We start from the raw sequence: 56860 nt of genomic DNA on the forward strand, positions 1-56860 counted from the left end.
TGGCTAGCGCCGTGGCGAATAACCAGGGCGTGGCCTGGCGATCGAGGGCTTCGCTGGCTGGCGTGCTCATGGCTGAAAGAGGGCGAGCGCTTCCAGGCAGCGCTGGCAATGCCGCTCGCCACCATCTGGCGCAAGCTCAAGCTTGGGCAGGCTTAGCCCGTAGTGCATGTCCGCCGCTTCGGCGGCGAGTACCCAGCCTGCCAGGATGCCGATGCGGGTCTCGTGGTTCAGGGCAGGGTCTGTCAGCAGCCAGTCGAGCCGCAGTTCGTTCTGGCTTCCCCCAGCGAACTGTTTGATCAGCAGCGGCCCTTCGGGATGATGGGCGCTGGCTTTCCACGCGATATGGCGAGGGGAATCAGCCGGCTGGCGTTCACGAAAACCGGCAAAGTCTTCCTGGCCACCGTCGCCGCTACGCTCGCCGCCAGCCGGTAACGGTGAGGCGGCCGGTAGCGGGGAGGCAATCGGCTGTGGGTAGACCAGGCAGCGCATTGCTGGCTGCAGGTAGGCCCAGGCGGTGAACAGGCCAAGCGGGTAGCGGCTGGAGAGGCGAACGCGCGGCAATTCAAGCCAGCCACGTTTTGCCGTGCTCAGGGGGATGTTGATCTTGGCGCTTCCTTTGCCGTCAATCGAGGCTATCACCGGCTTGCCAGCTTCCGCTTCCAGTTCGAGTGCCAGACGTGGGCTGCCTCGTTGATTGTCGAGGGTGAGCAGAAAGTGTGCCGTTTCGCCAGCGAAGACAGGCTCGCAACGGCCTGGGGTGATGAGCAGATCGAACAGGTTGCGAAAGGTATGGATCATGCCGACGATACCCAGACCGGCGAGCATGAAAACCAGCGCATGCCCAAGCGCCAGGTTGTAGTTGATGGCCCCAATCAGCATGACGATCAGCGCGACGGCAAAGAGCAGACCACCACGCGACGGGATGATGAAAATTCGCCGCTGGCCGAGGCGTAGCGGTGCCGTGCCGTCGCTCCGCCAGCGAAATAGAGCCTGTTTGAGTTTCGCCAGAATGCCCATGGAGATCAGGGAATGGCGACGCTGCGGATCAGTGCGGCGATATCTTCGGCCAGGGCATAACCGCCGCCCTGAGCCGAGCGCAGGCGGTGCCGGGCGACGGCAGGGAGAACGGCTTGCACGTCGTCCGGCAGGACCATGTCCCGTCCGTCCAGCCAGGCCCAGGCGCGGGCTGCGGACAACAGCGCCAGGCCGGCGCGGGGTGACAGGCCATGCTGGAAAACCGGGATTTGCCGAGTCGCTTCGACCAGTGCCTGAACGTAGTCGATCAGTGGGCCGGAGGCATGGGTGGCAGCGACTTCCTGCTGCAGTTTGGGTAGGTCTGCGGCTTCTATCATCGGCGCCAGTTGTTCGAGCTGCCTGCGTTGCCCACCGGCGGCGAGCAGGGCGCGCTCGGCCGTGCGGTCCGGATAGCCGAGTTCGATGCGCATCAGGAAGCGGTCGAGTTGCGATTCGGGTAGCGGAAAGGTACCGATCTGGTGGGCCGGGTTCTGGGTGGCGATGACGAAGAAGGGGCGGGGCAGGTTGCGGGTCTGGCCCTCGGCGGTAACCTGGCCTTCTTCCATGGCTTCAAGCAGGGCGCTCTGGGTTTTCGGCGTGGCGCGGTTGATCTCGTCGGCCAGCACCAGCTGGGCGAAAACCGGGCCGGGCAGAAAGCGGAACTCACTCTTGTCGCGATCAAAGATCGAAACGCCGGTGATGTCGGCCGGCAGCAGGTCGCTGGTGAACTGGATGCGCGAGAACTGCAGGCCGAGCAGGCGGGCCAGCGTGTGGGCCAGCGTGGTCTTGCCCATGCCCGGCAAGTCTTCGATCAGCAGGTGTCCGTTGGCCAGCAGGCAGGCAATGGCCAGGCGAATCTCGGTGTCCTTGCCGAGGATGATCTGGCTGGCTTGCTTGAGTAGCGCCGCGAAGGGCTGCGAGCGGACGGCCAGGGTTGAAAGTGGGTTTTTGAGCATCATGGGTTTCCAATGTTCCAATTCAATCCGATTCTAATGCTTGAAGCGCCGGAGGTAATGGGACGATAATGCCATTTCGACGTGCGCCGTTTTGTGCGCCGCATCGCAGAGAGAGAACAAGTGACGACCACTGCCTTCATCACCCATCGCGACTGTCAGTTGCACGATATGGGGTCGCATCACCCGGAATGCCCGCAGCGTTTGACCGCCATCAACGATCACCTGATCGCCCAGGGAATCGACGCTTACTTCACCTACTACGACGCGCCGCTGGCCACTTTTGAGCAATTGCTGCGCGTTCACCCGGCATCGCATCTTGAGCGCATCAAGCGCGCCTCACCGGAACTGGGCGTGGTACACCTGGATCCGGATACCGCAATGAATCCGCATACCTGGCAGGCTGCTTTGCGCGCCGCAGGTGCGGGCTGCATGGCGGTTGATCTGGTGATGAAAAAAGAAGTTGAAAATGCCTTCTGCGCGGTCCGCCCGCCTGGTCACCACTGCGAGAAAGCCACGCCGATGGGTTTCTGCTTCTTCAACAATATCGGCGTGGCCGCGCGTCATGCCCTGAAGGCGCACGGCCTTGAGCGCGTCGCCATCATCGACTTTGACGTACACCACGGCAACGGCACTGAAGACTGCTTTGCCGGCGACGAGCAGGTGCTGATGTGCAGCATCTTCCAGCATCCCTTCTACCCGTACAGCGGCGCCGACAAGCCGGCTGCCAACATGTGCAATGTGCCGCTCGCCTCAGGCTGTGGCGGCGAAGAATTCCGCGATGCGGTGATGCAGGTATGGACGCCGCGCCTCAAGGAGTTCAAGCCGCAGATGATCTTCATTTCCGCCGGTTTTGACGCCCACTACGAAGACGACATGGGCGGTCTGAAACTGGTCGAGAAAGACTTTGCCTGGTGTACCGAGCACTTGAAAAAACTGGCGGCCGAAATGTGCGAAAAGCGCATCGTTTCCATGCTGGAAGGCGGCTACGTGATGACCTCGCTGGCCCGTAGCGTGGGGGCGCATCTACGGGTTCTGGCAGATCTGTAGTGCCTGCCTCTGGGTTTTAGGTAGTCAGTTCTGATTTCTTTAGAAAAAGAACCGGCTGGGGTAAAATCCTGCCCTCTTTTTCATGTTTCCAACGTTTAACCGGACAAATCCATGGCGTTGATTGTTCAAAAATACGGTGGCACGTCGGTCGGTAACCCCGAACGCATCAAAAATGTCGCTAAACGAGTTGCCAAATTCCAGGCGCAGGGTCATCAGGTTGTGGTCGTCGTTTCCGCCATGAGCGGCGAGACCAACAAGCTGATTGCACTGGCCAAGGAAGTTCAGGCCAATCCCGATCCACGCGAGCTGGATGCCATCATGTCCACCGGCGAACAGGTTACTACCGGCCTGCTTTCCATGGCATTGATGGATATCGGCTGCAAGGCCAAGAGCTACACCGGTGGCCAGGTCAAGGTGCTGACTGACAGCACCCACACCAAGGCGCGCATCCTGTCGATTGACGAAGCCAACATGCGCCGCGACCTCGATGCCGGCAATGTGGTGGTTGTCGCCGGTTTCCAGGGTGTTGACGCCAATGGCAATATCACCACGCTCGGTCGTGGCGGTTCCGATACCTCCGGCGTGGCGCTGGCCGCCGCGTTGAAGGCAGACGAGTGCCAGATCTACACCGACGTCGATGGCGTCTACACCACCGACCCGCGTGTCGTGCCGGAAGCCAAGAAGCTCGACACCATCACCTTCGAGGAAATGCTGGAAATGGCCAGCCTCGGCTCCAAGGTGCTGCAGATCCGCTCGGTCGAATTCGCCGGCAAGTACAAGGTCAAACTGCGCGTTCTTTCCAGCTTCCAGGACGAAGGGGAAGGCACGCTGATCACTGTTGAGGAAGACAAGAACATGGAACAACCGATCATCTCCGGTATCGCTTTCAACCGCGACGAAGCCAAGCTGACCATGCTCGGCGTTCCGGATACCCCGGGCATCGCCTACCAGATCCTGGGTGCCATCGCCGACGCGAACATCGACGTCGACATGATCATCCAGAACGTTGGCCACGACGGCACGACCGACTTCTCCTTCACCGTCAATCGCGGTGACTTCGCCAAGGCGCAGGGCATCCTGGAAATCGTCAAGGCCAAGCTGGGTGCTCGCGAGATCACCGGCGACAACAAGATCTGCAAGGTCTCCGCCGTCGGCGTCGGCATGCGCTCCCATCCGGGCGTGGCCAGCCAGATGTTCAAGGCGCTGGCCGACGAGGGCATCAACATCCAGATGATCTCCACTTCCGAGATCAAGATTTCCGTCGTTCTCGACGAAAAATATCTGGAATTGGCTGTTCGCGTGCTGCACCGCACCTTCGGTCTGGATCAGTAACAAAATTGACGTTTGACCAATAGGCGCGGAATGGCTATCATCCGCGCCTCGTTGTAGTTGGATCGGAGACGTGGCCGAGAGGTCGAAGGCACTCCCCTGCTAAGGGAGCATGCGGGCAAAACCTGCATCGAGGGTTCGAATCCCTCCGTCTCCGCCAGTCCTGCTGGCAACAAAGAAAAAGCCCTTGGTTTCCAAGGGCTTTTTTATTTTCACTTGTGTTTCCTTGAAATGGAAACACACCGGTTCAGATCAACTGCAGCTTTCTGCCGTACAGGCTGCTGGCCTATCGCCCGTAGGTATCCTCGAAGCGCACGATGTCATCTTCGCCGAGGTAGCTTCCCGACTGCACCTCGATCATTTCCAGCGACAGCTTGCCCGGGTTTTCCAGGCGGTGCGTGACGCCGAGCGGGATGTAGGTGGATTCGTTTTCCGAAACCAGGAATACCTCATCGCCGCGCGTCACTCTGGCGGTGCCGGAAACCACGATCCAGTGCTCGGCGCGGTGGTGGTGCATCTGCAAGGACAGCTGCGCGCCCGGTTTGACGACAATGCGCTTGACCTGAAAGCGCTGGCCGGCATCGACGCCGTCGAACCAGCCCCACGGGCGATGCACCTTGCGGTGGAGTTGCGTCAGGACGGGCTGGCTGGCCTTCAGGCGATCGACAATCTTCTTTACGTCCTGCGCTGCGTCATGCTGGGCGATCAGGATCGCATCGTCGGTTTCGACCACGATCAGGTCTGTGACCCCGACGCAGGAGACCAGGCGGTTTTGGGCGAAAGCCAGCGTATTCGTGCAGCCCTCCAGCAGCACATCGCCCCGCGTCGTATTGCCGGCTTCATCCTTGCTCAGCACGTTCCACAGGGAATCCCATGAACCGACATCCGACCACCCCGTATCCAGAGGAATCACCACCCCCTGCGGCAGGCCGGCGATGCCCTGGTTCAAGCGTTCCATCACCGCGTAGTCGATCGAATCCGAAGGGCAGTCGGCAAATGCGTCGTTTGCCACGCGCACGAAATCGCCATCCGACTTCGCCGCGCTGACCGAAGCGCGGCAAGCTTCGAGAATATCCGGCCGGCACTGGGCCAGGGCGTCGAGCCAGACCGATGCCTTCATGACAAAAATGCCGCTGTTCCACAAATAATCACCCGAATCCAGATACGACTCGGCCGTTGCCCGGTTCGGCTTTTCGACAAAGCGGGAGAGCACGAAAGCCCGGCCTGGTGCCGCCACCGCCTCGCCCACCTGAATGTAGCCGTAGCCGGTTTCCGGCGCATCCGGCGCAATGCCGAAAGTGACCGCCTGGCCCGACTCGGCCAGTGTCACGGCGCAGGCAACCGCTTCCCGGAACCTTGGCTCGTCCAGAATCACATGGTCGGCCGGCATTACTACCATGACCGGATCGGCATCATCGCGCCGCGCCAGCAAAGCGGCCAGCGTCAGTGCCGGCGCCGTATTCCGCCCAAGCGGCTCGAGCACGATCTGCCCTTGCTTGCCTTCCTGCCGCAGTTGCTCCGCCACCGCAAAACGATGGTTCTCGTTGCAAACCAGCAAGGGCGGCTGAATGCCGGGCAAGCCATCGAGCCGGCAGACGGTCAATTGCAGCATCGATTCGCCACCAACCAGCGGCAGCAACTGCTTCGGATACTGTTCACGGGAAAGCGGCCAAAGCCGGGAGCCGGAACCGCCGGAGAGAATGACGGGGAGGAGGGACGTAGTCATGGGATGGAGTGGCCAATAAAAAAGATGAGTTATTAGAGGAAACCGGTTTGATTCGTCATTCCCGCACGCGCAGGAATCCAGTCAATCTCCCTCCCTTTCAAGGGAGGGCGGGGCTGGGGATGGATAGAAATCCTGATCCCGCGATTGCTCTGGCCATTCTGATCAGCGTTTATTGAAAATTGATGAATTGTCATAGCTTGCGGATCGCGATTTTCTTGCGTTGATTCATGTTGTGGCACGCATTGGTGCGATTTCCGCCATGATTGCTTTCATTACTTAATGACGTGGCGCTGTGTTGCCTGCTACTTGTATTTGAGACGCCAACCCAATTTTCACTTGGAGAGGTTCATCCAAGAGCAGCGCGGAAGATGGCGCTATGGTTGGCATTGCCGCTATAGAAATCGCCTTGACCACTTGGTTCATGGGCATTCGCCATGGCAGGATGGTTGATTTTGGGCTACACTGTAGCTCAATGACAAGGAGGAATGAATCATGGCTAGCAATGCTGTTGTTCGTGCGCGCATCGATGAGCACATAAAGGAAGAGGCAAGCACCGTTCTTGCGGCAATGGGGCTGACCGTCTCCGACGCCTTCCGCATCATGCTGACCCGTGTTGCCCGCGAGAAGGCATTGCCGTTCGAGCCTTTGATTCCGAACGAAACCACCATCGCAGCCATGCGTGAGGCACGCGCCGGCAACCTCAAGAGCTTCGACAGCGTTGGGGCGTTGATGGCGGACCTGCATGCGGAAGATTGACCCGACCGGCCAATTCAGGCGCGACTACAAACGCGAGGCTAAGGGCCAGCATCGGGCAACGCTTGATGCCGAGCTGGAGCCGGTCTTGGAGGCTCTGGCTAGCGATCAGCCGCTAGAGCCTCGGCACCGCGACCATGCGCTTACGGGCGAGTGGAAGGATCATCGGGATTGTCACGTAAAGCCTGACTTGGTGCTGATCTATCGAAAGCCAGATGACGTGACGTTGCAACTCGTTCGGCTTGGCTCGCACAGCGAGCTTGGCCTGTAGCAACTAAGTCACAGGCTGCTGGTCACACGGAAACCGCGTCCGACTTTGGATCGGAAGGTGTGGCGGGCTTTGAGCGGAATCAGTGGCAGAGTTTCCCATCTTCCCGTTTCACCATCAGGCCGCAAGCTGCTGGAATACACGAATACGCGGTGCGATCTTCTCTTGCAGGGTACGAGCAGCGACCCGCATGTCGTACTCGGTTTGCAGGTTCAGCCAGAAACGAGGCTCCATCGAGAAAAAAAGGCCGAGGCGCAGCGCCGTATCGGCCGTGATGGGGCGATTGCCGTGCACCAACTCACTAATTCGGCTTGGCGATACATCGATGTCGGCCGCAAGCTGACGGGCCGATATACCCATCGGCTTCATAAAGTCTTCCAGCAGAATCTCGCCGGGGTGGATTTCGTCAAGTAGTTCAGCCATGTTCAGCTCCTAGTGGTAGTCCACAATTTCAACCTGGTGCGCCCCGTCTTCCTTCCAGACAAAGCACACACGCCATTGATCGTTGACGCGGATACTGTGCTGCCCTTTGCGGTCGCCTTTGAGGGCTTCGAGCTGGTTTCCCGGGGGAACCCTCAGGCTCGATAACACGGTAGCCGCGTGCAGTTGCAGTAACTTGCGTCGAGCCACGCGCTCGATGTTCCTGAACCGTGGCACCGCCTGGCTATGGAAAAGCGCTTCGGTATCGAGACTGTTGAACGAGTGGATCATGCATTATTGTGTTCCGCGTCGCGGAATCTGTAAAGCGGATTCGCGCTAGGCTAGGGCGTAAAAAAGCCGGGAATCCCCGGCTTTCTCAATATCAGCCCATCAGTGTGCTGACCGCAATATCCTCGTCGATCTCCGGCCAATGAACGCCGATACCTTTCCCAATCAAACGCCATTGTCCGCGTTGAGCTGGTGAAGCATCTCGTAACCGTGGAAACCATTCCAGCGGCGCCGAAATCTCCCGGCCGTCAGCCAGGATGAAATGCAGCGCAGTATCGTCCACGCTGATGTCGACCGCGTGCTGGTCCAGCTTAACGGCTAAAGTGTTCATTCCATTTCTCCAAAAACAAAACGCGATGCTCAATCACCATGGCTCGGACCTTGGTTAGCTCCTGGCTCCTGAACCCTTCGGACATGGCCAGATTAACCGGGTTCAACCAATATTTGGCAACCTTGTCGCCATGCTCGATATGGATATGCGGTGGCTCGGCTCCTTCCATACTGAAGAAGAAAAACCGAAAGCCATTCAGATACAGGACGGTAGGCTGTGCTTAGTCTATCGCGTTCGATACCCGCCAAGCTCATCAGTGCGCTGGCCAGAGATCAATTGCCGGAATATCTCGTGCGTGGTGCAGCACGCTTGCAACCACTATTCCTTTCTCATTCGGAAAGTAAAACAGAATGTATGGCTTGGATGTTGGCCAGCTACGCATGCCAGGTGCGAGCTCGTTCCTCTCGTGCCCGATCAGCGGTTGATCAAGTAACCGGATGGCCTCTGCTTCAATTTGGTCAAGCATACGATCTGCTGTCGAGACGCTATCAGCGGCAACGTATAGCCAAGCCTCCAGCAAGTCATTCTCGGCGCTGACGGAATAGAACACACTCGCCATTAGCCAACTTTTGATGAAGCCAGAATCGCCCTGCCGCGCTCCTTGATATCGGATGTGTTGATCTCACGTACACGTCCGGCATTTATATCGGCAACACCTTGGGCAATATCCGCCTTGAGTGCCGACAAATTCGCGGCCTGAACAGCTTTATAGGCTTCAAACAAGCGCAGTGCTTCCCTGATCACTTCACTGGCCGAGCTATACATCCCGGATTCGACATGCTGGCGCACTCGGTTTTCAAGTTCAGGTGGCAAAGATACGTTGAGGGACATTGGAGACTCCAAGGTTATGTCAGATATTGACATTCTATGTCACCAACACCAAAAACCCAGACGCTTCATTCAGGGCAATCGCATGAATGTCATTCGCGTGAAAAACCACTCCCTCTCCACCAACTCGTTGGGGGAGAGGGCAGGGGAGAGGGGGGCTCTCCCTGATCCTCTGAGAAACCACCAGCCATTCGACCAAGCCCGCTAGCTGGCTAGTCGCTGGTTATCCTGCAAGCGGGTGAGGGGCTGCGTGCTTCCGTCTTACATTCGCCAAGTCCGAATGCCTGCCTTCTTCAGCCCTGTCTCATCGAACATTGCCTTGACGTCGATGAAGCAGCCACCCTTGACCATCCGGCGTGACAGATCTTCGGTGCTCAGCGCCAGATATTCCTTGTGGGCGACCGCAGCGACGATCGCGTCGGCACGGGGCAGGTCATCCCAGGCAAACAGGTGCACGCCATACTCGTGCATGGCCTCTTCCGGGTCGGCCTCCGGATCATGGACGAAGACCTCGACGCCGTAGCTTTTCAGTTCGGCAATGATGTCGGCCACCTTCGAATTGCGCAGATCGCCGCAGTCCTCCTTGAACGTCAGCCCCAGCACATTGACCCGGGCACCCTTGATGTAGCTGCCACCGGCGATCATCTGCTTGACGGTCTGCTCGGCAACAAACTTGGCCATGCCATCGTTGATGCGCCGCCCGGCCAGAATCACCTGTGGGTGGTAGCCGATCATTTCTGCCTTGTGCGTCAGGTAGTACGGATCAACGCCAATGCAGTGGCCGCCGACCAGGCCCGGCTTGAACTTGAGGAAATTCCACTTGGTGCCGGCCGCCTCCAGCACCTCGCTGGTATCGATATCGAGCCGGTCGAAAATGATCGCCAGCTCATTCATCAGCGCAATGTTCAGGTCGCGCTGGGTATTCTCGATCACCTTGGCCGCCTCGGCCGCCTTGATGCTGCGGCAACGATGGACGCCCGGCTTGACGATGCGCTCGTAAAGCGCGGCAACCTTTTCCAGCGTTTCCGGCGTATCGCCCGACACCACCTTGAGAATGGTCGTAAGCGTGTGTTCCTTGTCGCCCGGATTGATCCGCTCGGGCGAATAACCGACAAAGAAATCCCGTTTCCAGGTCAGGCCCGACTCACGTTCCAGCACTGGAATGCAGATTTCCTCGGTGGCACCCGGATAAACCGTCGACTCATAAACGACGATGGCCCCCGCCTTCATGTGGCGGCCGACTGAAGTGCTGGCCCCGATCAGCGGCCGGAAATCCGGAATATGCGCCTCGTCGACCGGCGTCGGCACAGCCACCACGATGATGTCAGCCTCCGCCAGCATGGCCGGGTCCGCCGTATATTCAGCGTGCACCGCTTGCGCCATCACCTCGTCATCAAGCTCGCGCGACGGATCCTTGCCGGCCAGGCACTGCGCCACCTTGCTGGTGCTGATATCAAAACCGATGGTTCGGCCGGTCTTGCCAAACTCCACTACCAGGGGCAGGCCAACATAACCCAGGCCGATAACTGCGACGACTGACATGATTTCTCCCAATTGAAATGCTGGATACCGTTGCGCCGATAGCGTTCTGGCATTAATCGTGAGGAGTATGAGAAATGATTGTTACAAATGATTGGAACTCGTCGCCAAGCACGTCCATAAAATTGGCGAGTACCCAGAGCAGCGCATCGGGTCGGAAGAAAGTGCAGGGGGCGACTCGCACTTCGCAGGCTCCGTTCCATTGAACGACGATCTGGCAAGTTCCTGAGCTGCACTGGTTTTCGAGATTGATGTCTGGTGGCACACCAGAAAACCCGAACAAAATCTTCCCGAAGTCGTTCGGCCTAACGCCGAGCCGTCGCCTCGCGCAGCAGCAGCCAGAAAAACGCCATGTCGTCGATGAAATAGCGCTTGAACATCCGGCGCGGCTCCTGCAGGAAGCGGTAGAACCACTCCAGGCCGCTCTTCTGCATCCACACCGGCGCCCGTTTCACCTTGCCGACCGCGACATCAAAAGTTCCGCCGACACCCATGGCAAACGGAATCTTCATTTCAGCCTGATATTTACCGAGGAACTGCTCCTTCTTCGGCGAACTGATCGCGACAAAGAGCAGATCCGCGTTGGCCGCCTTGATCTGTTCGACAACGCCGGCTTCCTCCTCCGGCTTCCAATAGCCGTTGCGATAGCCGGCAATAGGCAGGTTGGGGTACTTTTTCTGGTAAATGTTGCAGACGCCGGACACCACTTCCTCGCGGGCGCCAAGCAAGAAAACCCGCCAACCCTTTTGCGCCGAGCGCTGCATCAGCGACTCGAACAGATCAACGCCGGCCACGCGCTCCTTCAAACCCTTGCCGAGTAATCGAGAGGCCCACACCACCGGCATGCCGTCGGCGTTGATCAACGCGCAATCGTTGATGATCTGGCACAACTCCGGATCACGGCTGGCCTTCACCAGCTTGTCCACATTCACCACCACATGCTGATGCGGTTTGCCGCTGCGGATAAAACCCTCGATGGTTTGCAGGGTTTCTTCCATCGACAGGTTGTCGATCTTGCAGCCCATCATTTCGATACGCTTGTTCATTTTGCAAGTTCCCCGGCCAGAATTTCAACAATCCGCTCTGCTGCCTTGCCGTCCCACAAATGGGGGCGGCGGCCCTGTTTGCCCTCGCCGCACAACACCTTGCACGCTTCTTCGACAATGCGCACCGGGTCTGTGCCGGCCAGCACGTTCGAACCTTCATCCACCGTCACCGGCCGCTCCGTATTCTCGCGAATCGTGATGCACGGCACCCCCAGCGCTGTCGTTTCCTCCTGCAAGCCGCCGCTGTCGGTCAGCACCACGGCAGCGTCCTTCCACAAATTGAGGAAGGCCATGTAAGCCTGTGGCCCAACCAGCGTGACATTCGGCCCCAGATCAACCCCGAATTTCTCCAGATTGGCCCGAGTGCGTGGGTGCACCGGAAAAATCAGCGGCAATTCGGCAGCAATCTCGCGTAGCGCACCGCCAATGCGTGCCATCATTTCTGCGCTATCCACATTGCTGGGCCGGTGCAGGGTCACCACGCCATAGCGGCGGTTGGCAGCCTTGAATGCCGAGGTTTCAAAACCTGCGGTATCGGCATCCTTCAGCTTCTCCGCCTGATAAAGCACGTTGTCCACCATCACATGGCCGACATAATGAATTGCCGATTCCGCCTTGCCCTCGCGGCGCAAATGCTCGACACCGCTTGGCTCTGTCACAAAGAACCAGTCCGAAATGCTGTCCGTGACCAGACGGTTGATCTCCTCCGGCATCGTCATGTCGCCGCTGCGCAAGCCAGCCTCCACATGCGCGACTGGGATGTTCAGCTTCTTGGCCACAATCGAGCAGGCCAGTGTCGAATTCACATCGCCCACCACCAGCACCGCATCCGGCCGCTGTGCCTGGCAAAGCTCTTCGAAAGCCACCATGATCTTCGCCGTCTGCTGCGCATGGCTGCCGCCGCCGGCCGCCATGAAAACATCCGGCTCCGGGATGCCAAGCTCCTCGAAAAACACCTCGTTCATCTCCCGGTCGTAATGCTGGCCGGTGTGGATGATGCGGAAATCAAGCCCGCCGTGCGCCTGGATGGCGCGCACGATAGGGGCGATTTTCATGAAATTCGGCCGGGCGCCGGCAACGAGATAGATACTCGACATGCTTCAACCTACTCCAATACTTGAGTTCTGGCAGATCGCTCCTGCCGATAAAAGGAATAGCCGACAAAATCGACCTGTTTCATATGGCTAAGTGATTTTTCCAATGCGTCGAGCGAGTATTCGGACAGAGCCTTCGGGTGCCCGATCACGACAAAATCATCCAGCTTTTCTACTTGGTAGTTACGAACTGCACGGCTTATGAACGACGCCTTGAATCCGTCCATTGACACCACGCTGTACGTCGATTTGAACAGTTTTGCTGCAAGGTCATTGCGGCCAAGCGGGATGGCAGAGCCATCACCGAATGAGCGATGGCGGGCTGAACCGAATTTTTTGAACCAGGCAAGCTGCCAATAGAACGAGGGAGGCAAGCGGTAAGACGCAATCGGCACTTCCAGAAAGCGGCCTTCTGAACTGGGTAGCAGCGGGTCGTCGTCAAACCACCAGCGAGACATTGCGGGGGCGCCACGGAAATCATAAGAATGGGTTTCACTGGTTTCCAGGCCGCCTCTATAAACCGTGCTATCAAGCCATATTCCGGCATCCCAAAGACTTTCGCGGAGATCGGCGAAAGGCTGAAGTACCCACCCTCCGGCGCGGAAAGCAAACACATTGTCCGAGCCCGCAACTTCGTCAAGTTCGTTCTTGTAGCGCTTAACAATCGAGCGGATTGCTTCCGGCGAGTGATCGTGCAATCGGTAGCGATTTGTATCGATTACCCATTTTGTTCCATCCCAAACGGAGTCTTCCCAGTGAGGATGAATATGCAGCTGGATTTCGTGTCCTTGCTTGACCAGTTCGTCAAGTTGATTTCGTACTTTGCTGTAATCCGAGCGCCCGGCATCGTCTTTTCGTTCGCGAAGTCGGATCAAAAAACCTGCATCGACAAAGAACACAAGAGGGGCGGCGAAGCGGGATGCGACCTTGGATAGCGCTCGTGTCGGCTCGATCAGAGTTTTTTCAACGCTGCCAGTTTTCGCGCCAAAAAAGACCTCGTAGTCCAGCGACAAAATCAGGCGCATGAAATATCTCGCAGAGCATTCTGGACGGCATGACGCTGTTCGGGGGAAATGGTGATTTCGCCGTAAATCGACTGGCCTGCCAGCAACATCTCCAGCAACGTGACAGTGAATAGATGGGCATCAATCAAGGAAATTTCCGATTCTCCAAAAGGAATCGTCGAAATCGCACCCGAAGACTGTAAATGTGATCTCGCTCTTTCACACTCGCGTCGTGACGACAGTTGCGGATTGTGGCAAGGAGATTCGACGATGATTTCGGCGCCATCACGACCAACGCACTTGGTGACGTACTTTCTGTCCAGATACACCTCGAACGGCAGAGCCGGGCCAAGCAGGTCTTCGTAAACGTGGAAGTTGGTTACAGAGTTCAGCCCGACGCCGAACATGAGTATCTTTCCCCTACGTTTGGTTAGCTTGAAAAACGGGCTATTTGGGCCAAACGGCGTTGCATCGGCCTCGTGGCTATCGACGTAGAACCCGGCTTCTGGGCCGAGAGCGACGACAGAATGGGTCGGATGAATGCTGCGTTTTGCACCCGGATAAGCCATCAGAATGTTCGGTATCGCCCCCATGGCATTGCGTGCGGAACGAACATCAAATACCTCAGCCTTATCAAGATGTTCTCTCATGCTTGAGTTGAAGGGGAGGGCCGGCACCAGGAGTGTATGCCTCGATATATCAACGGTTTGAGCGAATAAAGCTGCAATCTCCTGAACCGGCTGCTCAAATTTGCCGATGTTGGAGATTGACGAATGAAGGATCACATCGCTATCGAATCTGAGCTGTGCCAAGGCCTGCTCCACATCCCCACGCGTGATCGATACCCGTTCCTTTCGAGCCTGTTTTTCGATTTGGCGACGACGTTCTGCTTCCTTGCGCAGGAGGGTCTGCAGCACCGGTGGCAACAGTGGAAGGATGCGTTTGGCGATCTGTTTCATATTCAGGGTCAGATTCCTATGACATGCGGCGCTCAGAAGCGCGTTCTGAAGAACGACTCAATCCGTCGAGCATTACTCGCTGGTAGGTCGATTCAAGCTTCCTGTCGATCGTCTCAATCGAGAAAAATCTACCTGCATCGCTGAATGCTTGCGCTCTGAGGCGCTCTCTTCGCTCCCTGTTCGTCAGCAGCTCAATGAGAGCTTGGGACAGCCCCGCAACATCTCCGGGTTGAGTCATCAGTGCGCTTTGGTCATGGGAAACAACATCCGGAATACCGCCAACATCGGTCGTGACAATCGGTACGCCGTTTGCCATGGCTTCAAGAATGCAGACTGGCAACCCCTCAAAATAAGATGGCAAAACCAGCACATCCGCTTGAGCAAACGCTTTTTCCTTATCAACTCCGTCGATCCAACCAGGTGTTTCAACTCGGGAATCGACCCCAAGCTCTTTAGCCAACTGGCGCACGGCATCAATGCCTTCGTCTCCCGCGACGACGAATCGGGCATCAGGAACCTTGGCAATCACGCTTGGAACCGCACGGATCAAATCGAAAACCCCTTTTTTCTCACTCAGACGGCCGAGATAGAGAACCGTTGTTGCTACGGCTCGCTTCTCCGGGAGCTGCTGCGGAACCGAGACAGGATTGGGAATAACCTCGATTTGCGCCAGAGGTTCAATCATGCCAAGCGAATGTTTCCATTGTTCGGTCAAGGCGATGACAGCAGCACTGCCGCGCAGTGTTTTGCGCACCCAGGCCTTGGCAAGGCGGCCGCACTCCTGATCGTAGAAAATGGGAAATTCGCCGCTATGCAACTGAAACACGTACGGAACGCGGTACAGCCTCGCGAGCGCACAAACCATGGATTTACGCCAGAAACTGCCTCGCGATGCTCCGTGAATGTGCATAAGCCGGATGCAACGTTTGCGGAGCAAACTGTTGATCTGCCAAAGAGCCTTAGAAGTGATGGTAATTTGAGTCAACGGGCCATCGCCTCCGCGGTAGGTCGAAACGTATTCGACATCCCACCTAGCAGAGATGCCTCCGGCAAGTTGCGTCTTGGCTACTGCAACCAAGCCGCCAGTGCCATTCAGCGCCATGCCAACGATCATGATTTTGTCGGGAGTATTGAGTGCCATATCACTTTGCCGCTTCAGCGAACGACCTGGTGCGGATGATTGGGCCGAGCCAAAGCGAATTTGAGGCAGTACCCTTCGATCGGTAAAAACCCGCCTTCCAATAATGCGGTTTTGCAACCGGCGTACCAAGGTAGTGAAGTGTGGCGACCGACGAAATGTCAGCGATTTTTTCCCAGCTGGTTTCCCCCTCGTCACGACGGTAAACGGCAATCGAACCGTTTGCATCGATGGCCCACTTGATCACCAAAATGAAATCAACCCATTTGCCGGGGTTGAGATTGGGGTCGGTCAGAAAGCGCTTGCCTCCTGTTTTTTCGGCCAGGTTTCCACCCAGGACAAACAGTCCGAATTTATCCTCTGCATGAAGCGATATTGCTGGTGGTGCCGAATAATCGTTTGGGCCATGAAGCTGAAAAAAAATGCCCCAACTCTGGCCTATTTCATTCTTTTCCGGAGGGTGCCAGTCTGCAGCCAGTTTTACCGAAATACGGTAGTACTCGGTCCCTTCTGAGCCAGTTACCCTGAAGCGGCTCGTATCCTGCCACCCATCCAGGACAACCTCGCTACGTTCGCCAGAACTGTTTTTGAAAACATCCCCCGGTTTTACAGTGAACTTTGCAACCCTCCCGAATTTCCCGTCCTGGTCCTGCTCGATAACGAATCTGTCTACCCCAACGGCGTGGATATCGTAGGCCCCTCGGGTGGCCGACCAATCCTCCACGACCGATGCTGCAACGGCCGGAGCCATGATCAAAGAATGAGCAAAAGCGGCGATGGCGAGATATTTCCTAACGGACATTGGTCACCTCCTCGTAAACCCGTAAATAGCTTTCAGAGGTATGGGACAGATCGTATTCATCGATTACGAACTGTCGGGCTGCGCTCAAACGAGACATCAGCTTTTCACCATGGATATCTGAAGCCGCTGCTTTCAACGTCCTTGCAAGTGCTTCAGGGCTATCGCTTTGAAAGTGATAACCGTGCTGCCCGTTGGCGATAACTTCCATTGGTCCCGGCAGGTCAGAAACCACGACCGGGATGCCTGCTGCCATCCCCTCGGCAACTGTCAGGCCAAAGCCCTCGTCGCGCGAAGGTTGTACCAGCAGATCGTAATTTTGAAGATTTGCGAAAACCTCTTCGCGGGATTTTGCGCCCAGGAAATTACAGGAATTCGACAAATTCTTTTTGTCTGCAAGCTCTTGCAAAAAGGCTTGCGAAGCGCCGCTGCCAATAAAGTCGATGGTCATTATTGGTACGTCGCAATCTGCATTGAGGGCTGCCAGGGCCTCAATCAGCAAATCCTGCCCCTTGGTGGCGTGAACAAGGCGGCTCACCTGGACTGCGCGCAATGGTCGTGAGGGCGGTGTGTTACGAATGGCAATGGCAGACGTACGCACGCCATTGGCTACAAGACGGGGTGAAAGCTGCGAATAGCGCTGCTTGACATCCTCCTCGACCGTTCGGGAAATGCAACAGATGGCCGAGAACCTCGTTGAGTGCTTTGACAACTGGATATGGTTTGCATGCACCGTCAGCACAAGCGGGGCAAAAATAAAGCGGCCAATTGCCGCCAGATTGTGGGCATGTGAATGCACGACATCAGGGCGGAAGAGATTGATAGCCGCCAGCATGCGAATGATCCAAAGCGGATTTCGGCTACCCTCCGGCCGCTTCAAATGCAATAGCTTGATTGATGGGTGCAGCCTGCCGGCAAGTACCGTATCAATCGCCTCATTCGCCACCAAAATCATGACTTGATGGTTTCGGCACTGTTCATTGGCAAGGTCTACCGCCAGGTTCTCAGAGCCCCCCTGCGCCAATCCCCAAGTGAAATGAAGAATACGCATCGCCTAACTACCTTGCGAGCCACTAAGCGATGGGGAAGGGGCTTTCTTGGTGAGCAGTCCGGCACGAATCAACTGAACTTTGGTGGTGCCCTTAAGCCACTGCCACTCCTTTTTTATTCTCAACCCCAGGATATTCACCGGATCAGCTTTTTCCCGCTTCAGCACTCGCGTTATTTCGTTCGTTTGGCGGTGCAGGTTGGCCAGCCCTGATTTCTGGTTCTTCTGGATTCGGAATACTGCGAGTTGTTCGCGCAACATGACCGGCTTCGAACGTTTTGCCAGCCGTGTCCACAAATCGAAATCCATGACCATGTAGAACTCCTTGTTCCAGCCACCGGCCTGCAACAAGAAATCGCGGCGGAAGAAAGCGCCCTGCTGGCGAACGATATCCGGATTGCGCTGCAAGGCATCCCAGGAAATTTCCGGGCTTGTACTGGCGATAAATTCACCGCTGGCTTCATCGAAGACGGAAATGTCGCCAATAACCCACTGAATCGCCGGGTCGGCAAATAACTCGGCCACCTTCTTCAAGGCTCCTTCGAGATAGTAATCGTCAGAGTTAATCCAGCCGACGATATCGCCGGTGGCCATCCGAAGCCCCTTGCTCAGGGCATCTGCCTGGCCCTCGTCCTTTTCCGAAACCCATTTCAGATGAGGATAACTACGAAGAATCTCGACCGTTTCATCCTTCGATCCGCCATCCACGACGATATGTTCGAGTTCGCCGATACCTTGGCTGAGCACAGATTCAATGTTCTGGCGAACATACTGCCCCTGCGCAAAAGACGGAGTGATGATTGAAAACTTCATATATATCCCTATTGGCTCTTTACAACGGAATTTGCGAAGTGGCCTTGTTGAGCCCCAGCGAATGCCCCTGAAACATTTCTGCCTGCTGCCACTGGTTCAAGACGCTGCTGCCGCATGGCCGATGGCTCCTCTTTCGAACGCAATGCCAAGGCTAGGAAAAGCATTAACGGCAACATGACGTTGGGTGAAACCAGATTGCTCGAAAAGAACGAGGTCACAACGAAATAGATCAAGCCGCCTCGGTAGACCACCGCGGCCTTGTTATTGGTGTTCCCCACCAAGAAGAAGGACGAGATTAAAAACGCCAAAAGCATGCCAAGGCCCGCCAACCCCGTCTTGATGATCACTACCGACCAGGCGATGTCACCGCTATCCACTTGGATGGCGCGACCAGTAAATGGGCTTGGAATGCCGATTTTGAAACCAAGGCTCTGCGCTAACGTAGAGTCCTCGTGGACAAAGCCAAGGCCAAACGGCCACCGTCTCGCACTATCCAGAACGTGATTCAAGCGCTCGTTCACGTGGGCGATGCGGAAACTCAAGGTTCCATCCTTTGCCGCGTTAAGGCTGAGAAAGCGGCCTTCAAAAATGGAAGAAATATCCTTGAGACTGTCGTCAACTCGATGCTCGATGGCGGTGCTGGTCGAATACGCAACCGCCACGCTAACCGTGGTGGCAGAAAGAAACAGAACCAGAAATACCGGGTTGACCAGTCGCTTGCTGAGATACAGCAGTGCCGCAACCATCCCAAGAATAGCCGAGCGTGTCAGTGAAACTATTTGCACTGACGAGAGCACGACAAAAGCCAGCCAATGGCCCAAGCGAATTGCCAGCGATTTGCCCTCGAAACTCCATAGGCGATGGTAGGCAAGCAGCAAGAAGAAGATCAGGAAATCCGGCGTGCTCAGAAATCGCTTGATATCGGTCGAACCGAGATACGGGTTGAAGTACTCGCCGCTGGGGTTGATGATTGTTTTGCCGGTGATCGGTTGTGTCAGGTAAAGCAGAGATAGCAGTATCACGATCGGGTATAGCGTACTGACAAAGCGTTCAAGTACCGGGCGTTCGACCAGCAGAAAAAGCAACAGGAAAGCCGGCCAGAAAAATACCCGTGCCGATTGCAGAGATTGCACGGGCGAGTAGGAAAAGACGGCAACGCTAGACACGAGGATGAGTAGCAGGAGCCCCATGTAAAGAACCGCAAACTTGGTCAGGAATTCTTGGGCCACGATCTTGCCTAGATCCCTGCTGCGCATCAAAAAGATTGCACCCATCGCGACATACGCATAGTCGTAAGGCTTTACCAGCAATACCGGGCTCCAGAACCAGTGGATGGGCAACAACTGAAAGCCGCCAGTGGCGAGGAAGGTGATGATCAGAAGCGATTGGCGCTGGTGATTCGTGATGAATGCAAAAATACTCCAAGAGGTAATCAGAAACAGAAGAATCCACATGATCTATCCAGCCCTTCGAAATCGAGATGCCAGGATGCCGCGCGCATCTGACCAGTAGGCGATCATCAACAAGATCAGCGCATGAATTAGGAAGTTCAAAAATACAAATTTTCCTAATGAAGTTGCAATTGAAAGGCTTACGTTCGTTATCAGTACGATTCCAATGAACAATATCGTTTTGATAACATTTCGCATTGGTGGACTCTTCGTAAGCTGCCTAAGCGAAATCTTAAGATCTATAACCAACTGTCTTCCAATTATTAGAGTGCTGAGTGCAAGCGAAATCATCATTGACATCGCAACTAAATAGCCGCTCCCTGAAATTGCAGCTGGCAAGCCGAGTAATATATTTAGGCTAACCATTAAAATTTGTGAAAAAAGTATAGTTTGGATGCGTCCCGCACCAACACAGTAGTAGTACATCGGGATTGCTAGAGTGGAGATTAGCCAGCCTAAACCTAATATCCAGCCATAAACTATAAAATCAGTCTGTATTTGGCCAATCCAAAGGATGCTGATCACAGGAAATGAAATGACGAGTACGGCCATCACCGGTAATCCGATTCCGGCAGTAAATATCATTGCCTCTCGGACAATCTGTCGTACGAAGGATACGTTTTCAGCAGAGGATGAGAGTGTGGGTAGATATGCTTGTGTCGCGGAAGTTATCAGTGCTCTTACACGCGAGACCACCTGATTTGCCATTTCGAAATGGGCTACTTCATTCAGGCCACAATAGCGGCTGAGAAGTATTTTTGTAGCTGGCTCAAAAAGCATTAGCAGTAGATTGCCAAGTTGCAGGCCGGCTGCGTATCCTAGAATTTCGCGAAAACAAGCTTTGTCCCAATTTAATGGTGCCCATTTCAATGCAGGAAGTTCTTGCCGGGTGGCTCTCCAGACAAGTATTCCCACGATAGCGGATTGCAATAGTTGGCAGGCGGCCAGTCCGGTTATATTCCAATTCTGTACCAATAATATAGCGGCTGGTACATACACGAGGTTGCCGATAATAAGTATTCGGCTTTTTATATCCATGCGTCCGCAGCCGTCGAGTGCAGATTGTATGATTGAACCTGTGACCCCGAACCAGAGTGTGCCAAGCGCGTACGGAAGAATCTCCCGAGCAGCAACAAGGTTTCCGATTGGGACAACATAGCGCATGGACTCATTTGCTATGGGATAGAGTACTAGCAAGACAAGTGCAAACGGGCAGCCAATCGAGATTAGACCGGTTTCTAAGATACGCGCAGCGTGTTCCTTATTTCCGTTTGCTAGGTGTCTGCTGACATAGCGGAGAATAGTCGTCGAGAAGCCAAGTTCGGCAAGGCGTCCAAGAGAGACGCTAGCTAGCACAACAGCCCAAAGGCCTAAAACTTCGGGGCCGAGAGTGTTGTACAAATACTTGTACAACACAAAGACTGTGGCTGTAGAAATGATGGTCTGCGCAAGGGACCAGCGTGCATTACGACCAGTTGTTCTTCGGAAGTCCACTGCTTTACCTTTGTCTCGCAACTCGTGCGGGAACGCCAATAGCAATTGCATTCGGAGGAATGTCATGAGTTACAACTGCACCGGCACCTATTATCGCGTTGTCGCCTATTGATACCCCTGGTAAAACAGTTACTCCATATCCTAGCCAAACATTTTTTCCAATTGTGATTGGCGCAGAAAAAGTTGTTTTTCGGTATATTATTCCGTCTTGATTGTGAGTAAGTGTTGTTAGAGTGCAGTGCGCTGCCACTAGCGAGTCATCGCCAATTGTTAAACCACCATTTGCCCACATATGGCAGTTCTCTCCGATGACCACGGAGCTCCCAATCGAAAGAGAATTAGCCCCGTGAATTACCGTGCCTGCCAATATTTTTGAGTTATCTCCCATTGCTTTAAGAGAGCGTGACCATATTTCTTGTCTGTAAAGTTCAATGTAAAGTGGGAAGTGAAGCCATTTAAGCAGCGTATCAAATAAATAAGTTATATCTGCAATAAAAGAAATAGCTCTATTTAAGATGACTCTTTTCATTATTGTCAATGTCTATAGCGTAAAATATTGGCTAATTTGGAATGGCTTATTTGCATAAAATAATACGCTGTTGATAAATTTCGTGAATTGAATTTTGTTGAGGTTTTATATTGATTTTTTAAAAATTAATCAATAGCAGCTCAGAGTATTTTAAGTTGCGCTATATTTTTAATTTCGCAATTTTTTGAAGGTCAATTACTGACCAATCATCTTGATCTGTGAACTTATCAGCAACTCTCGCTAGCTCGTCTAGAGGTAAATTCCACCATTGCCAAGACAGCAGTTGCTCAATCTTGTCATTATCAAATCGCATTCTGAGTATTCTTCCTGGGATGCCCCCAACGACTGCGTAGGGCAAAACATCTTTTGTAATGACGGCACCAGCTGCAATCACCGCCCCATTGCCAATCGAAACGCCATCCAGTACTAGTGCGTTCGCACCAATCCAGACATCGTTACCGATTTTTACTCGTTTGCTATCTGAGTATTTTTTTGACTTGGTGAACGAAAAATTTGCTTGCATCGCATCTGAATAGAACGCTGGATGGCTACTAATCCAATTCATCGGATGGAAACCGGGGCCTACACGAACTCCAGGCCCGATACTGCAAAATGCTCCTAGATCGCAATTTGCGATGACGGAGTACGGACTGACGTAGCTAAGCCTGCCGAGCGTGCTGTTGATGAGGTATGCCTGGGCATACACCTTGTTATATCCGTCGAACTTAGTGAGGCGGTCAACGGATGCAGTTGAATCAATCAACACGTTTATTGCGCGCAATGAGCGATAGCGCATGGTCCGTCGGAGACGGCTCAGCACAGTCCTAATAGTAGACAGCATGTAGCCGCCCTTCATCGTGCATCGTGCAGATCGGTGTTAGGCAGGGCATGCGGTCTTAGTCGCTCAGAAAATCTGCGTAGGAAATCCCAAGCCCAGTTTTAAGATTGGTCTCATTTCGCCAATCCATGGAGTGCAGCTTTCCCACATCCATCAGCTTCCTCGCCGTTCCATCCGGCTTCGTGCTGTCGAACACAATCTCGCCGCTGTATCCCACTGCCTGTTTCACCATTTCGGCCAGTTCCTTGATCGTCACGTCTTCCCCGACGCCGATGTTCACCAGTGGCGGCTCGAATTTGCCGGTCTTCGCTTCGTCGCTGCCCAACAGGCTGTCGTACTTCTCGTCCGGCAGGTTCATCAGGAAAACGCAGGCGTCGGCCATGTCTTCGCTGTAGAGGAATTCACGGCGCGGCGTGCCGGTACCCCAGACGGTCACGGTCGGGGCGTTGCTGATTTTCGCCTCGTGGAACTTGCGGATCAGGGCTGGGATGACGTGGCTGTTTTCCGGGTGGTAGTTGTCGCCGGGGCCGTAGAGGTTGGTTGGCATGACGGCGAGGTACTTGGTGCAGTACTGGCGGTTGTAGCTCCAGCACATTTCGATGCCGGCGATCTTGGCCAGGGCGTAGGGGCGGTTGGTCGGTTCCAGCGGGCCGGTGAGCAGGCTGTCTTCCTTCATCGGCTGTGGCGCCTGTTTGGGGTAGATGCAGCTGGAGCCGAGGAACATCAGCCGTTTGACCTGATGCTTCCAGGCGGCGTGGATGATGTTGGTCTGGATGGCCAGGTTGTCACGGATGAATTCGGCCGGGTATTCGTTGTTGGCATGAATGCCGCCGACTTTGGCTGCGGCGAGAAAGACGTAGTCCGGCTTTTCGCTGGCGAAGAAGGCTTCTGTGGCCGCCTGGTCGGTGAGGTCGAGCTCGGCATGGGTGCGCAGGACGAGGTTGGAATAGCCTTTGGCTTGCAGGTTTTTGACCAGCGCAGAGCCGACCAGGCCGCGGTGGCCTGCAACGTAGATTTTGGCGTTCTGGTCCATGGGTTTATTCGTGGTAATCGTAGGCTTGGAAGCCGGCCATTTTGACCAACGCATCGCGCTTGGCGGCGGAGTAGTCGGCCTGGACCATTTCCTTGACTAGTTCCGGCAGGGTGGTCTTTGGTGTCCAGCCGAGTTTTTCCTTGGCTTTGCTGGGGTCGCCGAGCAGGGTTTCGACTTCGGTGGGGCGGAAGTAGCGCGGGTCGACGCGCACGATGGTATCGCCAACCTTGATTTTGACGTCCTTGCCGGTAACGGCGGTGACGATGCCTTGCTCGTCGACGCCTTCGCCTTCCCAGCGGACCTGGATGCCGAGTTCGTTACAGGCAAATTCGACAAACTGGCGCACGCTGTATTGCACGCCGGTGGCGATGACGAAGTCTTCGGGTTGTTCTTGCTGCAGCATCAGCCATTGCATTTCGACGTAGTCGCGGGCGTGTCCCCAGTCGCGTAGTGCGGAGAGGTTGCCGAGATAGAGGCAGTCTTGCAGGCCGAGTGCCATGCGTGCCACGGCGCGGGTGATCTTGCGGGTGACGAAGGTTTCGCCGCGCAGCGGGGATTCGTGGTTGAACAGAATGCCGTTGCAGGCATACATGCCATAGGCTTCGCGGTAGTTGACGGTGATCCAGTAGCCGTAGATTTTGGCGACGGCGTAGGGGCTGCGCGGGTAGAAGGGGGTGGTTTCCTTCTGCGGGATTTCCTGCACCAGGCCGTAGAGCTCGCTGGTGCTGGCCTGGTAGAAGCGGGTTTTCTTTTCGAGGCCAAGGATGCGGATGGCTTCGAGGATGCGCAGGGTGCCGATGCCGTCGGCGTTGGCGGTGTATTCCGGGGTTTCGAAGCTGACGGCTACATGGCTCATGGCGGCCAGATTGTAGATTTCGTCGGGCTGAACGAGCTGGATGATACGGATCAGGTTGGTCGAGTCGGTGAGGTCGCCGTAGTGAAGAATGAGTTGCTTGTGCTCGACATGCGGGTCTTGGTAGAGGTGGTCGATGCGGTCGGTGTTGAAGAGCGAGGCGCGGCGCTTGATGCCGTGCACTTCGTATCCTTTGCCGAGCAGGAACTCGGTGAGATACGCACCATCCTGGCCGGTGACACCGGTGATTAATGCTTTTTTGGTCATTTTTGATCCCTGGTTGGTTTGCCGATAAACCGCTGTCGGTGTTCATCGGTAAGGGCAACTAGCAGTTGCCTTGAGAAATCGGCTTGCTTGGCGTAGGCGCGTTCCACTTCCGTGTCAATGGATGAAACACGGAAGAGCAGGCCGTCCGGGATCTGTCCTTTGAGGCCATAGCTGAGTTCGGTGATTTTTTTGTCAAAGCCATTGCTGACGACTCGGTCGGCAACGGTTATCCAATAGGTAACCGGCTCGTTGCGCAGCCCCATGCTGGCTTCGATGCGGGTTGCTGGTATGACGCCTTGTTCGGTATCCAGCTGGATGTTTTGCCTGTTTTTGAGTATGAAACCTTGGGCCGGGTAGCAGACGTCGGGCTTGTGGACCTGGTTGGTATCCGTTTGGTCCATGCCGTAGGCAATGGAAAGCATGATCCTGTAGCCTCCCGAATTGACATAGGTTCGGGACAATGTCTGGCTATAGATACGATCGAGCATTTCCTTTTGTTGCGGATCGACGATGAGTGCATGGTTTTGCGGTTCTTCCTGCCATTCTCCAAACTTGGCCGGAACCATCTTCGCCAGTTCAACCGGATCGTATTGGTCCGCAACTTTCTGCGTGGGGCGCATGGCGACCGCCAGGCCTGATGCTGCAATCATCATGGCCATGAGCAAGAAGTTTTTTCCAATTTGCTTCATGGCTGTATCCCGGATTGCTTCAAGGCTTTTTTGTTGCGAACAGTAACGAAGAGTTGCAACAGGGAATCCACGCCAATAATGAGCAACAGGGCGCTCAGGAAAAGCACCATGCCGGCGAAGCCGTGGAGAAAGCCTTGACCCGCTTCATCACCGAAGTGAAATGTGATCAGCGTTAGCACCATGACGCGGATGACGTTGGCGGTGAATGAAATGGGAACGATCAGCGTGGCCAGCGCGATGTTGCGAAATGCCGAGTTGTGTCGCACGAGGTTGAGATAGAGCAAGCCAAGTGCTTCAAGCGTGAATAGGGTGTGCAAACCGGCGCAGGCATCGGCAACCAGTAGTTTGTATTGGCCAATTTGGAGGATTACCCCCTGGCGGGCGATTGGGTATCCCGCACCGTACAGGACCGTTTCTGCCGCATAGGAGACTGCCATTTTCATCGGCATGGTTACTGCATCGACGAATGGGCTGGGCAGGGGAATCATGAAGATCATGAAAAAGAGCGGGAACCATTGCGCCTTGAGCGCCGCCGAGCCTCTGAGTAGCAGCAGCAGTGCGGCAATGAGCCAGACCAGCGAACCGATTTCGAGGATCAGAATGTCCTGTGATCGGCCGACGACATAGAAAACAAGCCCAAGCAGGAAAACGGGCCATCCCCATACCGAGGCGCTTTTGCCTTCGCTGAGTCGCATTGCTTCAGGCCATTTGCGATAAAACAGCCAGCAGGAAATGGCGAGGACAATTGGCCCATGTGCCTGTTCATCCTGTCTCCAGAGCCCTCGAAAGAGATCGGTAAAACTGGGGATGTACATTGCTGCAAGGCCAAGGGCAACGATCACCCAGGCGTACAGGGCAAGTTGTGCCGCTTCTTTCTCGGCGCTGTAGGGGGTGTTCATCTTCATCATGGCGGCGGGGGATTAGAAATCCGTTACTGCCATGCCGACGACGACGGTGCCAACCCGGCGCAACGAGCTGGTGAGTTCCTGCAAACGCCTGGCAAACGTGAAATTCTTGCGAACGATGACCAGGGCAGCCCCGGCCCGTGAGGCAGTCATCGTCGCATCGGCCGTATTTCCGGCCGGGGTGTCGATGATTGCAATGTCGTACTTGTGCCGGCTGTAGGTCAGTACCGACTCGAAGGTGGGGCGGGCAAGCAGTTCTTGCGGATTGGGTGGAACGGCTCCCGCTGGCAGAACGGAAAGCCCCAGAAGGCCGGTGACACGGCAGATCGCGTCGGTTACGGGGACTCTGCCGGAGAGCACGGCGGAGAGCCCGGGTTGGTTGCCGAGGCAAAATAGCTCGTGCTGGCGCGGTTTCCGCAGATCGGCGTCGATCAGGAGTACGTTTTCACCGAGTTGAGAGAACACAACGGCCAGGTTGGCTGCCAGATTGCTGCGCCCTTCGCTGCTGTCCGGGCTGATGACTGCGAGCGAGCGGTTGGGGGAATCCGGATTCAGCTCCCGCAGCATCAATTGCGAGCGCAAGCCGCGAAGTTGTTCTACCGCGGGCGAGAAAGGCTCGAATGCGGCGATTACCTCTTTGCTGATTCTGGTATCTCCGGCCAGCAGGTAGGGGTAGTCGAATTGCCGGGAAAGGCAGTGTTGAAGCTCTTCCTGGCTGATCAAGCCAAGCTGGATTGCGGCCTCGCCGAAGCGCAGGCCTTTTTCTTTCTGTAGTTTGAGAATGTTCTCCGCAGACTCGGGGGTGATTCGCCCTGCATCGATCAGCATCGAACCGATCGAATGCCCGGCAGAGGTGCTGTGAAAGGCTCCGGAGATGACAGCTTCAGGCATGCTCGCGACGTTCATGACGGTTTGGCTCAGGCAGTTTTTGGGGTGCGGTTGGGGAGCAGAGCGGAAATGCGGCTCCAGAATTTATTGCCTTGCGGTTCCGGCTCAAATTCGACCAGCACAGGAAGGTCGACAATGCTTGCCAATTCTTCAGTCGAGCGAATTCGGCGATTGAGCAGTTCGAGTGTCAACGCTGCGCCTACGCCAAGCAATGCGCCAAGGAAAATGGAGATCAGTACGTTGAGGAAGACTCGTGGCTTCGAGGCTTTAAGCGGTTCGTTGGCGGGGTTGAGCACGGAAACGTTGGTCTGGATGCTCTGTGATTCGAGACGGCTTTGCGTGGTGCGCTGGCCGATGGCATCGAAGGCACGTTGGGCGGTTTCGACTTCGCGGACGAGCAGGGAGATTTCGTCGCGCTGCTCTTTCAGTTTCAAGATCCTGGTTTTCTGGGCGTTGACCGCAAGCACCAGTTCGCCTTCCTTCTGTTTGCTGATGTTGCCGGCGGTGCCGATGGCGCTGGTGATGCGGCCGATTTCGGCGTTCATCTTGCTCTTCAGTTCGGCCAGTTCGGCTTGCGAGCGCAGGTATTGCGGGTGGTTTTCGCCAAAGTTGCCGGAAACTTCCTTGAGTCGCGCCTCGAGGCGGGCGATGTCGCCCTTCATCTGGCTGACCAGCGGGCTTTGCATGACTTCCGGCATGGTGTCGGCGCTGCCGGTGCTCTTGCGCTTGCTGCTGGCGTCGGTGCCCTGGGCCTGGGCGACGGTGAGTTGGGTGGAGAGTTCGTTCAGTTTCTGGGTTTCGTAGTCGAGGCGTTCGTCGGTGGCGACGATGCCGGATTTTTGCTGGTAGTCGGAGAGCGCTTTTTGCGCGGTCTCAAGGCGTTCGCGGTATTGCTTGCTCTGCTCGTCGAACCACTTGGCGTTCTGGCGGGCCGGTTCGATGCGCAGTTCGAGATTGACGTCGATGTAGGCTTGGGCGAAGGCGTTGGCCATGGTGGCCGCAAAGGCCGGGTGGCTGCCGGAAAAGCTGATGGTGATGACGTTGCTGTCACGAGCCGGCTTGACGTCGAGCCTTTTCAGCAATAGCGCGGCCAGCCAGGGGCCGATCTGGCCCTTGCCTTCGGTGGCTTCCTGCCATTGTTCGCGGATGGTCGGGTTTTCATCCAGACGGAGCATGCGGACGACTTTGTTGGCGACGCGCTCGCTGTTGATGATGTCGACCTGGGTGGCCATGTAGGCGGGGGCCATCAGGCCAGGCAAGAGAACGCCGGCAACGGGATCAGGGGATTTGACGTCAAGGACGACGGCGGTGCTGGCTGAAAATTCTTCGGGAAGGATCAGGCTTATTCCAAGCACGGTGAATATCGTGCCCAGAAAGATGTAGATCACCAGCTTGCGGCGCGCCCAGAGGATGAGCAGGAATTGTTGCAGGGTCATGGTGGGGTGGCCTTAGAACAGGCTTTCGCGTACGTAGATGACGTCGTCCGCCAGGACGGGCTCGTGGGCTTCGAGGGAAAGCTTGGTGATTTCGCCACCGGGCATGCGGCGGTTGACGCGAATTCGGCTCTCGGTGCCGCGCAGGGTGGGGCCGCCGGCCTGGGCCAGGGCTTGCTGCACGGTCATGCCGCGCTCGATGCGGTAGGAGCCGGAGCGCTGGGCTTCGCCGTAGATGTAGAAGACCGGGGCGCGGTGGATGTAGAGGATGTCGCCGCCGGCGACGAGGACGTCGTCTTCGCTCTTGTTGTTGATGAAGATGGCGGGGAAGTCGATTTCGCGGCGGAAGGGTTTGCCTTCGCGGATGCCGGTCATGACGATGGTGTCGGCGCCTTGCGGGGCAATGCCGCCGGCCATGGCGAGGACGTCGGAAATGCGGTTGTTGGCGGTTTCGAGCGGGAAGCGGCCGGGGCGGTTGACCTGGCCGAGTACGGAGACCTGGTTGCCGCGCACCTGGATGAGGATGATGTTGACCTGCGGTTTCTGGACGAATCCGCCGTCCTTGAGGCCTTGAGCGATGCGCTTTTCGGCGGCTTCGATGCTCAGGCCGCCGATGTCGACGGTGCCGATCAGCGGGTAGGTGATGGTGCCGCTTTCGGAAACGCGGCTGTCGAGGGTGAGGTCGGGGTTCTGGAAGACGACGATGCGGATGGCGTCGCCCTGGCCGAGTTTGTAGTCGACATTGGTGCGCGGCTCGGCGACGGCCGTTGTGGCGGTCAGCGAGAGCGCGCTTAGCAGCAGCCAGAGGGTGGCCAGCAGGCGGTTGATTGCCTTGGTCATTGAGGAGGCTTCCTTGTGGGTGGCGGCGCTGATCATTTCAGACCGGCGACGCCTTTTTCGATGGCGCTGGCGACCGGCTTTTCAGTGCCGGTGGCGGCCGGGGCGGGGGCCGGTTCTGCGGCCGGGGCGGCAGCTGGTGCGGCAGCCGTTGCGGCCGGTTGGGCGGCTGGCGTTGCGGCGGGCTTGGCGAAATCGCCGACCAGTTCGATCTTGGCGGCTTCTTTCAGCTTTTTCATTTCTTCGGCCACGGCCTTGCCGTTGCGCTGGTTTTGCAGGAATTGCTGGATGCGCGGCTTGGCGGCGGCTTCGTCGACCGGGGCGGCCTGCGAAGCGACGATGCGCATGACGAAGGCTTGTTGCGGGCCGTCGATCAGGGCGGTCTGGCCGTCTTTCATCTGGGCCAGCTTGGGCAGCAGTTCGAGCGGCAGTTGTTCGGCGGCACGGACGCCGGCGTTGCCGCGGGCGGGGATGTTCTTGCTCTTGAGCCAGGCGGCGATTTCTTCCATGGGCTTGCCGGAGGAGACGATTGCCTTGAGTTCGTCGAGCGGCGCGCCGGTCTTGGCGATGGCCAGTTCCTGCATGTTGTAGAGGCGGCGCTTGGCGAAGAGGTCAGGGTGCTCGTCGTAGTATTTCTTGATCTCGTCGTCGGCGGCCTTGGGCTGGGCGGCGGCGATCTGCTCAAGATAGGCGCGGGCAAGGATTTCGCGGCGGGCGGATTCGATGTTGAGCAGCACGTCGGGGTTGCGGTCGAGCTTCTTGGCGATGGCTTGTTCGACGGCGATCTGCTGGTCGACGAGGCGATCGAGGATTTCCTTGCGGGCCTGGGCGGCGTTTTCGTTGGTGACGCCGGAGGCCTTGGTGAGGACGGCATTGATTTGATGAACCGAGATTTCGGCGCCATTTACCTTTGCTGCGACCTGCGTCGCACCCTTGCTCCCGGACTTGTCGTCATTGCAGCCGGCAAGCGGCACGGCGATGACCAGGGCGCAGATGAGTGAAGGCAGGGTTTTCTTTGCGGTATTGGCAAACATCGAAAGCGATTCCTTTTAAGAGATGGGGGCTATGACAACCGGAAGGCGATTCTAGGAAGCTTAGATGTCAAAATGATTAAGGCCGCGATATGCGGATCAGTCCGCTTGTTTTTTGCGGCCATTTCCCGTGCCGGCGGGAATATTTGCGCTAGGGAGGAAATATTTCCTGTTTCCTGGCCGCGATGGTGTGGCATTTTTTCAGCCGCAGATGCGATGGGCGCGACCGGCCTTTACAAAAATATACAAATCTCTATGCATCTGGAATTGACGTAGCGGCGCGGGTTTTCGCTACTCTAGTCTGATCGGACTAGGTTTTTCGCGGTTCCGCATGAGGGTTTTCGAAATATTTGACACGCAAGATTACTGTCAGGGTGGTATTGCCTTCGCAAATTGAGGGCGTGTCACTGATATTTCGATACGATAGAAGGAGTTTCCCCATGACCTTTAGACTCAAACCCCTGGCCGCTGTTTTCCTATTGGCAATCGCCGCTGCACAGGCCAACGCAGCCACCGTAACGCTGGATGGCGAGCATTTCACGATCAGCTATGAGACGGAGGCGCAGTACCTGTTCGGCGTCCCTCGCTTGGTCGATTCGACGCTGGTTTTCGGGCCGAGCGGTTCGGGTTTCGCGGCCAAAAGCTATGGCGGTAACAACGTTACCAATGCGACGTTTTCTTTCTTCATCACCGCTGATCCCGGCTACAAGGTCTCCAGCTTCAATCTGTATGAAGGCGGCGACTACATGCTGATTGGCGACGCCAGCGTGGTTTCGCTCGGCGGCGAGCTCCGCGTCAAGCCGGTGGGTGAAGCAGTGATGACTGCAGCCATCAGGCCAAGCCTGCCGCTGACCACCCATACCTCGTTTGAACGATTTGCGACGACCGATTGGGATACGACTGCCAGCATCAGACCAACGGCTAAGCTGACCAGTGCCCAGGTCAGTATCGAGAATATGTTTTACTCCTTTGCTTCCTCCAGCCAGCGCGGCTACGCCTTTATTGAAATGAAGAACGTCGAACTTGGCTTCGTTTTGACGCCGATTCCGGAACCGGCGTCTTACGCCATGCTGCTCGCCGGCCTCGGCATGATGGGCTTCGTCGCCCGTCGGCGCAGCCAGGGTTGATTGAGGCGGGGTGAATAAGGGGCCGGGAAGTTTCCGGCCCCTTTCTTACAGCGCGAACCCGGTATTGCCTGGCAAACTTCGGGCCTCTCGCGGAAACATCCGCTCGGCATTGGCATCCAGAGGCATATGCGGGAATTTTGTCTGGACCAGATCGATGACGGCCTGGGCTTGTTGCCGATCTCGACTTCTTTTTATGGCTTCCCGGTCGGGCTGATCGCTCAGCCATCGCTTGTAAACAGCAAATGCTCGCGGGTCGGGGCTGACCATCGGGGCAGGCAAGCCATCCTGACCGATAACCACTGAAGCAAACTTTTCGCTGGCTAACAGCCATTTGATGTTCGGCAACCAACTCGGCCTTGAGTCGTTTTCGGCCAGCAGATTTTTTTCTCCCCGTTTCCGGGGGGGATTGGGTGTCTGTTTCACCAGGTCGACGTAGAAACCCTCCTTGTTGATTGCCCGGAAGCTGCCGCGCCCCGTGGCCTCAAACGAGCGATCGACCTTGCGGAGAATGGCCAGGACTCCTGCGTCCATGACCTCATTGTCGAGCAAGGCCAGTTTCAGCCGGGTCTGCGAATCCCAAAGAAGATCGACATCCGTCGTGGCTAGCAGCCCTGAGTCGAACATGACGCCAGCAACCGATTCGTAGCCGTACATCGCGTTCGTGCCGATCACCATCAAGTTTTTGCCCAACAGCCCATAGTTGTCGAGTTTGCGAAGCAGCGCAGCAACCAGGGACGGTACGCGATTGATCAAGACGCCGCGTGCCATACCGGCAAGTTCATGGACCGAAGCCTCCAGGGAGGCTTCCCGTTCTTTTGCCCTTGCCTTGCCGGCAATAAACTCCTCGTAGATGGCTTCTGTTTCCGGAGATCGTCTCCCAAAACCTTTTGTGCCCCCTCGGCGATTGATCACCTTGACGAGATAGTCCTGGCCATTGACCGACTTCCAGTGAAAGCCACCGGCATACTGTTGTGCTGTGCGAACAGCTTCCCGGTAGCCTTCATAGGTTTGCTTCAGATCAATCGATATTCGCCGTTGATTTGATGATAACTCACTGAAATTCATATGTTTTCCTTTCATCTGTTAAAAAATAGCAGATTGAAAGGAAAATATCAAATAATCATTGTGTTAGGTTGGTTATCTCTTTCTTGGCCTGACCGGCCGATCAGGGTGGTTGCATGAAGGTGAAAAATTGCCCCCTCTCCCCGGCCCTCTCCCCCAACGTGTTGGGGGAGAGGGGGTGGGTTTTCACGCGAATAGGATTTGCGCGAATGCCAGGCTTTGTGCCGGACGAGGCGGGAATCCAGAAAAATCAAGGAACAGGCTCCCCGCCTCGCCCGCCGCGAAGCGGAGTCCCGGGTGTGTCGAGGCCGCGGGGATGACGAGTACTTCGGTGTCTCTTTAGCGATGAATGATCAAATCGCTTTGCGGAAATCCGGCCAGGAAGGTTTCCAGTGCGACTGGGGTTAGTGGGCGGCTGAAGTAGTAGCCTTGCATTTCGTCGCAGCCCAGTTCTTTCAGCATTTGCATTTGCGCCTTGGTTTCGACGCCTTCGGCCAGGATGCGCAGGTTAAAGCTCCGGGCGATGCCGACGATGGCCTGGATAATGGCGGTCGAATCCTGGTCGGGGCTCAGGTCGCGGATGAATGATTGGTCGATTTTGACGCAGCTGATCGAGAATCGGCGCAGGTAGTTCAGTGATGAATAACGGGTGCCAAAGTCATCAATGGAGATTTGGAAGCCGGCGTGCCGTAACTTGTCTACCTTTGAAATGACGCTCTCGGCATCTTTCATCAGCAGGTTTTCGGTAATTTCGATTTCCAGGGCGTCGTTTGGCAGCAAGTGCTGTTTTATCGGCTCGACGATGCGTTCGAGCAGGTCGCATCGGGCAAATTCCGACGGGGAGAAATTGACGCCCAGCTTCAGTTCGTGAAAGCCCTTTTCGTGCAGCCTTTTGAGTTGGGCGCAACCGGTCTTGAGAACCCAATCGCTGATGGCGACGATCATTCCCGTTTCTTCGGCCAGCGGGATGAAGTCATCGGGCGAGATCAGCCCTTTTTGCGGATGGCGCCAGCGAATCAATGCTTCAACGCCGACGATGGCGCGTTGCGGGATGTTTATTTGTGGCTGGTAAAGCAATTCGAATTGATTGCCTTCCTTGATGGCCAGACGCAGGTCGTTTTCCAGCGATATACGTTCAACATGCACAGTATTCATCGTTGGTTTGAATTCCAGGAAGCCGTTTTTCCCGCGTGACTTGGTCTGGTACATCGCAATGTCCGCACTGTGAATCAGTGCCTCGGAGTGCTCTCCGTCATCCGGGTAGATGGCTATGCCAATGCTGGCCGTGGCCAGGAAGTCATGTTTTCCGACAAAAAATGGGCGTTTGAGCTCGCTGAGCATTTTCCTGGCAATGCCGGAAATGTCTTCCACACTGTTGATGTCCGGCAGGAGAACGGTGAATTCATCGCCTCCCTGACGAGCCAGCGTATCGCCCGAGCGCAGGCAACTACGGATGCGGAGCGCGAATTCTTTCAGTAGCAGGTCGCCTTCCTTGTGGCCATAGGTGTCATTGATCAGTTTGAAGCGATCAATGTCGAGAAACATCACGCCGATGCGCTGGTTACGCCGCTTGGCCTGGGTGATCGCCAGTTCCAGCCGGTCCATGAACAGGGTTCGATTGGGCAAGCCGGTCAGAAGGTCATGGAAGGCCTGGTAGGCGATGGTTTCTTCGGCCCGTTTGCGCTCGGTAATATCGCGTGCCACGCCCGCCGTGCCCCGGAGCTGTTGGCTGGAATCATCATTTTTTGAGGTGTAGATGCCTTGCGCGCTGAGAATGGCGACGATGCTCTGGTCATCCGAATGGCGGCCATGCGGATGTTTGTTTTTGAGGCGCACTTCGAAATTGGTGGTGGCACGATCGCCAATCCGGCGTTCATCGAAGGCATGGCGTGCTTTTTCCCGGTCGTCTTCATGAACGATGACCGAATAATGCTGGCCGATCAGTTCGGCTGGCTTGTAGCCGAGCAGGGCATGGACCCGGCCGTTGATGAAAAGAAAATTGCCCGCGGTGTCTACGGTGTAGATCAGGTCGGGTGACTGTTCGACCAGGAAGCGATGGAGATGCTCGGATTGTTCGAGTCGTGCCGCCATCAGCGCGTGCTTTTTTTCCATCTGCCGACTGTGCAGAACCCGCTCGACCGCCTGAATGAGATCTTCCGGGTCGCAGTGTTTGCGGAGGAACTCAAAAGCGCCGCGACGCAGGGCAAGAATGGCGGAGTCAATCGATTCATCGGCACTGAACACGATAATGGCGGTTGAGATGTGGCTGTCGGCTAGCCACTCCATGATGTCCATGCCGCTGATGTCGGGTAGCTTCAGGTCAAGAATGACGACATCGATGTCGCCCTTGGCCAGACGCTGGATTGCCTCCTTGCCGGTGCTGCTTTCTTCAATGATCCGCCCTGGCGCCGCCAGCAGGACACGGTAGGCGCTCCTGAATCTGGGTTCGTCGTCGACCAGCAATACTTTCTCGGGAGCGTCGCTCTGCGGGTTGGCGAGATGCCGGGCTATTTCCGGGCTGGAGATGGAGTTCATTGTTCTTCGGTTCCGGCTGCGCCTGCCGCAGCAGTTGCATTCAGGCTTCGGGCAGAAACAGTGCCTGCGGCGCCGGGGCCAAGTTTCGGTAGCAGCAGCGCAATGCTTGTCCCCTTGCCGGCCTGGCTACGGCAGGTGACGGGGATTCCCTGTTTGCTGGCGAGTTGGCCAACGATGGAGAGTCCGATTCCCCGCCGCCCGGCGTGGGTGGGATCGGGCGGCGCATGGATTGATCGCATGGCCGCATCGGACATGCCGGAACCGTTGTCATCCATCCGGATCTGGACGTAGTCCTGACCGTTGTGCACCACGTAGTCGGTCAGCGAAATCTTGAATTGTTGCCCTTGGGTCAATGCTTCAGAGGCGTTTTTCCAAAGGTTCAGCAATATTTGCTTCAGCGTGTCCCGTTGGCAAATGATCTTGAGCGGCTCATTGGGCAGGCTGGTCTCGACCTTGATTCCCTTGCTGTGAAAGAGGGCTGCGCCATAGAGCATCAGGAGTTCCTCGATCAGATCGCCGATGTCCAGTTCGCCGCCCGAGGGTTTTTCTTGCGGAATCTCGCTCATGCGGCTGACGATGCCCGCCACCCGATCAATTTCTTCGGCCAGTATCTCCAGTTCTTGTCGAACTTCCGTGTTGCCGGGCAGTTTTCGATCGAGGATTTTCAGGTAGCTCTTGATGATCCCCAAGGGGTTTCCTGCCTCGTGACTGACGCGATGCGCTTGTCGCGCAAAGCGGCTGGCCGCTTCGTTTTCGGCTTGCTCGCGGTAACTCTTTGCTTCTCGCAAGGCATCGAGGCTGATTGCCGCTATTTTTCCGAAATTGAGCAGCCAGGGCAGGCGCCGGGTGAGGCGCTCGAATTGCCCGGCGCTGAGGCCGCAGACCATGACGCCAATGACATGCCGACGGGCCATCATGGGAATGCAGAGCAGCCCGTTTGTCCCGAGGGCACGGGCGAATTGCAGGTCGATCAGCGAATTTCGGCCGGCGAATCTGGCCTCGAAGGTGCAGCAGAGTTCCTGGCGAACGACTGCCGCGGCGGCCAGAGAGCGCTGTTCTTCCGGCGGAAATTCAACCTGCCTGAAAATGGCCGGCTGACCGCCTATGGTTTTCCCCGACAGTTTTCCATCGCTCGGGTCGGCGAACAGAAAGGCCACCCGGTTGAGATCGAACAGAATCCGGGCAGATTCCTTGAGCGACAGCAGAATCTCGGCATCGCTTTCGAGGGCAAAAAGGTCTTGCTGCAAAGGTTGCAACAAGGCCATGCCACCGAGCATTGCGGCGATTTCGGATTCTGTATCGTCAATGTCGACAACGGCTTTCGGCGCGCTGCTCAGTTTTTCCCAAACGCGGAGCCCCGACAGCTTTTTCGGCAACTGCATGTTGAGCGCCTCGCCCAGCATCAGGGCTCTCTGCTCTGCCTGGTTGCGCAATTCCAGCAGCTTCTCGGCGCGGTTGGCGCCAAACAGGGCGTTTTGGTGTGCGGCCAGCGCTTCGCTGATTTCCTCGTTGGCGACCAGGGCATGCGCCATCCAGATGAGCTGGGGCAACGCGGCTGCGGTGACAATTTCTTCGGCGGCGGCGTGATGAAACAAAATGCCATCGGCGAAGGCTGAATCAAGTTGCCACTGGTCGGTCAGCCAGGTACCAATTTCGCCATGATTAACCCCGAAGCGCTCGGTCTCCAGCGATGTCTGGAGCGTCTCGTCATGGCTGCTGCCCAGCAGTTCGGCATAGGGCGTACCGAGGGCAGAGAGCAGAATCAATTCGCCGATATCGTGAAGCAGCCCGGCCATATAGGCTTCTTCGGGATGAGGGTAGTCAATGCTTGTTGCCAGGCTCCGAGCCAATTCAGCCACCACCAGCGAGTGACCCCAGAACGCAGAAAGGTCGGGGGTCGAGGCGCCCGAGCTGCGATTGAACAGGCTTTGAATCGAGAGGCAGGTTGCAATCGAGCGCACCAGCCGTGTGCCCAGGGCCACCAGACAGGTATCAAGACTGTTCAGCGCCGTTCCCCGGCGGAGCGATGGCGAATTGGCCGCGGTCAGCACCCGGGCGGCCAGCCCGGCATCCTGTCCCACCAGTTGCGCCAGTTCACACATGCTGGACTGGTTGTCGTCGGCCAACTGCATCAGGCGAAGCAGCACCTGCGGCGGGGAGGGCACCTTTCCGGACTCAATGGCTTGGGCGATAGGCTCAGGCAGTTGGCGCATCTGTTTCTCGCGAATGTGCGGCAAGCAAATGGATGTTCCGACAGTGTGTGGACTGCATCAATCAGAAATCCTCAAGGCATCGCCTCCGGGGAGGTTCTGATCAATTCGGAAATGAATCCCCGCTTTCGCACCCCAAGGGTACTTCCTGCGGGGCGCGGGGATGACGGTTTGATCAGTGTTTCCCTAGGGCAAGCCCAAGTCATATTACGCTTTGGCAACAATGTGTTCAACAAAGGCTCCAGAGGCAAAACGCCTATGGTTCCAGGATTATTTTCAAGAAGCGGGGTACTCAATACTGACCAACCAATGGCTGGCGAAATTAGTCGTTTTACAGACTAAAGTAATAGACCGTCAAAATAGTGTTTATTTGTTGCAGTCATATGAAGTTGCCCCCTCTCCCCGGCCCTCTCCCCCAACTCGTTGGGGGAGAGGGAGCGAAACCGCACGATGCCCGGCGTTCGGGCGCTAGCCAACGTCCCCGACAAATTTGGGGAGAGGGAGTGACTCCGTGGGGCGACTGCCGGTGAGGCGTTTTTACCTCCTGGCCGGCCAAAATTAAAAAACCCGCCGGAAATATCTTCGGCGGGTTTTTTGGGGCTGTTCAGCGATTGCCGCTAATTGCCTTCAGTCAATCCTGATCGCTCATGGTCAAAAGACGAAATTGCCAGGAATGGCCACCGCGCAGCCCTGGTTCTTGAGCAACACGAGGTTGCGGCTAACGGCGCTGCCAGCTGCGTCGGTATCGATGCTGATGGCGGCGTCGTTGCCGACAGCCTTGCAGGTGACGTAGCCGTTGGCAATCGGATTGGCGCTGGTGATGCCGACGGACTGCAGCAACTGGGTGAGCACGATGCGGTCGATGCCCGGCTGGAAGTCGGTGATCGTATCGATGCCATCACGCAGGCTGGTGAACACGAACTGGTCGGCGCCGCCGCCGCCGGTCAGCGTGTCGCTGCCGATGCCGCCGGTGATGACGTCGTCGCCGGCGGTGCCGACCAGGCTGTCACGGCCGGCTGTGCCGCCGATCGGCTTGAGCAGGTTGAGGCCGATGACGACCGGGTCGTGATCCGAGGAGCGATAGACCGTGTTCGAGTAGTAGTCCGGGCCGCAGGTGGTGCAGGCCGGCTGCTTGTACTCGGTGTTGTAGTCGATGATGGCCGGTTCGTCGGCATTGATGCGCCAGTGAGCCGCGCCGGTGATCTGGTTGCTCAGGCTCGTGGTGGCCAGGGCGTGATCGAGGTAGCCGGCTTCGCCGTCGAAGACATAGGAGTAGCCGAGGTCGCTGAAGCGATCGACTTGGTCGACATAGCCGTTGGCGGTGAAGTCGAGAATCGGATCTTCCTTGCCGTAGGCGTTCAGGTCGCCGATCACGATGACATCGTTGTCGCCGCTGGTGGTCTGCAGATTCTGCACGGTATTGCGCAAGGCCTGGGCCTGTTCGGTGCGCAGTTCGTTCCAGCAACCCTGGCCGTCGCCCTGGTCGGCGTCGTTGCCGGAGGTCGGGCAGCTGCCCTTCGACTTGAAGTGATTGACCACGACGCTGAATTTCTCGCCATTGGCGGCGGAGAAAGTCTGCATCAGCGGCGGCCGGTTGTGGATCGGGTTGGTATCGGAAATGGACTGCCCGACCGTGCCAAGCTTGGCCGGCTTGTAAATCATCGCGACGCGGATCGCATCGGTGCCCGTGCCGCCGTTGGGCAGCGCGACGCTGGCGTAGGTGCCGGCGCCGAGATCGGCATTGAGCGCATTGACCAGGTCGAGCACGGCGATATTGCCGTTGTTCTCAATTTCCATCAGGCCGACCACATCGGCGTTGAGCGCCTTGATGGCGGCAACGATCTTGGCCTTCTGGCGGGTGAATTCGGCAGCGCTGTCGGCGCCGCGGCAATCGCTGCGGGTGCCGCTCGGGGCGCAGGAGGCGCCGGATTGATCAATGGTGGTGAAGTAATTGAGCACATTGAAGCTCGCCACCTTAATGTTGCCGCCAACGGCAACCGGTGCCGTGGTGCGCGGGTTGGCGCGGGTGAACACCGGGGCGACGGTGGGGTGGATGCGGTAATCGCCAAACCCGGTGTTGTCGCTGGTGGCCAGGCCGTAGTCGATGACGCCAGTGATGCCGTCGAGGGTGTCGCCAGCGCGCACGGTGTTGTCGGCCGCCATATAGGGCGTCGGGTTGGGGTTCTGCAGGCTGGTGCCGTCGTCGAGCAGGATGCGGCGGCGGGCGTTTTCGTCAGCCATGACGATGGCCTCGACGCTGCCGGCCGGATGACGGTTGGTCGGCTTTTCGAGGCGGCCGCCGGCGGCTACCGTGAGTTGGCCAAAACGGCCGAGGAAGTAATTCTGGCCGACGGTCAACGGGCCTTCGATGCGGACCAGCATGCCTTCGTAGCGTTCCAGATCGCCTTCGGTAACTTCGGGGAAGGTGATGGTGGTCGGCGCGATGCTGGCGCCAGTGCCGAGCACGGTGATGGCCGGGCTGGTCAGTTCGGTCAGCGGATTAGCGGCAGTGCCGGCATTGCTCAGGGCGCCGACGTTGTATTCAGCCACCGTGGCGGCAACGCGGACACGGTTGCCCACCGCGACGGTCGGCGCGGTGCTGGTGTAAACGTAGATGCCTTCCGAGGTGGTTTCGTCGGTGTCCGGGTTTTCGTCCTGCATGAAGAAACCGGCGTTGGTCAGCTTGGTGACAACGCCCTGGGTGGTGACGTTCTGGCCGAGCAGCGGGCTTTCGGCGCCGTTGCCCTGGATGGCGTGGATAGCCGTGGTGCCGCTGATGGCGACGTTGACGGTACAGCTGGAAACCTGGGCTTCGTCGTTGGCGAAGTTGACGACAACGGCGTAGTTACCGGCGGCAACGCTGCCGGCGACGTTGAGCGCGACAGAGGCGGCGGCGCCATCGGTGGTCGCTGCGCTCAGTGCGCCGAGCGAGAAACCGGCCGGGGTGCCGTCGGCGAGGCTGGCGGCATTGACGCGGCTGTCGGCGTCGGTGGCGGTGAGCAGGATGCTGCCGCCTTCGCCCTGGGCCAGGCTGCCGGCTGGGCAGGTGGCGGAAATCGCCTGATTGATATCGCCGCCACCGCCATTGCCGCTGATCACGATGTCATCGATGCCAACCCATTCGTCGTTGCCGACGGCGTTGGCAGTGATGATGCGAACCTGGAGTTGCGGCTGGTTATCGGCGGCGGCAGGCAGTGTGACGCTGACTGGTGTCACCTGGGTGGCGCTGCCGGCGGTGGTGGCGTCGGCCACGTAGGCAGCCGGCACGTTGATGAAATTGCCGCTGCTGCCGATGCGGTATTGCAGGGCGACCGGTTGGGCCGCGTTGTCGGTCGTGCTGTCGAGGTCGCGCAGGTTGTAGGCGACCTGGATGTTCTGGAAACCGGTGGTGTTGAGGTAAATAATCAAGTTTGGCGAGTCGCCTGTTCCCGAGCCGTTCAAACCGATCACCGGGTTGGCAATCTCAAACTCCGCGACGCCACCAGCGGCTGTGGTGTTGTTGAGCAGTGTCTGACCCTGATTCGCCGTAACGTTGGTGACCGCAGAAAGGTCGAGCAACAAGGTCTGCGGATTGACGCCAGTTGCCTGCGAGCCGTTATCGCCGCGATAGCCGATGATGCCCGGCACGCCGGTCCAGTCATTGTTGGTGCTGATCAGCCCGGTATTCGACCAGTTCTGGCTGAACGGGAGTGTTTGATAGGTGGCATCGGCAATGGCCGGGGCCATGGCGGCGATCAGGCTGGCGGCGATGATGCTGCGGGCGAATTGGTGCGTTGTCGAAGTACGGATTTTCATGGCGTGTCACTCATGGTGAATGTGGATTGGGAGCCGTCGGGCTTCAGAAAAATCTAAAAAAATGGCCCCCGCAGGAGCCAATGCCGTTCAGTTAGTGGAAAAACTCTTGAGTTTGTCGTTCCCGCGAAGGCGGGAACCCAGTAAATGCGTGGTGCCTGGATTCCCGCTTTCGCGGGAATGACGCTTAACTGAGCCGCATTGCCCCGCTGGAGCCATTTCGTGATTCGTTTGATTGATTCCTTGGAGGCTCAAAAGCCCTTGGCGCGGCGGCGGGCGATCAGGCCCATCAGGCCCAGACCAGCCAGGAACATGGCGTAGGACTCGGGTTCCGGTACGGCGGCGTAGATGACGTTGCCGGCACCGCTGAGCCCCAGGCTGCTGTCGTAGGCCACGAAGGCATCGGAGGTATCGAAAGAGCCAGGCACGCTCGAGAAACCGGTGGTGCCCCACGTGGCGCTGTAGGAAAGGCCGGCGAAAAGGCCGTTGTAGAACTTGACTTCGGCAACGGAGCCGCTTTCAAAGTGAGACACACCCCAAACGTTGCCCAGAAAGTTCATGCTCAGGCTGCCGACGCCGAGATACTCCTCGCCGGATTTGGTCAGGGCGCTGTCGTCGAAACTGAACAGACCAGTGAAACTTTGGCCGATCAGCGAGCCGGAATCCATCATGCCGGAGAAGCTATAGGTGGCTGCCTGGGCAGACGGGAGGGCGGCCAGCAGAAGGGCTGCGAGTGCGGTAGTGCGGAAAAGTCGTTTCATGGGGAGTCTCTGGTCTGATCAACGATTGCGACGGCGGGCGATGCCACCGATCAGGCCAAGACCGGCCAGCATCAGGGCGTACTGCTCGGGTTCGGGGACGGCTACGACGGTGAATTCACCGCCGAACATGCCGCTCAGGCTGGCGTCGATCGGGCCGCTGGCGTTCATGTGTACTCCCTGCGAGGCCGACAGGATGATGACGTCGCCGGCCTGCAGCGTGAAGGCGAAATTGACGTTCTGGTCGGCCATTTGCTGGGTGCTGAAGTTGCCGAGCTCGCTGCCACCGGTATTCAGGACACGCAATCTGGTCTGGTAGGTACCTTCGGAGCCGGCAACCAGGTTGTTATAGGTCGAAGAGAGGCCGGCGAAGCTGACATTGACCGTCTGGCCGACATCACCGCTATCGGCAACGACCTTCAGCTTGATGGTCTTTTCGACGGCAGTGGCGATCCCGTAGTACTCGATGGTATTCGGCGAACTGAAGCTGACCGACGTCGAAAGATTGATGAACGTGCCGTCGAGGAAATCACCGGCAGCGTAACCGGTATGTGTGTAGTCACCGGTCGTTTCACCGTCGGAGACCATTGTCCCGAAACTTTCGCCGCCGGAGCTATAGCTGCCGAGATAGCTGAAGTCGTTGAAATCGACCGTACCGGTGTAGCGGCTGCTGGCAACGTAGTCGATGACCTCGAAATGGGCGGCTTGTGCGGAAACGGCGCCGACCAGCAGCAGGGAGGCAAGCAGGGGTTTGATCAGATATTTTTTCACGATGGGAATCTCCAAATCTCGTCAGGTATCAGTTCTTGGTGATGCGGTTCATCGGGCCGGGCGCGACGCCGTTGCCACCATTCGCCGACAGGTTGGCTTGCAGGTATTTTTCGAAGGCATCGGTATCGACATCACCACCCAGGCGGTTGGTGCCTTCCTTGAGCACGGCAAAGCCGTCGCCGCCGTCGGCCAGGAAGCTGTTGACCGTGATTGCGTAGTAGGCCGAAGGATCGACAGCAACGCCATTGATGGTGATGCTGCCGATACGATCGTTACAGGCGTTGGCGAGGGTGTAGCTGTAGTTGAAGCCCTTTGAAACCTGCAGGATGCGTTGCGAGGCTTGCCCGTTGCAGGCGGCGAACTGGGTTTCAAGCAGGGTCTTGATCTGGGCGCCGGAGACCGTCATGGTTACCAGCGAATTGCCGAAAGGCTGGACGGTGAAGGCATCGCCGTAGGTAACCTGGCCGCCATCGTGGTAGGGCAGATCGGCGCGGATACCGCCCGGGTTCATGAATGCTGCGACGGCGCTGCCAAAACCGACGTCGTCCGTGGCATCGAGTTGGGCATCGGCGATGACATCGCCCAGCGGGGATTCACCCGCGGAGTTTGCGCTGCGGCTGATGGCGGTGCTGATCTTGCCGATAACGCGAGCCTTGGGTATGGCAGCCATGCCGTCGTAGTGGGCGACGAGATCGGTCAGGGCCGGATCTTCGGCGGTGGTGGTGCCGGTGGCGATATTGGTGGCCGCGATCGAAACGACGTTCTTGGTCCTGGTGTCGATGACCATGTCGATGTCGCTCAGGTAGCGGGCATATTGGCCGGCTGAAGTGACACGCTTGTTGTTGATCACGCAGTTGTAGGCAGCGTGGGTGTGTCCGGAGATGACCAGGTCGACTTCGGCGTCGAGGCGATTGACGATATCGACGATCGGGCCGGAGATGCCGGTGCAGTCGTTATGCTTATCTGCTGCGGTGGTGGTGTCGACCCCGCCTTCGTGGATCAGCACGACGACGCTCTTGATGCCCTGGGCCTGCAGGGTCGGGATCATGGCATTGACGGTATCGGCTTCGTCCTTGAACGAGAGGCCGACGATGCCGGACGGCGAAACGATGGTCGGCGTGCCTTCCAGCGTCATGCCGATGAAGGCGACCTTGTTGCCGAGGAAGCTCTTGACGCCGACCGCCGGGAAGACGGTAGAGCCCGAGGCGGTTTCAACCACGTTGGCCGCCAGGAACTTGAACTTGGCACCGGCGAATTCCTTATCGGCGCGTTTGTCGACATCGAGGCCAAGGCCGGAATAAGCGTCGGTCGGATGGTTGCCGCCGTTTTGCATGCGCAGCAGTTCATCCTTGCCTTCGTCGAATTCATGGTTGCCGACGGCATTGAAATCGATGCCGATGCGGTTCATTGCCTCGATGGTCGGCTCATCCTTGAACAGGGCCGAGGTCAGCGGGCTGGCGCCGATCATGTCGCCGGCGGAAACCACGGCGTTCAGGCTGTTCTGGGCGCGCAGCTCGTTGATTTTGGTCGAGAAGCGGGCGACACCAGGGTTGCTGGACGAACCTTCGCCGGCCTTGATGTAGCCGTGGAAGTCGTTGAAGCCGATCAGCTTGACCTTGATCGTCTTGCCAATGCCGGAGATCTGGGCGGCGCTCATCAGCTTGGCGCGCTCGGTGGCGTTGATCTTGCCCTGCTTGAGCAGGTTGAAGGTGACGGTGGAAACGTGCGACAGGAAGGCAGCCTGGCTGCCCCACTGCTGTTCATCATCGAGAATCTGGTCATCGATGGTGCAGGCGCCGGCAACGACGCGGTTGGCAATGCCGGAATCGGTCGGGCCGAAGGTAACGGTGGTCGAGGCATCCGGGCAGGCAGCGAAAGCAGGCGCGGCAAAGGCGCTGGCCAGAACGAGGGCCAGGGTGGACAACTTGAGCATGGGGTACTCCTTGGGGGGCAGGGGGCAAGAAAACGGCCGGGGCAGGCCCGGCCGGTCAATTGGAATGGGTGCTTAGCGGCGGGTGCGACGACGAGCGATGGCGCCCATCAGGCCGAGACCGGCGAAAAGCATGGCGTAGCTCTTCGGCTCGGGAACGGCCAGGGTGAAGGCGGTGGTGTCGATCACCTGTGCGCTCTGGTCGCCGCCGATGATGATGTTCCAGTTTGCAGCGTTGTTCGCGACGGAGGCGTATTCGGCGAAGCTGGCCTTGTCGTTGCGCAACCCGGTGTACTGGGCAAAGTCGGTGCTGTTTGTCAGCTTGACTGCGGTGGAACCAACCGTCAGGCCGGCGTTCGTCAGGTTGGTTGCCGAGCTTTCGGTGGTCAGGCCGGCCAGGAAAGTGGTCGGCGCAGCAGCGGAACTGCCCAGGAAGGCGTAAATGGTGTCATCGGAAGCGCTGATCCCGTAGTTGGAGCCGGTGCCGGCAGCAAGACTGAGGGTGCCGACGGATGCGGAGATTACGTCGGGATTGAGGTCAACGTTTTCGGTGAAGAGAATCACGGTGCCGGCCTTGATGACGGACGTTCCCGTATTCCAAGCCATCGTGTGCTCGTTGGTGTCCGCCCACTTGCTGCCAGTCCACTCGTTATCGCCGAAGTAGATGGTGGTGTTCGCAGCGATATCGACATTGGTGACGATGGACCAGTGGTCGAAGTCGGCGTTGAAGCCCGTGAAGGCGATGTCGCCGGTATTGAGCGCAGCGTGAGCATTGACGCCGGCAGCGGCGAGCAGGAGTGCGAGTGCAGTTTTGCGAATCATGGTATTCCCCGGGGCATGTTTGTTGATGTCGGTTCCGAATGCTTACTTCGGATGCATGCCAGCATATGCATCTGGCGTGACAATCAATGTCCTGCCGAAAAGGGGAAACCTGAGCCGAACGGACTAGGATTTGGTGGCGGCTGAAATAAAGCGGGGAGGCATGGCCTCCCATGCTGTTTTGTTGGGAGGTGCTGGTTAATTCGGAAATGATGAATTGATCGGCGTCTCGTCATTCGAGCCGCATCGGCGCCCGCCTTTATCTAGGGAGGCGCTGATTAATTCGTCATCCCCGCGCAGGCGGGGATCCAGTCCGTTGATTTTTCTGGATTCCCGCCTGCGCGGGAATGACATTTCCGAATGAATCAGCGTTTCCCTAGCGGTGTTGTCGATCAGCCCTGAAAGCGGGCGAGGAATTCGCCGTGCTGGCGCCACAGGCGGCGCAGGCCTTCGACGCCGAGGTCTTCGCTGCTGCTGCCTTCCAGCCGGTAGAGCAGGATCAGCATGGCGCGCAGTTCGTGGCAGAGCAGGGGGTCGATGGCTTCGCTGCGGTTGCTGGCCGAATCGTGGTCGAGAAAGTGCCGCACAGCCGAGCGGTTGGCCAGGTCCAGGCCGCATTGCGGGGCCAGGTGGGCGATCAGGCGGCGCAGGGCCTGCATGTCTTCGGGGTGTTTCGTTTCGCCAACGCTGCGGTTCATCGGTTTCTCCCTTCGTCATGGCCGCCGCGGGCAGTCGATGCCCGGCGGCCGGATGTCGGGAGAGTATCGAGGCCGCAGGTTTCATCTGTGTGAAGGTCGAGATGAGCCGTCAATGGAACGCTGATTAAATCGTCATCCCCGCGAAAGCGGGGATCCATGCTTGAACTGGATTCCCGCTTTCGCGGGAATGACATTCCCGAATTAATCGGCGCCTCACTAATGGAATATATCGATCCATTTAACATACCTGTAACGCAGGCTTCCTAGCATGACGGACTTTTGTCCTGGTTCATCACGATGCGGATCCGATTGGATTGTTGCCTGAAAAATAGCTCGATTTTGTTGGCCATGGCCGTTGTCATGGGCGGATGTTCGCATCCGGCCTTCCGGGACGGGCTGGATTTCATGGCCGCCGGCAAGAAGGAAGAAGGGGTCGCCTCGCTGCAGAAAGCGGCGCGCGACCGGCCCCGCGATGCCGAGATCAAGGCGGCGATGGTTCGCCACAAGGGCGAAACGGTCGATACCTATCTGGATGAGGCGCAGCGCCAGCGGCTGAACGGCGCCCTCGAGGCGGCTGAAGCGGCTTATCTCCGGGCGCTCGCCATCGATGCGCGCAACGCCCGTGCCTTGCAGGGCCTGGAGCAACTGGCGGCGGACCGGCGCAATGCGGCGCAACTGGCCCAGGCCGAGCAGTTGTTCAAGAAGGGCGATCTGCTTGGTGCCGAGCGCATCGTTCGTACCGTGCGGGTGCAGGACCAGCTCAATCCCGTGGCGCGTGGCTTGCAGCAAATGATCGACCTGCAGCGCGAAAAGGAAATGAACCCGGCGTCCAGCCCGGCCGCCAGGGCCGCGATGATCAAGCCGGTGACGCTGGAGTTTCGCGATGCGACGCTGAAGTCGGTCTTCGAGGTGCTCTCGCGCTCGTCCGGCCTTAATTTCGTGTTCGACAAGGACGTCAAGGGCGATACCAAGGTCACTTTCTTCGTCCGCAACAGCCCGCTGGAAGACATTCTGCGGCTGATCCTGACGACCAACCAGCTGGAAAAACGCCAGCTCAACGACAACAGCTTCCTGATCTATCCGAATACACCGGCCAAGGCCAAGGAGTATCAGGAACTGGTCACCCGCAGCTTCTACCTGGCCAACGCCGATGTGAAACAGGCGCAAAGCCTGGTCAAGACGGTGGCCAAGAGCAAGGATGTCTTCGCCGACGACAAGCTGAACCTGCTGATCGTCAAGGACACGCCGGACGCCATGCGGCTGGTTGAGCGGCTGATCGAGTCGCTCGATCTGGCCGAGCCGGAGGTGATGCTGGAGGTCGAGGTGCTGGAGGTGACGCGCAGCCGCTTGAACGAGATCGGGCTGGATTGGCCGGATTCGATCAGCTACGGCCAGTTGCAGAGTCAGGCGACGACGACAACCATCGTCAACGGTGTGACACAAAGCGTGACTACACCGGGAGGCGCGCTTGCCGCCGGTTTTATCGATCTGAAAAATCGTAGCGGCCTGACCTCTTTTGCTGCCAACCCCGGCATGACCCTCAACCTGAAAGGCCAGAACAGCGACACCAACGTGCTGGCCAACCCGCGCATCCGCGTCAAGAACCGCGAAAAAGCCAAGATTCACATCGGCGAAAAGCTGCCGGTATTCACCACCACCTCGACCGCCAATGTCGGCGTTGCCGCGTCGGTCAGCTATCTTGATGTCGGCCTCAAGCTCGATGTCGAGTCGAATGTCACGCTCGACGACGAGGTGTCGATGAAGGTGGCGCTGGAAGTCAGCAGCATCGTCAAGGAAGTGACCGGGCCGTCCAATTCGTTGGCTTACCAGGTCGGCACGCGCAGCGCGAGCACCGTCTTGCGCCTGAAGAATGGCGAAACCCAGGTGCTGGCCGGCCTGATCAACGACGAGGAACGCAAGGCCACCAGCCATATTCCCGGGCTGGGCGAGATTCCCGTGATCGGCCGGGCTTTCGGCAGCCAGCGCGATACCTCGGTCAAGACGGAAATCATCCTGCTCATCACGCCGCGCGTCTTGCGCAACATCCACCGGCCCGATTTCGGGCAGCCGGCCTTGCCTTCCGGGACGGAATCGGCGGTTGGTTCAGCCGCCATGAGCATCAAGAACCAGGGGCCGAAGTCGCTTGGCGTGGCCGCGCGCGGTGGGGTTGCCGCTGCCGGCGGTGGGTCGGCCCGGGCTGTTCAGGCGCCATCGGCTGAATTCGTCGAAGCACCGGAGCGCGGCGCCGCCCTGCCGGCTTCGCCGCCCGAGGGCTTGCAGATTGCCGGCCCGGCCGAGGCCGCTGCCGGCAGCGAGGTCGAAATCAGCATCAGCGTGCCCGGGCAGGCGGCAGGGCTCCAGGTTGAGATTTCCTACGATCCGGCGTTGATGGAAGCCAAACAGCCATCGGCCAGCGCGCCGGGCCGCGTCAGTCTGCGCCTCGATCAGGGGCAGGGCGGTCTGCGCCTGCGCGTCCTGCCTGGCGCCAAGGGAGAAACGAGAATCGACGTCGTCAGCGCGGTGCTGGATAGCGGCGAGGCCTTGCCGGGGTCTTCGACCTCTCACGCGCTCAAGCTCAACTAGCCATGATCGACCTGCCCAATCGGGGTTTCACCCTGATCGAACTGGTTATTACCGTCGCCATCGTCGGCATTCTGGCGATGACGGCGATGCCGATCATCGAGGTGACGGTCAAGCGGCAGAAGGAAACCGATTTGCGGGCGGCGCTGCGCCAGATTCGTGCCGGCATCGACGCCTACAAGCGTGCGGTCGACGAGGGCAAGGTCGAGAAGAAGGTCGACGAGAGCGGCTATCCGCGCCGTCTCGAAGACCTGGATCAGGGTGTCGAGAATATTCAGGACCCGAACAAGACCAAGCTCTATTTTCTGCGCCGCATGCCGCGCGACCCGTTTTCGGACGATCCGGCCCTGACGGCAGCGCAGACCTGGGGCAGGCGCAGTTACGCCAGCCCGCCCGATGCGCCGCTGGCCGGCGTCGATGTTTTCGATGTCTATTCATTGTCCGGCGGGGTGGGCCTGAACGGCACGCCTTACCGCGAGTGGTGAGCCATGGCCGGCGCTAAAAAAGGCTTCACGCTGATCGAGTTGCTGGTCGTCATGTCGGTGATCGCCACCTTGCTGACCATCGCCGTGCCGCGCTATTTCCAGCATCTCGACCGGGCGCGCGAAGCATCGCTGCGCGAATCGCTGGCCGTGATGCGCGACGCGGTCGATAAATACCGCGGCGACACCGGCCGCTACCCGGAAACGCTGGAAGAACTGGTGACCAAACGCTACCTGCGCAAGGTGCCGCCCGACCCGATCACCGACAGCACTGAGAGCTGGGTGCTCGTCCCGCCACCCGACGAGCCGGGCCAGAAGAAGGTCTGGGACATCCGCAGCGGGGCCGAAGGGCAGGGGCAAAACGGCAGCGACTATTCGACATGGTGATGTGCGCCGGACGGCTGCCTTGCGGGGTGGGAAGTGAAACTGGTCGGCAGGCGGGTTTTACCTACCTCGGCCTGATGTTTGCCATCGCCATCGCCGGCATCGGGCTGGCCGGCACGGGCGTGCTCTGGCAGATGGAAAGCCGACGCGAGAAGGAAAAGGAACTGCTTTTCATCGGCGAGGAATACCGCCGCGCCATCGGCAGCTACTACGAAAAAACGCCGGGCGGTGACAAGCAGTACCCGGAAAAGCTGGCCGACCTGCTCCAGGACAAACGTTTTCCGAACCCGGTCCGCCACCTGCGCCGGCTCTACCGCGAACCGATGATGGCAGATGGCGAATGGGAGCTGATCCGGCAGCAAGGGAGAATCCTGGGTGTGGCCAGCCGCTCGCTGGAGAAGCCGATCAAGATCGCTGGCTTCGGGCCGGGGCTGGAAGGGTTCGAGGGGGCCGAGAAATATACCGAATGGCGCTTTCTGGGTAGTGGCGGCACGCCTTCGCCATCAGTTGCCAACGTTGCAGCCAAGCAGAATTGAGGTCAATGATGAGCCAGGGAAAAAAACGCAAGGCAGCCTCCGGCGCGGGCATTTCGCCGCTTCCGCGCAATCTGGAATTCATCCTGGAACAAGCCGTTTCCCTGCTGCAGCAGGGGCAACTGGGTTCGGCCGAGGTGTATTTCCGGCAGGTGTTGACGGCAGCGCCGCAACACCTCGATGCGCTGCAGTTTCTCGGCGTCATCGAATACCAGAAAGGGCGCTTCGAGGCCGCCGCCGAACTGCTGCAGCGCGCTGTCGCCCTGGCGCCCGAGGCGCCGGGTTTGCACTGCAACCTGGGCCTGGCGCAACAGGGGCTTGGCCGCCCTGAACTGGCGCTGGCCAGCTATGAACAGGCGCTGGCCTTGAAGCCGAGATTTGCCGAAGCGCTGAACAATCGAGGCAATGTCCTGCGCGAACTGGGGCGGCTTGCCGAGGCTGAGGCCAGTTACCGCCGCGCCCTGAGCTTGGGTTCCGATTTTGTCGAGGCGCTCTACAACCTGGGCATTACCCTGATGGCGCAGAGCCGGGCAGAGGATGCCTTGGTCCCCCTGGTCCGCTGCCTGCGGCTGGCGCCGGATCACATAGGCGCCTGGGGGCAGTACGGTGTCGCCCTGATGGCGCTGGGCAAGCACACCGATGCGCTGGCCTGCTTCGAACGCCTTCTCTCACGGATGCCGAATGATGCCGAGGCGCATTACTGGCGCGGCAACGCGCTGCTGGCACTGAGGCGCAGCGATGAAGCGCTGCAGGCCTACGGCATGGCAGCCCAACTGCGCCCCGACATTCCCGAGGTGCACTACAACATCGGCAACGTGCTGGTCGATTTGGGCCGGGTGGAGGAGGGGATCGCCGCACTCGATCAGGCGCTGAGCCGCCGGCCCGACTACCTCGAGGCGCTCTACAATCGGGGTGGTGCGCTGCAGGAGCTTGGGCGCTACGACGAAGCCGCTTCTTCCTACGAGCGCCTGATGGCACTGGCCCCCGGCCACCGCTACGCCCTCGGCAAGCTCTTCCACTGCCGGCAGTTCGCCGCCAACTGGCGACGCCACGCCGAACAGCGCACTGCCTTGGCCGCAAGTGCCGACGGCGTGGTCCGCGATTTGCCTTTCCCCTTCCTGGCCGTGAGCGACGACCCGGCCTTGCAACTGCGCTGTGCCCAAGCCTACACGGCTGCCAAGTATCCGCCGGCCGTCACGCCGCTCTGCAATGCCCGGCCTTACGCTCACGTGCGCATCCGCATCGCCTATATCTCGACTGATTTTCGCGAGCACGCGCTCAGCTATCTGCTGGCCGGCGTTTTCGAGGCGCACGACCGAACGCGTTTCGAGATCTGGGGCGTTTCGCTCAAGCCCGGCGACGGCAGCGCCATGGCCAACCGGGTAGCGGCGGCCTTCGAGCATTTCGTCGACGTCTCGGCAATGAGCGACGACGAAGTCGCCCGGCTGTTGCGCGAGCTGGAAATCGACATCGCAGTCGACCTCAACGGCCACACCCAGGATGGCCGGACAGCCATCTTCGCAGCCCGGCCGGCGCCGGTGCAGGTCAATTACCTCGGTTTCCCCGGCAGCATGGGGGCGGACTACATCGACTACATCATCGCCGACGACTTCGTCATCCCCGAAGCGGCGCGCCCGCACTATGCCGAGCAAGTCGTCCATCTGCCCGAATGCTTCCAGGGCAACGACGACCGGCGCGCCATCGATCCACAGCCAGCGGTACGCGCCGCCCACGGCCTGCCGGAAAAAGCCTTCGTTTTTTGCGCCTTCAACAACACCTACAAGCTGACACCGGAATTCTTCGACATCTGGATGCACCTGCTCGCCGCCGTGCCGGGCAGCGTGCTCTGGCTGGCCAGCGCCGACGCCAGCGTGCAGGGCAATCTGCGGGTCGAGGCCGAAAGGCGGGGTATCGCGCCCGAGCGCCTGGTCTTCTCGCCGCGCATCCGCTACGCCGAGCACCTCGCTCGTTTGCAGCTGGCCGACCTCTTTCTCGACACCTTGCCCTTCAACGCCGGCACCACGGCCAGCGATGCACTGTGGGCCGGTGTGCCGGTCCTCACCTGCGTCGGCGACGCCTTTTCAGCGCGCATGGCCGGCAGCCTGCTGCGCGCCCTCGGCCTGCCCGAGCTGATCACCGGCAACCTCGCCGCCTACGAGGCGCGAGCACTGGAACTGGCCACCAACCCGGCTGCCCTGAGCGAACTCCGGGAACGCCTGGCCAGCAATCGAGCCACCTCGCCGCTATTCGACACCCGGCGCTTCACGCGCCATCTGGAGCAGGCCTACCAATCCATGTGGAACCGCCAGCAACAGGGCGAAATGCCGGCCTCGTTCCATGTTGCCCCGTTTGAATCCTGACCGAGTACGTCACCATGCAAACTCGCCAATCGAATCCACAAGCCCTGTTCGGCCGTGCTGTTGAACTCCATCAGGCCGGCCGGATCGGTGAGGCCGAAAACGCCTATCGCGAAGTGCTCAAAGTGCAGCCGGAAAACCCCGGCGCCGTCTTTCTGTTTGGCCTCTGCCATCATCAGCGTGGCGACCACGAATCGGCCATCACGCTGATGGACATCGCGCTCGACATGAACCCTGCCATGCCGCAGGCCCACTACAACCGCGGCCTCGCACTGCACGAGCTGGCGCGCTACGCCGAGGCGGTGGCCAGCTACGAGACAGCAATCGAGCTAAAGTCTTCGTATCCCCAGGCCTGGAACAATCGTGGCAATGCACTCAAGGCACAGAATCGCCTGCCCGAGGCGCTGGCCAGCTACGACCGAGCCATCGCGCTGGCGCCGGATTTTGCCGAAGCACACACCAATCGTGGCAACGTGCTGAAGGAACTGCGGCACTTTGACGAAGCGCTGGCCAGCCATGACGAAGCGCTGCGTCTGCGACCGGACTATGCCGAGGCTCACTGCCATCGCGGCAACGCCCTCAATGCACTCAAACGCCTCGACGAAGCCATTGCTGCCTATGACCGGGCGATCGTGCTGAAGCCGGACTACGTCGATGCCTGCATCAATCGCGGTGACGCCCTGCATCAATTGAATCGCAAGGACGATGCGCTGCGCAGCTTCGAACTGGCCATCGCGCGCAAGCCGGATGCCGCCGAAGCCTATGAAATGCGGGCCAATCTCTTCCTGTCGGTCAAACGCCATACCGAGGCGGCCGAGGATTTCGAACGGGTCTGCCGGCTGGACGACAAGCTGGCCTCACGGGTCGTCTGGCAACTGCTGCAAACCCGGCTGACACTGTGTGACTGGCACGACATTGGCCACTGGCGGGCCCTGATCGACCGCGAAGAATCTCTTGGCTGGCAGGCTGCATCGCCGTTCGCCGCCTTGTCCATCCTTGCCTCGCCGGCGCAGCAACTCGACCACAACCAGCGCTATGTTGCCCGCTGGCAGCCTGCCGACAAGGCGCCGCTATGGCCGGGCGAAATCTACGCCCACCAACGCCTGCGGGTTGGCTATTTCTCGTCGGACCTGCGTAACCATGCTGTCGCCTATCTGACTGCCGGCCTGTTCGAACAACACGACCGCGAGCGCTTCGAAGTTCATGCCTTCTACTTCGGGCCGGCCAACGACGACCCTTGGCACCTGCGCCTGAAATCGGCCTTCGAGCAGTTCCACGAGGTCAGAGAACTGCCGGATCGGGAACTTGCCTCGCTGATCCGTGACCTGGAAATTGACGTCCTCGTCGACCTCAACGGCCACACCCAGGGGGCGCGCACCGATGTGCTCGCCATGCGGCCGGCGCCGGTGCAAGTCAACTACCTCGGCTACCCCGGCAGCATGGGGGCCGACTACATCGACTACATCATTGCCGACCCGATCGTTATTCCGGCCGAAGCTCGCCCGCATTACCGTGAAAAGACCGTTTGGCTGCCCGATACCTTCCAGGTCAACGACAACCGCAAGGCGATTGCCGAAGCGGGGCGTTCCCGCGCCGAGCTCGGCCTGCCGGAACAGGGCTTCGTCTTCTGTTGCTTCAACAATTCCTACAAGATCACCCCGGCCGAGTTCACTATCTGGATGCGCTTGCTGCAGCAGGTTGCGGGCAGCGTGCTGTGGTTGGCCGAAGCTGACCCCGTGGCTACCGCCAACCTACGGCGCGAGGCCGCCCAGCGCGGCGTGGACGCCAGCCGCCTGATCTTCACCGAACGCATGCCGCTGGCCGACTATCTGGCTAGCTACCGGCAGGCCGATCTCTTTCTCGACACCTTCGGCTACAACGCCGGCACCACGGCCAGCGATGCGCTGTGGGCTGGCCTGCCGGTGCTCACCTGCCTGGGCGAAACCTTCGCCCAGCGCATGGCCGGTAGCCTGCTCAACGCAATCGGCCTGCCCGAACTGGTGACTGAAAGCCCCGACGAATACGAGATCCTTGCCCTGGCTCTGGCGACGGACCCGGCCCGCCTGGCGGTACTGCGTGAACGCCTGGCTAACAACCGCGACAGCGCGCCGCTGTTCGATACCCGGCGCTTCACGCGCCACTTGGAGCTGGCCTATCTCGCGATGCAGCAAAGGGTCGATGGCGGGTTGCCGCCGGATCACATAGTTATTGCCGCCGAGCCATCGCAGGTCTGATGTCTGCACGGATTATTGGGCAGGGCGGGGCACTCGCATGGATGTCGGCGGGACAAAAAGGGGAGGGGGCAATTTATGCGAACCGGGGTATTTGTCACCGTTCTGCAACGGTAAGGTAATCAAGAGCAGCTAGATTCACGGGCTTAGTAAAAATTTACCATCAAGCCGTCATGCGCCTTGCTCTATCCGTCGTCCCCATCGTCGTTTTCGCGGCTGCTGCTTCGGCACAGGCTTTCGAGGAAAGCCCCGCTGTGCCCGAGCGGCTGGCGCCATTGTCGGTCAAGGCTCGCCAACGGGCCTTGCCTGAAGATTTTTCCGCCGTGGCCAAGGCTGCGTGGGAAGACAGCCGGCCGGTGGCTGCCGCATCGACGCGCGATTTGCTCGCCGCCGTCAAGGCCGGCCAGATCGATACGGTCAAGACACTGCTCAATGAGGGGGCGTTGGCCAACGGCGCCAACGAACTGGGCGAACGGCCGCTGCTTGCTGCTGTCGCCGGTGAGTATGCCGAAATCGCTCGCCTGCTCATCCAGCGCGGGGCAAACCCCAACGTCAAAGGGCCGGAAGGGCGCCTGCCGCTGGCCATGGCTTCTGCAGTCGGCAATCTCGGTATTGTGCGCATCCTGTTGCAGGCCGGTGCCGACGTCGATGCCCGCAGCGACAACCGCGCCACAGCCCTGCATGAGGCCGTCCGCTTCGACCGGCCGGAGATTCTCCGTCTTCTGCTCAGCGCCCGCCCCGATCCCGAGCGTTACGACCGCGAGGGCCTGCATCCGCTGGCATTGGCGGCAGCGCGCGGCCGGCTGGCTTGCCTGCTGGTCCTGCTCGACAGCCCGGTCGCGGCCGATCTGCCCGACCGCAACGGTCTGACTGCGCTCTACTGGGCGCGGCGCTACGACCAGGCGCTGGCCGAAAGTTTGCTCGTCGAACGCGGCGCCAGCCGCGAAGCCTGGCCAATCAATCTTGACTGAGCATTCGTTCATGGACGCACTGGTCACCCTCAGTCCGGTCGATCTTGAACGTTTGCTGATCACCATCGAATCCTCGCAGCAGGTGCATCTGCGCCACCAGTACTTCCTCTGGTCGCAAGGCGTGTTGCAGAGCTTTCTGCCGCACGAGGCACTGATTATTGGCCATGGCGAATACGGCACACCGTCCTTTCGCTATGAAGTTCTCGGGCGAACCCAATTGCTTGGCAACCAGGTGGCGGGCGGCGATTTTGACAAGTTGGTCGAGCTGGTGCTGGATGGCTGGCAACATGGCGGGCATGTTCCGAAAGCCTTTGCCAGCGAGGCGGGCAGTGCCAGTAACAATTGCCCGGTTGGCCGGCTGCTGGCGCGTTTCTCCATTGGTCATGCCATGGCGCACGGCACGCGTGAATTTTCGGGCGATAGCTCCGGTTTCTTCGTCTTCCTGAACATGCCGGAAGCGCCCGGCCGGCGCCATGTCTACTTCGCGCAAATGCTGCTGCCTTACCTGCACACCACCTTGCATCGCATGCTGATCCAGGAAAAGTGCGAACCCAGTCCAACGGTTCGCTTCAGCACCCACTTGAGCCCCCGCGAGGCTCAGGTCATCTCTTTGGTCCGTGATGGCATGACTAACCAGCAGATCGCCGAAACACTGCTGCTTAGTCCGCTCACTGTGAAAAACCATATCCAGAACATCCTGCGCAAACTCGATGTCTCGAATCGGGCCCAGGCCGTTGCCAAGGCGGTCAAGGCCCGGCTGATCGGCGATCAGCCGGGGGCTTAGCGGCGTTGGAATGCCTGGCGGGAATTCGGGCTGGAACCGATATTCCCGTGGCGCCCGAGGCAGTTGAGGAAACGCGGGTTCCCGCCTTTCGGTCAGCGCGGAACGTGGCAGCTTCGGGCCGAGCGCAATTTTCGATTTTTCCCGCGACGACAACGCAATCCCGGCAGGCAGAAAAGAGCCAGCCAGGC

Annotated in this window: 53 protein-coding genes and 1 tRNA gene (1 of these 54 cut by a window edge); 14 read left to right on the top strand and 40 right to left on the bottom strand. The window is 58.4% G+C overall.

Features of this window, described 5'->3' with window-relative positions:
• The 3 genes in view from KI617_RS07740 to KI617_RS07750 are tightly spaced (at most 5 nt apart) and all read right to left on the bottom strand, a layout consistent with a single transcriptional unit that may run on beyond the window.
• Window positions 1-70: the 5' end (the start) of a transglutaminase TgpA family protein gene (locus KI617_RS07740; protein ID WP_226451428.1), read on the bottom strand. It extends 1868 nt beyond the left edge of the window; only the first 70 of its 1938 coding nucleotides appear in the window; the start codon lies at window positions 68-70; its stop codon lies beyond the left edge, outside the window.
• Window positions 67-1017: a DUF58 domain-containing protein gene (locus KI617_RS07745; RefSeq protein ID WP_226451429.1), complete on the bottom strand. Its 951-nt coding sequence runs from the start codon at window positions 1015-1017 to the stop codon at window positions 67-69. The genes KI617_RS07740 and KI617_RS07745 overlap by 4 nt, the downstream gene beginning before the upstream one ends.
• A 5-nt stretch (window positions 1018-1022) precedes the next feature.
• The gene (locus tag KI617_RS07750; RefSeq protein WP_226451855.1) at window positions 1023-1970 is read right to left on the bottom strand and encodes an AAA family ATPase; all 948 of its coding nucleotides are present in this window, start codon (window positions 1968-1970) and stop codon (window positions 1023-1025) included.
• Window positions 1971-2090: 120 nt separating this feature from the next.
• Here KI617_RS07750 and KI617_RS07755 point away from each other — a divergent pair, with 120 nt between their 5' ends.
• The 3 genes from KI617_RS07755 to KI617_RS07765 all read left to right on the top strand — a co-directional run bounded on the left by KI617_RS07755 (window position 2091) and on the right by KI617_RS07765 (window position 4506).
• On the top strand, window positions 2091-3017 hold the full coding sequence (locus KI617_RS07755) for a histone deacetylase family protein (RefSeq protein ID WP_226451430.1): 927 nt from the start codon (window positions 2091-2093) through the stop codon (window positions 3015-3017).
• 111 nt (window positions 3018-3128) lie between these two features.
• Window positions 3129-4349, top strand: coding sequence for an aspartate kinase (locus KI617_RS07760; RefSeq protein ID WP_226451431.1), 1221 nt, complete (start codon window positions 3129-3131; stop codon window positions 4347-4349).
• Window positions 4350-4413: 64 nt separating this feature from the next.
• Window positions 4414-4506, top strand: a tRNA-Ser gene (locus tag KI617_RS07765).
• A gap of 126 nt (window positions 4507-4632) precedes the next feature.
• Here the strand turns inward: KI617_RS07765 and KI617_RS07770 are convergent.
• Window positions 4633-6072, bottom strand: coding sequence for a mannose-1-phosphate guanylyltransferase/mannose-6-phosphate isomerase (locus tag KI617_RS07770; RefSeq protein WP_226451432.1), 1440 nt, complete (start codon window positions 6070-6072; stop codon window positions 4633-4635).
• Window positions 6073-6564: 492 nt separating this feature from the next.
• Here KI617_RS07770 and KI617_RS07775 point away from each other — a divergent pair, with 492 nt between their 5' ends.
• Together KI617_RS07775 and KI617_RS07780 are read left to right on the top strand one after the other, a co-directional pair.
• Window positions 6565-6828 (top strand): type II toxin-antitoxin system RelB/DinJ family antitoxin, encoded by a 264-nt coding sequence (locus tag KI617_RS07775; RefSeq protein ID WP_226451433.1) that lies wholly within the window; start codon window positions 6565-6567, stop codon window positions 6826-6828.
• Window positions 6815-7096 carry a type II toxin-antitoxin system YafQ family toxin gene (locus KI617_RS07780; RefSeq protein ID WP_226451434.1) on the top strand — a complete coding sequence of 94 codons (282 nt, stop codon included), beginning with the start codon at window positions 6815-6817 and terminating at the stop codon, window positions 7094-7096. The genes KI617_RS07775 and KI617_RS07780 overlap by 14 nt, the downstream gene beginning before the upstream one ends.
• Before the next feature lie 114 nt (window positions 7097-7210).
• On the opposite strand, the gene KI617_RS07785 is transcribed toward KI617_RS07780, so the two are convergent.
• From KI617_RS07785 to KI617_RS07920, 27 genes are all read right to left on the bottom strand, one after another.
• Complete coding sequence (locus tag KI617_RS07785; protein ID WP_226451435.1) at window positions 7211-7516, bottom strand: HigA family addiction module antitoxin; 306 nt, start codon at window positions 7514-7516, stop codon at window positions 7211-7213.
• 9 nt (window positions 7517-7525) lie between these two features.
• Window positions 7526-7804 (bottom strand): type II toxin-antitoxin system RelE/ParE family toxin, encoded by a 279-nt coding sequence (locus tag KI617_RS07790; protein WP_226451436.1) that lies wholly within the window; start codon window positions 7802-7804, stop codon window positions 7526-7528.
• Between the two features lie 91 nt (window positions 7805-7895).
• Window positions 7896-8132 (bottom strand): DUF2442 domain-containing protein, encoded by a 237-nt coding sequence (locus KI617_RS07795; RefSeq protein WP_226451437.1) that lies wholly within the window; start codon window positions 8130-8132, stop codon window positions 7896-7898.
• A complete protein-coding gene (locus KI617_RS20520; RefSeq protein ID WP_404826800.1) occupies window positions 8113-8301 on the bottom strand; it encodes a DUF4160 domain-containing protein in 189 nt (62 codons plus the stop codon). The genes KI617_RS07795 and KI617_RS20520 overlap by 20 nt, the downstream gene beginning before the upstream one ends.
• An 84-nt stretch (window positions 8302-8385) precedes the next feature.
• Window positions 8386-8691: a type II toxin-antitoxin system RelE/ParE family toxin gene (locus KI617_RS07805; RefSeq protein WP_226451438.1), complete on the bottom strand. Its 306-nt coding sequence runs from the start codon at window positions 8689-8691 to the stop codon at window positions 8386-8388.
• Window positions 8691-8963, bottom strand: a complete 273-nt coding sequence (locus KI617_RS07810) for a type II toxin-antitoxin system ParD family antitoxin (protein WP_226451439.1) — start codon at window positions 8961-8963, stop codon at window positions 8691-8693. Before KI617_RS07810 ends, KI617_RS07805 begins: the two co-directional genes overlap by 1 nt.
• A 258-nt stretch (window positions 8964-9221) precedes the next feature.
• The gene (locus KI617_RS07815) at window positions 9222-10502 is read right to left on the bottom strand and encodes a nucleotide sugar dehydrogenase (protein WP_226451440.1); all 1281 of its coding nucleotides are present in this window, start codon (window positions 10500-10502) and stop codon (window positions 9222-9224) included.
• 302 nt (window positions 10503-10804) lie between these two features.
• Window positions 10805-11545: a WecB/TagA/CpsF family glycosyltransferase gene (locus tag KI617_RS07820; protein ID WP_226451441.1), complete on the bottom strand. Its 741-nt coding sequence runs from the start codon at window positions 11543-11545 to the stop codon at window positions 10805-10807.
• Window positions 11542-12642, bottom strand: a complete 1101-nt coding sequence (gene wecB, locus KI617_RS07825; protein ID WP_226451442.1) for a non-hydrolyzing UDP-N-acetylglucosamine 2-epimerase — start codon at window positions 12640-12642, stop codon at window positions 11542-11544. Before wecB ends, KI617_RS07820 begins: the two co-directional genes overlap by 4 nt.
• 8 nt (window positions 12643-12650) lie before the next feature.
• Window positions 12651-13664, bottom strand: a complete 1014-nt coding sequence (locus tag KI617_RS07830) for a polysaccharide deacetylase family protein (RefSeq protein WP_226451443.1) — start codon at window positions 13662-13664, stop codon at window positions 12651-12653.
• The gene (locus tag KI617_RS07835; protein ID WP_226451444.1) at window positions 13655-14602 is read right to left on the bottom strand and encodes an AAC(3) family N-acetyltransferase; all 948 of its coding nucleotides are present in this window, start codon (window positions 14600-14602) and stop codon (window positions 13655-13657) included. The genes KI617_RS07830 and KI617_RS07835 overlap by 10 nt, the downstream gene beginning before the upstream one ends.
• Window positions 14603-14618: 16 nt before the next feature.
• Window positions 14619-15743: a glycosyltransferase family 4 protein gene (locus KI617_RS07840; protein WP_226451445.1), complete on the bottom strand. Its 1125-nt coding sequence runs from the start codon at window positions 15741-15743 to the stop codon at window positions 14619-14621.
• Between the two features lies 1 nt (window position 15744).
• Window positions 15745-16542 (bottom strand): heparin lyase I family protein, encoded by a 798-nt coding sequence (locus tag KI617_RS07845; RefSeq protein ID WP_226451446.1) that lies wholly within the window; start codon window positions 16540-16542, stop codon window positions 15745-15747.
• Complete coding sequence (locus KI617_RS07850; RefSeq protein ID WP_226451447.1) at window positions 16532-17590, bottom strand: glycosyltransferase family 4 protein; 1059 nt, start codon at window positions 17588-17590, stop codon at window positions 16532-16534. Before KI617_RS07850 ends, KI617_RS07845 begins: the two co-directional genes overlap by 11 nt.
• A 3-nt stretch (window positions 17591-17593) precedes the next feature.
• Complete coding sequence (locus KI617_RS07855) at window positions 17594-18400, bottom strand: glycosyltransferase family 2 protein (protein WP_226451448.1); 807 nt, start codon at window positions 18398-18400, stop codon at window positions 17594-17596.
• A gap of 8 nt (window positions 18401-18408) precedes the next feature.
• Window positions 18409-19854, bottom strand: a complete 1446-nt coding sequence (locus KI617_RS07860) for a hypothetical protein (RefSeq protein ID WP_226451449.1) — start codon at window positions 19852-19854, stop codon at window positions 18409-18411.
• Window positions 19855-19857: 3 nt separating this feature from the next.
• Window positions 19858-21396, bottom strand: a complete 1539-nt coding sequence (locus KI617_RS07865; protein WP_226451450.1) for a lipopolysaccharide biosynthesis protein — start codon at window positions 21394-21396, stop codon at window positions 19858-19860.
• Window positions 21350-21874 carry an acyltransferase gene (locus tag KI617_RS20450; protein WP_319004142.1) on the bottom strand — a complete coding sequence of 175 codons (525 nt, stop codon included), beginning with the start codon at window positions 21872-21874 and terminating at the stop codon, window positions 21350-21352. The genes KI617_RS07865 and KI617_RS20450 overlap by 47 nt, the downstream gene beginning before the upstream one ends.
• Before the next feature lie 160 nt (window positions 21875-22034).
• Window positions 22035-22670, bottom strand: a complete 636-nt coding sequence (locus KI617_RS07880) for a CatB-related O-acetyltransferase (RefSeq protein WP_226451451.1) — start codon at window positions 22668-22670, stop codon at window positions 22035-22037.
• A gap of 100 nt (window positions 22671-22770) precedes the next feature.
• Window positions 22771-23745, bottom strand: a complete 975-nt coding sequence (locus tag KI617_RS07885; protein ID WP_226451452.1) for a GDP-L-fucose synthase family protein — start codon at window positions 23743-23745, stop codon at window positions 22771-22773.
• Window positions 23746-23749: 4 nt separating this feature from the next.
• Window positions 23750-24865, bottom strand: a complete 1116-nt coding sequence (gmd, locus tag KI617_RS07890) for a GDP-mannose 4,6-dehydratase (protein ID WP_226451453.1) — start codon at window positions 24863-24865, stop codon at window positions 23750-23752.
• Window positions 24862-25554: an exosortase-associated protein EpsI, B-type gene (gene epsI / locus KI617_RS07895; protein WP_226451454.1), complete on the bottom strand. Its 693-nt coding sequence runs from the start codon at window positions 25552-25554 to the stop codon at window positions 24862-24864. The genes gmd and epsI overlap by 4 nt, the downstream gene beginning before the upstream one ends.
• Window positions 25551-26462, bottom strand: coding sequence for an exosortase B (gene xrtB / locus KI617_RS07900; protein WP_226451455.1), 912 nt, complete (start codon window positions 26460-26462; stop codon window positions 25551-25553). Before xrtB ends, epsI begins: the two co-directional genes overlap by 4 nt.
• A gap of 12 nt (window positions 26463-26474) precedes the next feature.
• Complete coding sequence (gene epsG / locus KI617_RS07905) at window positions 26475-27350, bottom strand: chain length determinant protein tyrosine kinase EpsG (RefSeq protein ID WP_226451456.1); 876 nt, start codon at window positions 27348-27350, stop codon at window positions 26475-26477.
• A 26-nt stretch (window positions 27351-27376) separates the two neighbouring features.
• Entirely contained in the window at window positions 27377-28783 is a 1407-nt protein-coding gene (gene epsF / locus KI617_RS07910; protein ID WP_226451457.1) for a chain length determinant protein EpsF, read from the bottom strand.
• 12 nt (window positions 28784-28795) lie between these two features.
• A complete protein-coding gene (epsE, locus tag KI617_RS07915; RefSeq protein WP_226451458.1) occupies window positions 28796-29656 on the bottom strand; it encodes a polysaccharide export protein EpsE in 861 nt (286 codons plus the stop codon).
• The gene (locus tag KI617_RS07920) at window positions 29653-30651 is read right to left on the bottom strand and encodes an EpsD family peptidyl-prolyl cis-trans isomerase (protein ID WP_226451459.1); all 999 of its coding nucleotides are present in this window, start codon (window positions 30649-30651) and stop codon (window positions 29653-29655) included. The genes epsE and KI617_RS07920 overlap by 4 nt, the downstream gene beginning before the upstream one ends.
• 437 nt (window positions 30652-31088) lie before the next feature.
• On the opposite strand from KI617_RS07920, the gene KI617_RS07925 reads away from it, so the two are divergent.
• A complete protein-coding gene (locus tag KI617_RS07925; protein WP_226451460.1) occupies window positions 31089-31775 on the top strand; it encodes a PEP-CTERM sorting domain-containing protein in 687 nt (228 codons plus the stop codon).
• Window positions 31776-31820: 45 nt separating this feature from the next.
• Here the strand turns inward: KI617_RS07925 and KI617_RS07930 are convergent, their stop codons facing one another.
• The 9 genes from KI617_RS07930 to KI617_RS07970 all read right to left on the bottom strand — a co-directional run bounded on the left by KI617_RS07930 (window position 31821) and on the right by KI617_RS07970 (window position 46350).
• The gene (locus KI617_RS07930) at window positions 31821-32840 is read right to left on the bottom strand and encodes a GSU2403 family nucleotidyltransferase fold protein (RefSeq protein WP_226451461.1); all 1020 of its coding nucleotides are present in this window, start codon (window positions 32838-32840) and stop codon (window positions 31821-31823) included.
• A 336-nt stretch (window positions 32841-33176) separates the two neighbouring features.
• Window positions 33177-35372, bottom strand: a complete 2196-nt coding sequence (locus KI617_RS07935) for a two-component system response regulator (RefSeq protein WP_226451462.1) — start codon at window positions 35370-35372, stop codon at window positions 33177-33179.
• Window positions 35369-37585 carry an HDOD domain-containing protein gene (locus tag KI617_RS07940; RefSeq protein WP_226451463.1) on the bottom strand — a complete coding sequence of 739 codons (2217 nt, stop codon included), beginning with the start codon at window positions 37583-37585 and terminating at the stop codon, window positions 35369-35371. The genes KI617_RS07935 and KI617_RS07940 overlap by 4 nt, the downstream gene beginning before the upstream one ends.
• 648 nt (window positions 37586-38233) lie before the next feature.
• Window positions 38234-41377: an ExeM/NucH family extracellular endonuclease gene (locus tag KI617_RS07945; protein WP_226451464.1), complete on the bottom strand. Its 3144-nt coding sequence runs from the start codon at window positions 41375-41377 to the stop codon at window positions 38234-38236.
• A 248-nt stretch (window positions 41378-41625) separates the two neighbouring features.
• Complete coding sequence (locus tag KI617_RS07950; protein WP_226451465.1) at window positions 41626-42135, bottom strand: PEP-CTERM sorting domain-containing protein; 510 nt, start codon at window positions 42133-42135, stop codon at window positions 41626-41628.
• Between the two features lie 18 nt (window positions 42136-42153).
• Complete coding sequence (locus KI617_RS07955) at window positions 42154-42903, bottom strand: FxDxF family PEP-CTERM protein (RefSeq protein WP_226451466.1); 750 nt, start codon at window positions 42901-42903, stop codon at window positions 42154-42156.
• 28 nt (window positions 42904-42931) lie between these two features.
• On the bottom strand, window positions 42932-44836 hold the full coding sequence (locus KI617_RS07960) for a bifunctional metallophosphatase/5'-nucleotidase (protein WP_226451467.1): 1905 nt from the start codon (window positions 44834-44836) through the stop codon (window positions 42932-42934).
• A gap of 72 nt (window positions 44837-44908) precedes the next feature.
• Window positions 44909-45655, bottom strand: coding sequence for a PEP-CTERM sorting domain-containing protein (locus KI617_RS07965; protein WP_226451468.1), 747 nt, complete (start codon window positions 45653-45655; stop codon window positions 44909-44911).
• A 389-nt stretch (window positions 45656-46044) separates the two neighbouring features.
• On the bottom strand, window positions 46045-46350 hold the full coding sequence (locus KI617_RS07970) for a hypothetical protein (protein WP_226451469.1): 306 nt from the start codon (window positions 46348-46350) through the stop codon (window positions 46045-46047).
• A 348-nt stretch (window positions 46351-46698) separates the two neighbouring features.
• Here KI617_RS07970 and KI617_RS07975 point away from each other — a divergent pair, with 348 nt between their 5' ends.
• From KI617_RS07975 to epsA, 8 genes are all read left to right on the top strand, one after another.
• Entirely contained in the window at window positions 46699-48933 is a 2235-nt protein-coding gene (locus KI617_RS07975; protein ID WP_226451470.1) for a secretin N-terminal domain-containing protein, read from the top strand.
• 2 nt (window positions 48934-48935) lie between these two features.
• A complete protein-coding gene (locus KI617_RS07980) occupies window positions 48936-49415 on the top strand; it encodes a type II secretion system protein (RefSeq protein WP_226451471.1) in 480 nt (159 codons plus the stop codon).
• Window positions 49416-49418: 3 nt separating this feature from the next.
• Window positions 49419-49799, top strand: coding sequence for a type II secretion system protein (locus KI617_RS07985; protein ID WP_226451472.1), 381 nt, complete (start codon window positions 49419-49421; stop codon window positions 49797-49799).
• A 26-nt stretch (window positions 49800-49825) separates the two neighbouring features.
• Complete coding sequence (locus KI617_RS07990; RefSeq protein ID WP_226451473.1) at window positions 49826-50332, top strand: type II secretion system protein; 507 nt, start codon at window positions 49826-49828, stop codon at window positions 50330-50332.
• A 5-nt stretch (window positions 50333-50337) separates the two neighbouring features.
• Window positions 50338-52689 carry a tetratricopeptide repeat protein gene (locus tag KI617_RS07995; protein ID WP_226451474.1) on the top strand — a complete coding sequence of 784 codons (2352 nt, stop codon included), beginning with the start codon at window positions 50338-50340 and terminating at the stop codon, window positions 52687-52689.
• Window positions 52690-52703: 14 nt separating this feature from the next.
• Window positions 52704-54920 carry a tetratricopeptide repeat protein gene (locus tag KI617_RS08000; RefSeq protein WP_226451475.1) on the top strand — a complete coding sequence of 739 codons (2217 nt, stop codon included), beginning with the start codon at window positions 52704-52706 and terminating at the stop codon, window positions 54918-54920.
• A 170-nt stretch (window positions 54921-55090) separates the two neighbouring features.
• On the top strand, window positions 55091-55888 hold the full coding sequence (locus KI617_RS08005) for an ankyrin repeat domain-containing protein (RefSeq protein ID WP_226451476.1): 798 nt from the start codon (window positions 55091-55093) through the stop codon (window positions 55886-55888).
• A gap of 10 nt (window positions 55889-55898) precedes the next feature.
• Window positions 55899-56672 carry an XrtB/PEP-CTERM-associated transcriptional regulator EpsA gene (gene epsA, locus KI617_RS08010; protein WP_226451477.1) on the top strand — a complete coding sequence of 258 codons (774 nt, stop codon included), beginning with the start codon at window positions 55899-55901 and terminating at the stop codon, window positions 56670-56672.
• Window positions 56673-56860 lie beyond the last annotated feature (188 nt).

The organism is Ferribacterium limneticum, assembly GCF_020510625.1.
Taxonomy (GTDB): Bacteria; Pseudomonadota; Gammaproteobacteria; order Burkholderiales; family Rhodocyclaceae; genus Azonexus; species Azonexus limneticus_A.

What these genes read in the sequence shown, in the direction of transcription:
- KI617_RS07745 (WP_226451429.1), bottom strand. Translation starts at nt 1,017, where the DNA reads ATGGGCATTCTGGCGAAACTCAAACAGGCTCTATTTCGCTGGCGGAGC.
- KI617_RS07750 (WP_226451855.1), bottom strand. Translation starts at nt 1,970, where the DNA reads ATGCTCAAAAACCCACTTTCAACCCTGGCCGTCCGCTCGCAGCCCTTC.
- KI617_RS07760 (WP_226451431.1), top strand. Translation starts at nt 3,129, where the DNA reads ATGGCGTTGATTGTTCAAAAATACGGTGGCACGTCGGTCGGTAACCCC.
- KI617_RS07770 (WP_226451432.1), bottom strand. Translation starts at nt 6,072, where the DNA reads ATGACTACGTCCCTCCTCCCCGTCATTCTCTCCGGCGGTTCCGGCTCC.
- KI617_RS07775 (WP_226451433.1), top strand. Translation starts at nt 6,565, where the DNA reads ATGGCTAGCAATGCTGTTGTTCGTGCGCGCATCGATGAGCACATAAAG.
- KI617_RS07780 (WP_226451434.1), top strand. Translation starts at nt 6,815, where the DNA reads ATGCGGAAGATTGACCCGACCGGCCAATTCAGGCGCGACTACAAACGC.
- KI617_RS07785 (WP_226451435.1), bottom strand. Translation starts at nt 7,516, where the DNA reads ATGGCTGAACTACTTGACGAAATCCACCCCGGCGAGATTCTGCTGGAA.
- KI617_RS07790 (WP_226451436.1), bottom strand. Translation starts at nt 7,804, where the DNA reads ATGATCCACTCGTTCAACAGTCTCGATACCGAAGCGCTTTTCCATAGC.
- KI617_RS07795 (WP_226451437.1), bottom strand. Translation starts at nt 8,132, where the DNA reads ATGAACACTTTAGCCGTTAAGCTGGACCAGCACGCGGTCGACATCAGC.
- KI617_RS20520 (WP_404826800.1), bottom strand. Translation starts at nt 8,301, where the DNA reads ATGGAAGGAGCCGAGCCACCGCATATCCATATCGAGCATGGCGACAAG.
- KI617_RS07805 (WP_226451438.1), bottom strand. Translation starts at nt 8,691, where the DNA reads ATGGCGAGTGTGTTCTATTCCGTCAGCGCCGAGAATGACTTGCTGGAG.
- KI617_RS07810 (WP_226451439.1), bottom strand. Translation starts at nt 8,963, where the DNA reads ATGTCCCTCAACGTATCTTTGCCACCTGAACTTGAAAACCGAGTGCGC.
- KI617_RS07815 (WP_226451440.1), bottom strand. Translation starts at nt 10,502, where the DNA reads ATGTCAGTCGTCGCAGTTATCGGCCTGGGTTATGTTGGCCTGCCCCTG.
- KI617_RS07820 (WP_226451441.1), bottom strand. Translation starts at nt 11,545, where the DNA reads ATGAACAAGCGTATCGAAATGATGGGCTGCAAGATCGACAACCTGTCG.
- wecB (WP_226451442.1), bottom strand. Translation starts at nt 12,642, where the DNA reads ATGTCGAGTATCTATCTCGTTGCCGGCGCCCGGCCGAATTTCATGAAA.
- KI617_RS07830 (WP_226451443.1), bottom strand. Translation starts at nt 13,664, where the DNA reads ATGCGCCTGATTTTGTCGCTGGACTACGAGGTCTTTTTTGGCGCGAAA.
- KI617_RS07835 (WP_226451444.1), bottom strand. Translation starts at nt 14,602, where the DNA reads ATGAAACAGATCGCCAAACGCATCCTTCCACTGTTGCCACCGGTGCTG.
- KI617_RS07840 (WP_226451445.1), bottom strand. Translation starts at nt 15,743, where the DNA reads ATGGCACTCAATACTCCCGACAAAATCATGATCGTTGGCATGGCGCTG.
- KI617_RS07845 (WP_226451446.1), bottom strand. Translation starts at nt 16,542, where the DNA reads ATGTCCGTTAGGAAATATCTCGCCATCGCCGCTTTTGCTCATTCTTTG.
- KI617_RS07850 (WP_226451447.1), bottom strand. Translation starts at nt 17,590, where the DNA reads ATGCGTATTCTTCATTTCACTTGGGGATTGGCGCAGGGGGGCTCTGAG.
- KI617_RS07855 (WP_226451448.1), bottom strand. Translation starts at nt 18,400, where the DNA reads ATGAAGTTTTCAATCATCACTCCGTCTTTTGCGCAGGGGCAGTATGTT.
- KI617_RS07860 (WP_226451449.1), bottom strand. Translation starts at nt 19,854, where the DNA reads ATGTGGATTCTTCTGTTTCTGATTACCTCTTGGAGTATTTTTGCATTC.
- KI617_RS07865 (WP_226451450.1), bottom strand. Translation starts at nt 21,396, where the DNA reads ATGCAATTGCTATTGGCGTTCCCGCACGAGTTGCGAGACAAAGGTAAA.
- KI617_RS20450 (WP_319004142.1), bottom strand. Translation starts at nt 21,874, where the DNA reads ATGAAAAGAGTCATCTTAAATAGAGCTATTTCTTTTATTGCAGATATA.
- KI617_RS07880 (WP_226451451.1), bottom strand. Translation starts at nt 22,670, where the DNA reads ATGCGCTATCGCTCATTGCGCGCAATAAACGTGTTGATTGATTCAACT.
- KI617_RS07885 (WP_226451452.1), bottom strand. Translation starts at nt 23,745, where the DNA reads ATGGACCAGAACGCCAAAATCTACGTTGCAGGCCACCGCGGCCTGGTC.
- gmd (WP_226451453.1), bottom strand. Translation starts at nt 24,865, where the DNA reads ATGACCAAAAAAGCATTAATCACCGGTGTCACCGGCCAGGATGGTGCG.
- epsI (WP_226451454.1), bottom strand. Translation starts at nt 25,554, where the DNA reads ATGAAGCAAATTGGAAAAAACTTCTTGCTCATGGCCATGATGATTGCA.
- xrtB (WP_226451455.1), bottom strand. Translation starts at nt 26,462, where the DNA reads ATGATGAAGATGAACACCCCCTACAGCGCCGAGAAAGAAGCGGCACAA.
- epsG (WP_226451456.1), bottom strand. Translation starts at nt 27,350, where the DNA reads ATGCCTGAAGCTGTCATCTCCGGAGCCTTTCACAGCACCTCTGCCGGG.
- epsF (WP_226451457.1), bottom strand. Translation starts at nt 28,783, where the DNA reads ATGACCCTGCAACAATTCCTGCTCATCCTCTGGGCGCGCCGCAAGCTG.
- epsE (WP_226451458.1), bottom strand. Translation starts at nt 29,656, where the DNA reads ATGATCAGCGCCGCCACCCACAAGGAAGCCTCCTCAATGACCAAGGCA.
- KI617_RS07920 (WP_226451459.1), bottom strand. Translation starts at nt 30,651, where the DNA reads ATGTTTGCCAATACCGCAAAGAAAACCCTGCCTTCACTCATCTGCGCC.
- KI617_RS07925 (WP_226451460.1), top strand. Translation starts at nt 31,089, where the DNA reads ATGACCTTTAGACTCAAACCCCTGGCCGCTGTTTTCCTATTGGCAATC.
- KI617_RS07930 (WP_226451461.1), bottom strand. Translation starts at nt 32,840, where the DNA reads ATGAATTTCAGTGAGTTATCATCAAATCAACGGCGAATATCGATTGAT.
- KI617_RS07935 (WP_226451462.1), bottom strand. Translation starts at nt 35,372, where the DNA reads ATGAACTCCATCTCCAGCCCGGAAATAGCCCGGCATCTCGCCAACCCG.
- KI617_RS07940 (WP_226451463.1), bottom strand. Translation starts at nt 37,585, where the DNA reads ATGCGCCAACTGCCTGAGCCTATCGCCCAAGCCATTGAGTCCGGAAAG.
- KI617_RS07945 (WP_226451464.1), bottom strand. Translation starts at nt 41,377, where the DNA reads ATGAAAATCCGTACTTCGACAACGCACCAATTCGCCCGCAGCATCATC.
- KI617_RS07950 (WP_226451465.1), bottom strand. Translation starts at nt 42,135, where the DNA reads ATGAAACGACTTTTCCGCACTACCGCACTCGCAGCCCTTCTGCTGGCC.
- KI617_RS07960 (WP_226451467.1), bottom strand. Translation starts at nt 44,836, where the DNA reads ATGCTCAAGTTGTCCACCCTGGCCCTCGTTCTGGCCAGCGCCTTTGCC.
- KI617_RS07965 (WP_226451468.1), bottom strand. Translation starts at nt 45,655, where the DNA reads ATGATTCGCAAAACTGCACTCGCACTCCTGCTCGCCGCTGCCGGCGTC.
- KI617_RS07970 (WP_226451469.1), bottom strand. Translation starts at nt 46,350, where the DNA reads ATGAACCGCAGCGTTGGCGAAACGAAACACCCCGAAGACATGCAGGCC.
- KI617_RS07975 (WP_226451470.1), top strand. Translation starts at nt 46,699, where the DNA reads ATGGCCGTTGTCATGGGCGGATGTTCGCATCCGGCCTTCCGGGACGGG.
- KI617_RS07980 (WP_226451471.1), top strand. Translation starts at nt 48,936, where the DNA reads ATGATCGACCTGCCCAATCGGGGTTTCACCCTGATCGAACTGGTTATT.
- KI617_RS07985 (WP_226451472.1), top strand. Translation starts at nt 49,419, where the DNA reads ATGGCCGGCGCTAAAAAAGGCTTCACGCTGATCGAGTTGCTGGTCGTC.
- KI617_RS07995 (WP_226451474.1), top strand. Translation starts at nt 50,338, where the DNA reads ATGATGAGCCAGGGAAAAAAACGCAAGGCAGCCTCCGGCGCGGGCATT.
- KI617_RS08000 (WP_226451475.1), top strand. Translation starts at nt 52,704, where the DNA reads ATGCAAACTCGCCAATCGAATCCACAAGCCCTGTTCGGCCGTGCTGTT.
- KI617_RS08005 (WP_226451476.1), top strand. Translation starts at nt 55,091, where the DNA reads ATGCGCCTTGCTCTATCCGTCGTCCCCATCGTCGTTTTCGCGGCTGCT.
- epsA (WP_226451477.1), top strand. Translation starts at nt 55,899, where the DNA reads ATGGACGCACTGGTCACCCTCAGTCCGGTCGATCTTGAACGTTTGCTG.